The organism is Nocardioides alcanivorans (assembly GCF_021555175.1).
GTDB classification, from domain to species: Bacteria; Actinomycetota; Actinomycetes; order Propionibacteriales; family Nocardioidaceae; genus Nocardioides; species Nocardioides alcanivorans.
Genome location: NZ_JAKGRW010000004.1, coordinates 171,891 through 217,626, shown reverse-complemented (window position 1 = coordinate 217,626; position 45,736 = coordinate 171,891). Strand labels below are relative to the sequence as shown.

General features: G+C 68.0%; 41 protein-coding genes, 1 tRNA gene and 3 pseudogenes. 21 read left to right on the top strand and 24 right to left on the bottom strand.

The window, feature by feature from the left end; all coding sequences use genetic code 11:
- Positions 1–2,688 precede the first annotated feature (2,688 nt).
- Positions 2,689–4,248 (top strand): S9 family peptidase, encoded by a 1,560-nt coding sequence (locus tag L1066_RS02795; RefSeq protein WP_235734875.1) that lies wholly within the window; start codon positions 2,689–2,691, stop codon positions 4,246–4,248.
- Positions 4,249–4,585: 337 nt separating this feature from the next.
- Positions 4,586–5,536, top strand: coding sequence for a sigma-70 family RNA polymerase sigma factor (locus L1066_RS02790; protein ID WP_235734874.1), 951 nt, complete (start codon positions 4,586–4,588; stop codon positions 5,534–5,536).
- A 115-nt stretch (positions 5,537–5,651) separates the two neighbouring features.
- Here the strand turns inward: L1066_RS02790 and coaE are convergent, their stop codons facing one another.
- The 3 genes and pseudogenes from coaE to L1066_RS02780 all read right to left on the bottom strand — a co-directional run bounded on the left by coaE (position 5,652) and on the right by L1066_RS02780 (position 6,701).
- The gene (coaE, locus tag L1066_RS02785; RefSeq protein ID WP_312006839.1) at positions 5,652–6,044 is read right to left on the bottom strand and encodes a dephospho-CoA kinase; all 393 of its coding nucleotides are present in this window, start codon (positions 6,042–6,044) and stop codon (positions 5,652–5,654) included.
- 77 nt (positions 6,045–6,121) lie between these two features.
- Positions 6,122–6,244 (bottom strand): annotated as a pseudogene (locus L1066_RS27390) (dephospho-CoA kinase); the annotation flags it as partial.
- Between the two features lie 43 nt (positions 6,245–6,287).
- Positions 6,288–6,701 (bottom strand): MarR family winged helix-turn-helix transcriptional regulator, encoded by a 414-nt coding sequence (locus L1066_RS02780; RefSeq protein WP_235734873.1) that lies wholly within the window; start codon positions 6,699–6,701, stop codon positions 6,288–6,290.
- A 242-nt stretch (positions 6,702–6,943) separates the two neighbouring features.
- Between L1066_RS02780 and L1066_RS02775 the strand changes: the two genes are divergently transcribed.
- The 4 genes from L1066_RS02775 to L1066_RS02760 all read left to right on the top strand — a co-directional run bounded on the left by L1066_RS02775 (position 6,944) and on the right by L1066_RS02760 (position 11,293).
- On the top strand, positions 6,944–7,525 hold the full coding sequence (locus L1066_RS02775) for an ABC transporter transmembrane domain-containing protein (RefSeq protein WP_235734872.1): 582 nt from the start codon (positions 6,944–6,946) through the stop codon (positions 7,523–7,525).
- Between the two features lie 83 nt (positions 7,526–7,608).
- Positions 7,609–8,616 carry an ABC transporter ATP-binding protein gene (locus tag L1066_RS02770; protein ID WP_235734871.1) on the top strand — a complete coding sequence of 336 codons (1,008 nt, stop codon included), beginning with the start codon at positions 7,609–7,611 and terminating at the stop codon, positions 8,614–8,616.
- 87 nt (positions 8,617–8,703) lie between these two features.
- Positions 8,704–10,134 carry an aldehyde dehydrogenase family protein gene (locus tag L1066_RS02765; protein WP_235734870.1) on the top strand — a complete coding sequence of 477 codons (1,431 nt, stop codon included), beginning with the start codon at positions 8,704–8,706 and terminating at the stop codon, positions 10,132–10,134.
- A 43-nt stretch (positions 10,135–10,177) separates the two neighbouring features.
- Positions 10,178–11,293: an NDMA-dependent alcohol dehydrogenase gene (locus L1066_RS02760; RefSeq protein WP_235734869.1), complete on the top strand. Its 1,116-nt coding sequence runs from the start codon at positions 10,178–10,180 to the stop codon at positions 11,291–11,293.
- 52 nt (positions 11,294–11,345) lie between these two features.
- On the opposite strand, the gene L1066_RS02755 is transcribed toward L1066_RS02760, so the two are convergent.
- A complete protein-coding gene (locus L1066_RS02755) occupies positions 11,346–12,308 on the bottom strand; it encodes a GlxA family transcriptional regulator (protein WP_235734868.1) in 963 nt (320 codons plus the stop codon).
- 324 nt (positions 12,309–12,632) lie between these two features.
- Entirely contained in the window at positions 12,633–14,102 is a 1,470-nt protein-coding gene (gene rpsA / locus L1066_RS02750; protein ID WP_235734867.1) for a 30S ribosomal protein S1, read from the bottom strand.
- A 426-nt stretch (positions 14,103–14,528) separates the two neighbouring features.
- Between rpsA and L1066_RS02745 the strand changes: the two genes are divergently transcribed.
- A complete protein-coding gene (locus L1066_RS02745; protein WP_235734866.1) occupies positions 14,529–18,044 on the top strand; it encodes an Ig-like domain-containing protein in 3,516 nt (1,171 codons plus the stop codon).
- An 86-nt stretch (positions 18,045–18,130) separates the two neighbouring features.
- Positions 18,131–18,952: a class I SAM-dependent methyltransferase gene (locus tag L1066_RS02740; RefSeq protein WP_235734865.1), complete on the top strand. Its 822-nt coding sequence runs from the start codon at positions 18,131–18,133 to the stop codon at positions 18,950–18,952.
- A 24-nt stretch (positions 18,953–18,976) separates the two neighbouring features.
- Here the strand turns inward: L1066_RS02740 and pgfA are convergent, their stop codons facing one another.
- Both pgfA and L1066_RS02730 read right to left on the bottom strand, forming a co-directional pair.
- Positions 18,977–19,918: a cell envelope lipid trafficking protein PgfA gene (pgfA, locus tag L1066_RS02735; protein WP_235734864.1), complete on the bottom strand. Its 942-nt coding sequence runs from the start codon at positions 19,916–19,918 to the stop codon at positions 18,977–18,979.
- Positions 19,919–20,015: 97 nt separating this feature from the next.
- Positions 20,016–20,807 carry a class I SAM-dependent methyltransferase gene (locus L1066_RS02730; protein ID WP_235734863.1) on the bottom strand — a complete coding sequence of 264 codons (792 nt, stop codon included), beginning with the start codon at positions 20,805–20,807 and terminating at the stop codon, positions 20,016–20,018.
- Between the two features lie 66 nt (positions 20,808–20,873).
- On the opposite strand from L1066_RS02730, the gene L1066_RS02725 reads away from it, so the two are divergent.
- On the top strand, positions 20,874–21,974 hold the full coding sequence (locus L1066_RS02725) for a glycosyltransferase family 4 protein (protein WP_235734862.1): 1,101 nt from the start codon (positions 20,874–20,876) through the stop codon (positions 21,972–21,974).
- Between the two features lie 81 nt (positions 21,975–22,055).
- Here L1066_RS02725 and L1066_RS02720 read toward each other — a convergent pair whose 3' ends face one another.
- From L1066_RS02720 to L1066_RS02690, 7 genes are all read right to left on the bottom strand, one after another.
- Entirely contained in the window at positions 22,056–22,205 is a 150-nt protein-coding gene (locus L1066_RS02720) for a hypothetical protein (protein ID WP_235734861.1), read from the bottom strand.
- On the bottom strand, positions 22,202–22,459 hold the full coding sequence (locus L1066_RS02715) for a hypothetical protein (protein ID WP_235734860.1): 258 nt from the start codon (positions 22,457–22,459) through the stop codon (positions 22,202–22,204). The genes L1066_RS02720 and L1066_RS02715 overlap by 4 nt, the downstream gene beginning before the upstream one ends.
- Before the next feature lie 131 nt (positions 22,460–22,590).
- Complete coding sequence (locus L1066_RS02710; RefSeq protein ID WP_235734859.1) at positions 22,591–23,910, bottom strand: MmpA family trehalose lipid delivery protein; 1,320 nt, start codon at positions 23,908–23,910, stop codon at positions 22,591–22,593.
- Between the two features lie 11 nt (positions 23,911–23,921).
- Complete coding sequence (locus tag L1066_RS02705) at positions 23,922–24,497, bottom strand: hypothetical protein (protein WP_235734858.1); 576 nt, start codon at positions 24,495–24,497, stop codon at positions 23,922–23,924.
- Positions 24,498–24,499: 2 nt separating this feature from the next.
- On the bottom strand, positions 24,500–25,108 hold the full coding sequence (locus L1066_RS02700; protein ID WP_235734857.1) for a hypothetical protein: 609 nt from the start codon (positions 25,106–25,108) through the stop codon (positions 24,500–24,502).
- A 53-nt stretch (positions 25,109–25,161) separates the two neighbouring features.
- A complete protein-coding gene (locus L1066_RS02695; protein WP_235734856.1) occupies positions 25,162–26,127 on the bottom strand; it encodes a hypothetical protein in 966 nt (321 codons plus the stop codon).
- On the bottom strand, positions 26,124–27,086 hold the full coding sequence (locus L1066_RS02690) for a hypothetical protein (RefSeq protein WP_235734855.1): 963 nt from the start codon (positions 27,084–27,086) through the stop codon (positions 26,124–26,126). Before L1066_RS02690 ends, L1066_RS02695 begins: the two co-directional genes overlap by 4 nt.
- A gap of 219 nt (positions 27,087–27,305) precedes the next feature.
- Here L1066_RS02690 and L1066_RS02685 point away from each other — a divergent pair, with 219 nt between their 5' ends.
- Positions 27,306–27,563: a hypothetical protein gene (locus tag L1066_RS02685; protein WP_235734854.1), complete on the top strand. Its 258-nt coding sequence runs from the start codon at positions 27,306–27,308 to the stop codon at positions 27,561–27,563.
- A gap of 200 nt (positions 27,564–27,763) precedes the next feature.
- Here L1066_RS02685 and L1066_RS28345 read toward each other — a convergent pair.
- Positions 27,764–29,556: pseudogene (locus tag L1066_RS28345) on the bottom strand (alpha-(1->3)-arabinofuranosyltransferase domain-containing protein); the annotation flags it as partial.
- Positions 29,557–29,749: 193 nt separating this feature from the next.
- On the opposite strand from L1066_RS28345, the gene L1066_RS02675 reads away from it, so the two are divergent.
- Positions 29,750–30,469 carry a class I SAM-dependent methyltransferase gene (locus tag L1066_RS02675; RefSeq protein ID WP_235734852.1) on the top strand — a complete coding sequence of 240 codons (720 nt, stop codon included), beginning with the start codon at positions 29,750–29,752 and terminating at the stop codon, positions 30,467–30,469.
- A 108-nt stretch (positions 30,470–30,577) separates the two neighbouring features.
- Here L1066_RS02675 and L1066_RS02670 read toward each other — a convergent pair whose 3' ends face one another.
- Positions 30,578–31,528, bottom strand: coding sequence for a condensation domain-containing protein (locus tag L1066_RS02670; RefSeq protein WP_235734851.1), 951 nt, complete (start codon positions 31,526–31,528; stop codon positions 30,578–30,580).
- 88 nt (positions 31,529–31,616) lie between these two features.
- Between L1066_RS02670 and L1066_RS02665 the strand changes: the two genes are divergently transcribed.
- On the top strand, positions 31,617–32,006 hold the full coding sequence (locus L1066_RS02665; RefSeq protein WP_235734850.1) for a polysaccharide biosynthesis protein: 390 nt from the start codon (positions 31,617–31,619) through the stop codon (positions 32,004–32,006).
- Positions 31,946–32,848: an oligosaccharide flippase family protein gene (locus L1066_RS02660; RefSeq protein ID WP_235734849.1), complete on the top strand. Its 903-nt coding sequence runs from the start codon at positions 31,946–31,948 to the stop codon at positions 32,846–32,848. The genes L1066_RS02665 and L1066_RS02660 overlap by 61 nt, the downstream gene beginning before the upstream one ends.
- A 98-nt stretch (positions 32,849–32,946) precedes the next feature.
- On the opposite strand, the gene polA is transcribed toward L1066_RS02660, so the two are convergent.
- Positions 32,947–35,628, bottom strand: coding sequence for a DNA polymerase I (gene polA / locus L1066_RS02655; protein ID WP_235734848.1), 2,682 nt, complete (start codon positions 35,626–35,628; stop codon positions 32,947–32,949).
- Positions 35,629–35,683: 55 nt separating this feature from the next.
- Between polA and L1066_RS02650 the strand changes: the two genes are divergently transcribed.
- Positions 35,684–36,127, top strand: a complete 444-nt coding sequence (locus L1066_RS02650; protein WP_235734847.1) for a hotdog fold thioesterase — start codon at positions 35,684–35,686, stop codon at positions 36,125–36,127.
- Positions 36,128–36,146: 19 nt separating this feature from the next.
- On the opposite strand, the gene L1066_RS02645 is transcribed toward L1066_RS02650, so the two are convergent.
- Complete coding sequence (locus L1066_RS02645; RefSeq protein ID WP_235734846.1) at positions 36,147–36,473, bottom strand: GNAT family N-acetyltransferase; 327 nt, start codon at positions 36,471–36,473, stop codon at positions 36,147–36,149.
- Positions 36,467–36,712, bottom strand: a complete 246-nt coding sequence (locus tag L1066_RS02640) for a hypothetical protein (RefSeq protein ID WP_235734845.1) — start codon at positions 36,710–36,712, stop codon at positions 36,467–36,469. The genes L1066_RS02645 and L1066_RS02640 overlap by 7 nt, the downstream gene beginning before the upstream one ends.
- 252 nt (positions 36,713–36,964) lie before the next feature.
- On the opposite strand from L1066_RS02640, the gene L1066_RS02635 reads away from it, so the two are divergent.
- The 6 genes and pseudogenes from L1066_RS02635 to L1066_RS02610 all read left to right on the top strand — a co-directional run bounded on the left by L1066_RS02635 (position 36,965) and on the right by L1066_RS02610 (position 41,229).
- Positions 36,965–38,485 (top strand): branched-chain amino acid ABC transporter permease, encoded by a 1,521-nt coding sequence (locus tag L1066_RS02635; RefSeq protein ID WP_235734844.1) that lies wholly within the window; start codon positions 36,965–36,967, stop codon positions 38,483–38,485.
- Positions 38,486–38,495: 10 nt separating this feature from the next.
- A complete protein-coding gene (locus tag L1066_RS02630; RefSeq protein WP_235734843.1) occupies positions 38,496–39,494 on the top strand; it encodes a branched-chain amino acid ABC transporter permease in 999 nt (332 codons plus the stop codon).
- Positions 39,484–40,061 (top strand): annotated as a pseudogene (locus L1066_RS28340) (ABC transporter ATP-binding protein); the annotation flags it as partial. The gene L1066_RS02630 and the pseudogene L1066_RS28340, both read left to right, overlap by 11 nt.
- Positions 40,062–40,064: 3 nt before the next feature.
- A complete protein-coding gene (locus L1066_RS28335) occupies positions 40,065–40,430 on the top strand; it encodes an ABC transporter ATP-binding protein C-terminal domain-containing protein (protein ID WP_376707633.1) in 366 nt (121 codons plus the stop codon).
- Positions 40,427–41,068: an ABC transporter ATP-binding protein gene (locus L1066_RS02615; RefSeq protein WP_235734840.1), complete on the top strand. Its 642-nt coding sequence runs from the start codon at positions 40,427–40,429 to the stop codon at positions 41,066–41,068. The genes L1066_RS28335 and L1066_RS02615 overlap by 4 nt, the downstream gene beginning before the upstream one ends.
- Entirely contained in the window at positions 41,014–41,229 is a 216-nt protein-coding gene (locus L1066_RS02610) for an ATP-binding cassette domain-containing protein (RefSeq protein ID WP_235734839.1), read from the top strand. Before L1066_RS02615 ends, L1066_RS02610 begins: the two co-directional genes overlap by 55 nt.
- A gap of 133 nt (positions 41,230–41,362) precedes the next feature.
- Here L1066_RS02610 and L1066_RS02605 read toward each other — a convergent pair whose 3' ends face one another.
- Both L1066_RS02605 and L1066_RS02600 read right to left on the bottom strand, forming a co-directional pair.
- On the bottom strand, positions 41,363–42,730 hold the full coding sequence (locus L1066_RS02605) for an ABC transporter substrate-binding protein (RefSeq protein WP_235734838.1): 1,368 nt from the start codon (positions 42,728–42,730) through the stop codon (positions 41,363–41,365).
- Positions 42,731–42,868: 138 nt separating this feature from the next.
- Positions 42,869–43,495: an ANTAR domain-containing response regulator gene (locus L1066_RS02600; RefSeq protein WP_312006818.1), complete on the bottom strand. Its 627-nt coding sequence runs from the start codon at positions 43,493–43,495 to the stop codon at positions 42,869–42,871.
- Positions 43,496–43,577: 82 nt separating this feature from the next.
- On the opposite strand from L1066_RS02600, the gene L1066_RS02595 reads away from it, so the two are divergent.
- Positions 43,578–43,653, top strand: a tRNA-Leu gene (locus tag L1066_RS02595).
- Between the two features lie 91 nt (positions 43,654–43,744).
- Here the strand turns inward: L1066_RS02595 and L1066_RS02590 are convergent.
- Genes L1066_RS02590 through L1066_RS02580 form a run of 3 tightly spaced genes read right to left on the bottom strand, consistent with a single transcriptional unit; the run spans position 43,745 to position 45,724 of the window.
- Complete coding sequence (locus L1066_RS02590) at positions 43,745–44,614, bottom strand: IS3 family transposase (RefSeq protein ID WP_235734837.1); 870 nt, start codon at positions 44,612–44,614, stop codon at positions 43,745–43,747.
- Entirely contained in the window at positions 44,611–44,898 is a 288-nt protein-coding gene (locus L1066_RS02585; RefSeq protein WP_235734836.1) for a transposase, read from the bottom strand. The genes L1066_RS02590 and L1066_RS02585 overlap by 4 nt, the downstream gene beginning before the upstream one ends.
- A 58-nt stretch (positions 44,899–44,956) precedes the next feature.
- Positions 44,957–45,724, bottom strand: a complete 768-nt coding sequence (locus L1066_RS02580; RefSeq protein WP_235734835.1) for a DDE-type integrase/transposase/recombinase — start codon at positions 45,722–45,724, stop codon at positions 44,957–44,959.
- Between the last annotated feature and the right edge of the window lie 12 nt (positions 45,725–45,736).

Genomic DNA, 45,736 nt, shown 5'->3' with positions numbered 1-45,736 from the left:
AAATAGGAACAAAAGTTACGTCGTTTTTCGATGCGGACGACCTGTGCCAGACTACTGAAGCTGCCCGCGCGTGAGAGGGGGCGTGTTTTTCGAAAATTTCCGTTGTTACGAGACAGCACGGAAGAATGAATCGAAACCTGAAAAAAAAATCCAGAAGGGAGTACCGGAGGCATTGTTCGCAAAGCACAGGCTGTGTGGGAGTAGCGGCGCCGATCGATGCCGACTTCTGCGCGTGAGGCCGTACGCCGGATGCTGTGCCGTCGCCTGGGCTTGACCGCTGACGGAACAAATGCGGATGGGTCACTGTCCCGGCGAGCGCAAGATCTTCGAACGGATCATCGCGTTGAGTGCCGCGGCGGCCGGCGTGCGCGGGAGTCGTGCACGATCTTGCTGGCTGACGCGGCTGATGTGGTGATCGCAGACGCTGCCGCGTAGTAGCAGGACATCACTGCGGTGAGGAGCGGAGCAGACCTGCGAGCAGCCGGCCACGCACGTCATCGACAATAGCCGTTCTGCAGGAACTGCCGTGGATCCGCTGAAATTCGTACCGAGCGGCCCGTGAGCGGCGCGGGGGGACACAGCTTCCGCGCTCGATGGTTCGCGGACCGGCGAGGTGCGTGTCGCGAGGTGTTACCAGGCCGCAGCGCCTCGCCGAGGCTGGCGCACCCGCTCGCGGAGATGCCGCAGTTGGCGCTGTCGGCCAGCTGACGGCCGCCGAGTCGGTGCGATCGGCAGCGCGGTCGTCAGGAGACCAGCGATTGGCGGTGGTCCCGGCCGGGGCTGGGTGCCAGCCAGGTCGCCGCCGGGAGGACGGCCGGATGAGGATCCACCTTCGAGGTGGCCACGTCGCGGCCGAAGGCAGTGGCGCCGCCTGGTTGAGCCTTCAGCGGGACGGAGGTGACGCGGCCTCTTCGCTGCCATGCCTGGCGGCACTCCACCAGGCATAGGAGAATCAGTTTTGGCGGCGATCGCTGTCAGGCCGGTGTCTGGATCCAGGTCGAATACAGGGAGATGGAGACGACGGAGGCCGCCGGAAGGTGGGTGCATCGCCTGCTGGCCTCTCCGCGCCAAAGCCACCAGGCTTGCAGCGCCCTGTCGATCCGGGCTCCCGGCAGAGCTGATGGTCACCATTCGAGCCATGCCGCGCGAGGCGAATCCGGGCGACAACTACTGGCTGTGTCCTCTCGATTTCTCCCGGCTGGGCGGTGGCAAACGGGGCCAGTTTTCGTCATTCCTCCTTCGTCTGTGAGGCCAACAGCCCGGCGCGGGTTTTCGTCCGCTTCATCCATTGCAGATGAGCGGCTGTCGAGAGTGCCAGTTCGATGTACCCTGACTTCTAAGGGAATTTTCTGAGCCCCAATTTTCCGTCTCAATTTGTCACGGGAAGATTGCCCGAGCGGGGAATTGCCGCCACATACTACATGCCCGGGCGGGAATTGGCGAGGCTGGACTCGGTCAGAGTCATGAGGCCCGGTCGAGATCCAGGCAGGGAGGGGGGAGGGTCGCTCCAGGCTCGGTAGTTTATCGATTGCCAGCCATCCGTCTGAGCAGGGTCGGGCTCATCGGCGCGCACTCGGCTTAGTCCAACGTCTGAGTGTCGTTGGTGGAGCCCGGCGAGGGATCGGGAAGTCGATGTCGGCGGCGACGCGTTCCGTAGGGGGGGCGTGCCGTGATCCGCCGGTGATGGGGGCGACCGGGAATGCCCGGAGTGCCGCCCCACTCCCGCAAGCGCTCCATGACCGTCAGCGGGGAAGGGAGGAGTCACACGGGGTCAGCGGCACGGCGGCCTTATCCCGGCGGCACCGCACCGATCGGTCAGGGTTGGCCGGCGTCACCATTCGGCCGGTGCTCGTCCAGCCGCTGTCGATGATGCGTTGGTCATTGCGGCGACGAAGTCGCTGAAGGTGCCCTGTTTGTGCTCGAGCTTGCCGCCGTCGTCGGATGCGCGATGGCATAAGACAGCACGCGACAAAATCATCGGGCTGCAGATGGAGTCTTTCTACTGCAGCCGGGGGACTCGGCACCGGCGTTGCCTGACGGGTTGCCGGCCAGGGAGACGGCACCGCCGTACCGCGCCGTCTGCGGCTCTCGCGGCGGGTCGGCCGAGCATCGGTCTTCGCAGTAGGCCAGGGTGTGTCACATCAGCGCTGCTTATGAGTCAGTAGCCGAGCAAACACCACGGGCCGCGGAATTCGGGTTGTCTTCCGGAGCCGACGCAAATTCACCTGGTACTCGGGCGGGTAACCGCAGCTGGGTGTCGCCTGTTATGGACGACGAGCTGCGAGGCCAGGCGTACGCGCGGTACCAGCAGCGGCGCCAGCTTCGCCGCGGGAGACGGGGATTACGTCCACGAGACGTCATCACCACCGATGACGGCGCCTGCACTGATGCCGGTCTTCCTTCGCGGCTGGAATATCAGGATTCCGTGTGCACCGAACATGCTCATCGTCAGGATCTGGCGACATCAGCAATCGGGCGGCGACGCCTGCGGCCAGCGTTCATCATCTGTCGGTGCCAGCGTCGACGGTCAGTGCCTGCCACGCGGTCCGATCGCCCTGGCGACGAGCGGCGCGCGACGAAAACGATCGCATCCTGGTCATCCTCGGCGCTCACCATGACGATCGCAACAAGACTTCAGGGAACAAACCAGTTCGTCGTTTTTCGTGCGCCGCTTCGACGATCACCGGGGTGCTCGGCGGAGCCTCCTGGGACCCGCGTGGCGGAGCCTTCTACTACGTGACCGTCGACGACAGCTGGCGCGCCGACAAGGTGTGGAGGCACACCTTGGGCACCCCGCAGAGCGACGACGAGCTGGTCTTCCACGAGACCGACGCCCAGTTCTGGGTGGGCGTCGGCGTGGGTCGGACCAAGCGCTTCGTGATGGTGATGAGCGCCGCGAAGACCACCTCCGAATTCCTGGTGCTCGACACGCAGCGGCCCGAGTCCGACTTCGTGGTCTTCCAGCCGCGGGAGACCGGCATCGAGTACGGGCTCGAGCACGCCGTCATCGGTGGTGATGACGTCTTCCTCGTCATGCACAACGGCAACGGACCCAACTTCGAGCTGGCCACCTCCCCCGTCTCCCCCACGCCCCGCGAGAGCTGGACGCCGCTGCTGGCCCACCGCGACGACGTACGCCTGGAGGACGTCGACGCCTTCGCGGGGCACCTCGTCGTCCACCAACGCAAGGACGGGCTCACCCAGCTGCGGATCCTCACCCTGGACGCGGAGGGCATCGCCGACGACCACCAGGTGGAGTTCGCCGACGAGGTCTACACGATCGGCTCCGGAGGCAACCCGGAGTTCGAGCAGCCCGTGGTGCGGCTCGGCTACACGACGCTCGCCAAGCCCGGCGCGGTGCACAACTACGACGTGCGCACCCGCGAGCTGACCCTGCTGCGCGAGACTCCGGTGCTCGGCGGCTACGACCCCACCCACTACGAGGAGCACCGCGAGTGGGCAACCGCCCCGGACGGCACCCGGGTGCCGATCTCCCTGGTGGTGCCGGCCGGTAGCCCTCGGGACGGCTCGGTGCCGATCCTGCTCTACGGCTACGGGGCCTACGAGGCCTCCATCGACCCCTACTTCTCGATCGCGCGCCTGTCCTTGCTCGACCGTGGGGCAGGTTTCGCCATCGCGCACATCCGAGGTGGCGGCGAGATGGGTCGACACTGGTACGACGGCGGCAAGCTCGAGCACAAGCAGAACACCTTCAGCGACTTCATCGCCTGTGGCCAGCACCTCATCGACAGCGGCTGGACGAGTGCCGACCGGATGGTCGCCGAGGGCGGCAGCGCCGGTGGCCTGTTGATCGGTGCGGTTGCCAACCAGGCGCCGGACCTGTTCGCCGGATTCGTCGCAGCCGTGCCGTTCGTCGACGTACTGACCACGATGCTCGACTCCTCCCTCCCGCTGACGGTCATGGAGTACGAGGAGTGGGGCAATCCCGAGGGCGACCCGGTCGCCTACGAACGGATCCGCGGCTACGCCCCCTACGAGAACGTCGCCGCCGTCGACTACCCGCCGATCCTCGCCGAGACCTCCCTCAACGACACTCGGGTGTTCTACGTGGAAGCAGCCAAGTGGATCGCCAAGTTGCGCGCCGCCGCGGTCGTCCGCCGTGACTTCCTGCTCAAGACCGAGATGGCTGCCGGGCACGGCGGTGTCTCCGGTCGCTACCAGGCCTGGAGCGACCGCGCCTTCTCCCTCGCCTGGATCCTCGACCGGATGGGCCTCGCCGACTCCTGACCGAGTCCAGCCTCGCCAATTCCCCGCCCGGGCGGGGAATTGCCCTCTTGGTGTATGTGGCTACGGCCTACAAGTACCAAGTTCCCCGCTCGGGCGGGGAATCTTGAACGCTCCCGTGACAGGTGGGACGGAGGAGCGCACGAAGGGTGGTTTCGGAAGGGTTCCCTTAGAAGTCCCTGAGAAGTCCGCATCGAGGCAACTTCTCGACAGCACCGCTCGTCTGAATGGATGAAGGCGTTCGACGCCGGGGCGGGAACACACAGGCTCCGGATGACGTTGAACCGAGCGTGTGGGCCCATCACCAGTGGGTACCCACCAGACGAAGGAGGGTGACGAGATGGCCACGAAGACCACCACCAACCGGGAGATCGAGGGACGCGACAGCGTCGGCCTCTACCTGGACGAGATCGCCCGGACGCCGCTGCTCGACGCAGCAACCGAGGTGGAGCTCTCCAAGACCATCGAAGCCGGGATGCTGGCCGAGCACCTCCTCGCCGAGGGCCGGATCGGTCGCCGCAAGGGCGGTGCCCCGAAGTCCGCCAACCAAGAGGAGCTCGAGTGGCTGGCCGCGGAGGGCCAGCGGGCGATGCGCACCTTCATCAACGCCAACCTCCGACTCGTCGTCTCCATCGCCCGCAAGTACGGCCGCTCCCAGATGCCGATGCTCGACCTGATCCAGGAGGGCAACACCGGCCTGATCCGTGCCGTCGAGAAGTTCGACTACGCCAAGGGCTACAAGTTCTCCACCTATGCCACCTGGTGGGTGCGCCAGGCGATCACTCGTGGCATCGCCCAGCAGGGCCGCGTGGTGCGCCTCCCCGTCCATGTCGTCGAGGAGCTCAACCAGGTCGGCAGCGCCCGCCGCACGCTCGAACGTCAGCTCGGCCGCGACCCGGAGCCGCAGGAGATCGCGCAGGAACTCGGCATGGAGGTGGATCGCGTCCTCGACCTCATCCGATGGGGCCGGGACCACGTCAGCCTCGACACTCCCATCGACGAGGACGGCGACACCAGCCTCGGCGACCTGATGGCGCAGGAGACCACCCCCAGCCCCGATCTGGAGGTGCTCGACACCGAGAGCCGGGACCGCCTCAATGCGCTGGTCTCCCAGCTCGACGACCGCGCCGCCGACATCATCCGTTCACGCTACGGCCTCGGCGACGGCCGTCAGCACAAGCTGGCCGACATCGGCGCCAAGCACGGCATCTCCGCCGAGCGGGTGCGCCAGCTCGAGCGGGAGGCGCTGCAGAAGCTGCGCACCTTCGCCGACCCCGACCTGGCTGCCTGAACAACCTCGCGACGCACGCTCCGCTCCGGTCCACGGACCATCGAGCGGAGCGTGTGTCTTGCGCACCTGGGCCGCGCACCGCCGTCCCCGGAGGCCCGCTCGACACGAGTCCCCCTCAGCTCGAGCGTTCGGCGAGTTCCTCCACGACGGCAGTCACCTTGGCCCTGAGTTCCTGCAAGGACCCGGTGTTGTCGATGACGTGCGTGGCGATCGCCCGGCGCTGCTCACGGGTCGCCTGCGCGGCCATCCGCGCCTCCGCGTCCTCACGAGTCCATCCCCGGTCACGGACCATCCGCTCTCGCTGCACCTCGGCCGGCGCGTCGACCACGATCACCGCATCGAAGGTGTCGGCCCGTCCCGACTCAGCCAGCAAGGGGATGTCGTGCACGACGAGCGCACCGTCCGCCGCCGCGGCCTCCAACGCGTTGATCCGTTCGAAGACGAGCGGGTGCACGATCGCCTCCAGCCGGCGCCGCGCGCCCTCGTCACCGAAGACGAGTTGACCCATCCGCGGACGGTCCAGCCCCCGTCGGCGGTGAGCAGCTCGGGACCGAACTCCGCAACGACGGCGGCAAGTCCCGGCGTACCCTTCGCGACGACCTCACGCGCCAGGGCATCGGCGTCGATCAGCACGGCGCCCGCCTCCACGAGGAGCGCAGCCACCGTGCTCTTGCCCGAGGCAATGCCTCCAGTCAGTCCGACACGCATCTGGCTGCTCCTTCTGGGATTCTCGACGCCACGCAGGTTCGATTCATTCTTCCGTGCTGAGCAATCGCTCGAGGAGCGACCCCAGGCTCGCTCGCTCTGCTGGGGAGAGCACCGAGAGGTACGCCGCCCCCTCCGCCTCACGGGCAGCTTCGATGAGGTCGCACAACTCCCTCCCACGGGTCGTCGGCTCCACGCACGTGGCACGCCTGTCACCCGGATCCGCGAGCCGGCGCACCAGCCCACGGTCCTCCAGGGCGTCGACGACCTCGGTCGCCGAGCGCGGCGCGATCCGCAGCCTTTCGGCGATCACGGACAGCCTGGGGCCGCCCGAGGTGCAGACCACCCGCAGTGCACGGGCCTGTGCCGGGGCGATCTCCCAGCGCGCCAGTGCTGCCGCGTGCCGCCGACGCAACTGGCGGGCGGCGGCCTGGAGAAGGTCGGCCGGGTGTTCGGTCATGACTCGATCCTACTGGATTTGATCAGTCACCTCATATTGAGGTAACCTCAGCATATGATGAACCGATGACCCGAAAGGGGTGATCGCATGGAGAACCCCATGGACACCCGCAGGGGATCACGAGGATCCCGCCCCGACCCCGCCGACCAGCGGCAGCTCGAGGACTCCCCGTCCCGCTGGCCCGCATCGCCCGACTCTTCGCTCCGCACCGGAAGCGGATCGCGGTGATCGTGGCCCTGATCATGACCAGTTCCCTGACCGGACTGGCTCAACCCTTCCTGGTCCGCCACGCCATCGACCATGCGCTCCCGCACCAGGACGTCACCCTGCTGGCCTGGCTGGTCGCCGGCATGGTCGCGGTGGCCGTGGTCGGCGCCGCCATCGGCGTGACCCAGACCTGGCTCTCGACCAGCGTTGGCCAACAGGTGATGCACCGCCTGCGCACCGACCTCTTCGCCCACCTCCAACGCCAGTCGATCGACTTCTTCACCCGGACCCGCGGCGGCGAGGTCCAGTCCAGGCTCACCCACGACATCAGTGGCATGCAATCGGTGGTCACCTCGACGGCCACCTCGATCGCGGCCAACGTCACGGTGGTCCTGGGCACGGCAGCGGCCATGGTCACCTTGAGCTGGCGCCTCGCCCTGCTCTCATTGGTCGTCCTCCCTCCCGCCATCTGGCTGACCCGACAAGTGGCCACCCTGCGCCACAGGATCACTGCCGAGCGCCAACGGCGACTGGCCGATCTCCACGTCCAGGTCGAGGAGGGTCTCTCCGTCAGCGGCGTGCTCCTCAGCAAGACCCTGGGAGCCTCCCCGCCCTGACCAGCCGGTTCGAGGAGACCTCGGACGACCTGGTCGGCCTGGAGATCCGATCGCGCCTGGCCGGCCGTTGGCGGATGGCCACCATGGACATCGTCTTCGCCACCATCCCTGCGGTGATCTATCTCGCTGCAGGACTTCCGGCCACCTCCGGCGGGATGACGATCGGCACCCTCGTCGCCTTCACCGCGCTCCAGGGGACCCTGTTCCGCCCCTTGATGGCGCTGCTCAATGTCGGTGTCGACATCACCGCCTCGCTGGCACTCTTCAGCCGGATCTTCGAATACCAGGACCTGCCGGTCGAGATCGACGACCCACGCGCCCCGGTCAGGGTGGACCGAACCCGCGCGGTGGGTGCCGTCCGCTTCGAGGGGGTCTCGTTCACCTACGGTGCGGATGCCCCGGCACTGACCGACATCGATCTGCACGTCCCGCCGGGCACCACCCTTGCCCTGGTCGGCGAGACCGGGAGCGGCAAGAGCACCCTCGCCTCACTGGTGGCGCGACTGCACGACCCGACCACGGGCCAGGTGAGCATCGACGGGAACGATCTGCGCGATCTGCTCCTGACGGACGTCGCCGACCTGGTCGGCGTGGTGACGCAGGAGACCTATCTGCTCCACGCATCGGTCCGCGACAACCTGCTGCATGCGCGCCCCGCCGCCACCGACGCGGAGCTCGAGCAAGCCTGCCGAACTGCGCGCATCCACGACGTGATCACTGCACTGCCCGATGGCTACGACACGGTGGTCGGAGCCAGGGGCCACCGCTTCTCCGGGGGCGAGAAGCAACGCCTCGCGATCGCCCGAACCCTGCTCCGCGACCCGCTGGTGCTCGTGCTGGACGAGGCCACCAGCGCACTCGACAACGAGACGGAGAGACTGATCCAGGAAGCGTTGGACGGAGCCAGCGAGGGCCGGACCACCATCACGATCGCCCACCGCCTCTCCACCGTCCGCAACGCCGACCAGATCGCCGTCCTGCACGACGGAGCCGTGGTCGAGCTCGGCACCCACGAAGAACTCCTGCTGGCAGGCGGCCGCTACGCCGAGCTCGTCCGTGGCGGCAGGGAGATCGCGCCGAGCGCCGCATGAGCTGGGCGAGCCACGCTGCGCCGGGAGACTTCTCGCTCACCGGGAGCACCAGCGCTGCGATGTGACCGGGCTCATAGCGTCCGCGTGGTGACTACACATTCCCTCGTGGATGCCCAGCCGAGCGCACTGCTCGAGGCCCAGCAGCAGCGGTTCCGCCTCCAGCGCAGCAGTTCTGCCGACGAGCGCCGCTCCCGGATCCAACGAGTGATCGACATGCTCGTTGCCCACCACGGCGCCATCGCCGAGGCAGCTGATCTCGACTTCGGCGGCCGCCACCCCGGCTACTCGACCGCCAACGACGTGCTCGGGTCCCTCGCGGCCCTGAAGGACGCGCGCGACCACCTCGAGGGGTGGATGCAGTCGGAGCCGCGCTCGGCGTTCGCCCCCTACGACCAGTTGGGTGCCACCGCGTCGGTGCACTACCAACCCAAGGGATCCGTGCTGATCCTCGGCGCCTGGAACGCGCCGGTCTTCACGTTGCTGGCTCCGCTCGCAGGCGTGCTCGCAGCAGGGAACCGGGCCGTGCTGAAGCCCTCGGAGATCGCCCCAAACACGGCACAGGCAGTTGCCGACGCCATCACCGAGTTCCTCGACCCCACCGACGTGGCGCTCATCTGCGGTGGCCCGGAAGTCGCAGCGAGCCTCACGTCGCTGCCGTTCGATCACATCGTCTACACGGGTGGTCAGGCCGCTGGTCGTGCGGTGATGGCCAACGCTGCCCGCAATCTCGTACCCGTCACCCTGGAGCTCGGCGGCAAGTCGCCCGTGGTCATCGGCCGTTCGGCAGACATCGCCACCGCCGCCTTCCGGATCGCCGTCGCCAAGGGCACCAACGGCGGGCAGATCTGCGTCAACGCCGACACCACCTACGTCCCGACCGAGTCCCTGGACGCGTTCGTCGAGGCACTCCGCACGGCCTACACCGAGTTGTATCCGACGGTCGAGGGCAACCCCGACGTCACCGCGATCGTCACCGATCGTCACGCGGCACGGATCGACGGATACCTCGACGAGGCCGCAGGGCTGGGGGTACGCGTGGAGACGATCCCGGCAGAGCCGATCAGCTCTGCCGAACGCCGACGACCGCTGCGCGTGGCGGTGGACCCGCCGACCACCGCGGCGATCTCGCAGGAGGAGATCTTCGGTCCCGCCATGGTGCTGCGCACGTACGACGACCTCCGCCAGGTGATCGACGAGATCAACTCCGGCCCGAAGCCGTTGGCGCTCTACTACTTCGGTCAGGACGCGGAGGAACAGGGCACGGTCGTCGACTCCACCACCTCGGGTGGTGTCACCGTCAACGACGTGATGATGCACCCGGGGATGCTCGATGCTCCGTTCGGTGGCGTCGGCGCCTCCGGCATGGGGCACTACAACGGTCGCGAGGGCTTCTTGGAGTTCAGCCACGCGCGGACCGTGTTCGTCGCCCCCGACGTGGACCCTCGCCGCGAGTGGGGCATGCTCCCGCCGCACGCCGACGGTTACCGCGAGGGCATGGCCGCCCAGGTCACTCCGTGACCACCACCCGCATCACCACCCCACGAGACACAGGAGCAACCCGATGAAGACCCGTGGCGCGATCCTCCGCGCAGTCCCTGGCGAGTACGAGATCGCCGAGCTCGACCTCGACGAGCCTCGGCACGGCGAACTCATGATCAAGATGGTCGCAGCCGGCATGTGCCACTCCGACGACCACATCGCCTCAGGTGACACCCAGGTCGGGCACCTGCCGATGTGTGGCGGTCACGAGGGCGCCGGCGTGGTGGTCCAGGTCGGACCGGAGACCTACGGCTGGAGCGAGGGAGACCACGTCATCTTCTCCTTCCTCGCTGCCTGCGGACGCTGCCGTTGGTGTGCGAAGGGCATGCAGAACCTCTGCGACCGCGGCGCCCTGATCCTGGCTGGCACCCGGCCCGACGACCCGGAGAGCTACCGGATGAGCCTCGACGGCACGCCAGTCGCCCAGACGTGTGGGCTTTCGACGTTCAGCGAATACACGACCATCAGCGTCGAGTCGGCGGTCAAGGTCGACAAGGATCTCCCGCTGGAGACCGTGTGCCTCCTCGGCTGCGGCGTCGGCACCGGCTGGGGCGCAGCGGTCAACTCCGCCGAGGTCTATCCCGGCCAGACCGTGATCGTGATGGGCGTCGGCGGCATCGGGATCAACGCGGTCCAGGGCGCAGCCCACGCGGGTGCGGCCAACATCATCGCGGTGGACCCGGTCGCCTTCAAACGCGAGAGTGCCTTGAAGCTCGGCGCCACCCACGCGGTTGCCGACATGGAGGAGGCGACCGCGATCGCCCAGTCGTTCACCAACGGGCAGGGAGCGGACTCGGCCATCGTCACCGTGGGTGTCACGACCGGAGAGCACATCGGTGCGGCCTTCTCCTCGATCCGCAAGGCAGGCATCTGCGTGGTCACCGGACTCGGCAAGCAGACAGACTTCGGCATCCCGATCAGCGCGATGGAGCTGACCCTCTACCAGAAGCGACTGCAGGGGTCGCTCTTCGGAGCCTCCGCGCCCACCGCCGACATCCCGTGGATGATCGATCTCTACAGGTCGGGCAAGCTCAAGCTCGACGAGCTGATCACCAACACCTACAAGCTCGACGACGTCGCCCAGGGGTTCAAGGACATGCGCGAGGGTCGCAACCTACGAGGCGTCATCCTCTTCTGAGCCACCCACACGTGGGCCCGCATCCCGCCGCGGGGTGTGGGCCCCACGTGCGTCAGGCCGAGGCCTCCTCCGGCCCCCTGAAGGTACGTCGGTACTGCTGCGGGCTGACCCCTCGGCTACGCGTGAAGTGGTGGCGCAAGGTGGCGGCATTGCCCAGGCCGACGCGCGCAGCGATCCACTCCACGGGCTCGTCCGTCGACTCCAGCAACTCCTCGGCGGCAGCCACTCGCTGCGCGACGACCCAGGCGTGCGGCGTGGTGCCGCTCTCCTCCCGGAAGCGTCTCGCGAACGTCCGCGTCGACAGGTTGCTGCGTCGGGCGAGCACCGGGACCGACAGGTCTTCGGCCAGGTTCTCCCGCATCCACAGCAGCAGCGGGCCCAGCGTCTCGGCCGTGCAGTCCGGCACCGCGCGAGCAATGAACTGGGCCTGGCCGCCGTCCCTGTGGGGCGGCACCACCATCCTCCGGGCGGCGGTCGCGGCGACCGTCGCACCGAACTCCTGGCGCATCAGGTGCAGCGCTGCGTCGATCCCGGCCGCGGAGCCGGCGCCCGTGACGATCCGGTCGTCCTCGACATAGAGCACCTCCGGCTCCAGGATCCCCAACGGGAAGGCCTCGGCCATGGCAGCCGCGTGCCGCCAGTGGGTCGTGTAGCGCCGGCCGTCGAGCAGGCCCGCGTGACCGAGGATCCAGGCCGCCGTGCAGTGGGCAAACACCCAGGCACCACGTCGTGCGGCTGCGCGGGCGACCTCGATCACCTCTGGTTCTGGCACCGGGGAGTCGCGCACCGGCGCGAAGCACACCAGGTCGGCATCAGCCGCGAGCTCCAACCCCTCGTCGACGAAGAGGTCGAAGCCGCTGGACCCGCGCACCCGTCCCGGCCGTGGCGTGACCACATGGAAGTCGAAGACCGGATTGTCGTCCTCGACATGGTGCGGCTCGGCCCAGACCTCGCACATCGCGCCGAGACCGAACGCCTCGACTCCGTCCTGGACGACCACCACGACCTTCTTCATGCCAGTCATCCTGCTCCGCGATTGGCAGGAAATCAATGAGGGAATGCACATCTGCCACTGGTGGCAGGAAACAGTCAGGAGAAGAATTCCTGCCATGACCCTCGTGATCCTCTTCCTCGTCCCCCTCGCCCTTTCCCTGGTCCTGGCGCCCGTCGTCCTGCATGACCGCGCCGGGATGACCCACCCCAAGAACGACCGCGCAGCCATCCCCGCGACACGTTCTTCCCGACCAACTAGGCCGACAACACACGAGGGCCCGGATCCTTGCGGATCCGGGCCCTTGTTGGTGCTTCAGCGACGCATCGCGTCACTCACGCGTGGCGCTCAGGCGCCACCGGTGAGCTTCTCGCGAAGCGCCTGCAGCGCCTCGTCAGAAGCCAGCGAGCCGCCAGTGGCGGTCGTGTCGGCCTCCGGCTGGCTCGAGTAGGAGGTGGCCTCGCCAGCCTCCGCCTCGGCAACCTTGGCCTCGGCCTGCTGCTTGACGTGTGCCTCCCAGCGGGCGTGCGCCTTGGCGTACTGCTCTTCCCAGGCGATGCGCTGCTCGTCGTAGCCCTCGAGCCATTCGCCGGTCTCGGGGTCGAAGCCCTCGGGGTAGATGTAGTTGCCCTGCTCGTCGTACGACGCCGTCATGCCGTAGAGCGTCGGGTCGAACTCCTCCGCGTCGGCAGCCGTGGCGGTCTCGTTGGCCTGCTTGAGCGACAGCGAGATCCGGCGACGCTCGAGGTCGATGTCGATGATCTTGACCATGACGTCGTCGTTGACCTGGACGACCTGCTCGGGGATCTCCACGTGGCGCTCGGCCAGCTCGGAGATGTGCACGAGGCCCTCGATGCCCTCCTCGACACGGACGAACGAGCCGAAGGGCACCAACTTGGTGACCTTGCCGGGCACGATCTGACCGATCTGGTGGGTGCGGGCGAAGTGCTGCCACGGGTCTTCCTGGGTGGCCTTGAGCGACAGGGAGACGCGCTCGCGGTCCATGTCGACGTCGAGCACCTCGACGGTGACCTCGTCGCCCACGGTGACGACCTCGGACGGGTGGTCGATGTGCTTCCAGGACAGCTCGGAGACGTGCACCAGGCCGTCGACGCCACCGAGGTCGACGAACGCACCGAAGTTGACGATCGAGGAGACGACACCCTTGCGGATCTGACCCTTCTGGAGCTGGGTCAAGAAGCCCTGGCGAACCTCGGACTGGGTCTGCTCGAGCCAGGCACGGCGCGACAGGACCACGTTGTTGCGGTTCTTGTCGAGCTCGATGATCTTGGCCTCGAGGGTCTGACCGACGTAGGGCTGCAGGTCGCGGACGCGACGCATCTCCACCAGCGACGCCGGGAGGAAGCCACGGAGGCCGATGTCGAGGATGAGGCCGCCCTTGACGACCTCGATGACGGTGCCCTCGACGACGCCGTCCTCTTCCTTGACCTGCTCGATGGTGCCCCAGGCGCGCTCGTACTGTGCGCGCTTCTTGGACAGGATCAGGCGGCCTTCCTTGTCCTCCTTCTGGAGGACGAGCGCCTCGACGGAGTCGCCGACGGAGACGACCTCGGAGGGGTCCACGTCGTGCTTGATGGACAGCTCGCGCGAGGGGATGACGCCCTCGGTCTTGTAGCCGATGTCCAGCAGGACCTCGTCGCGGTCCACCTTGACGATGGTGCCGTCGACGATGTCGCCGTCGTTGAAGTACTTGATCGTCTGGTCGATGGCGGCCAGGAAGTCCTCTTCCGACCCGATGTCATTGATCGCGACCTGCGGGGCGTCGTAGTCAGGAAGAGAGGAGATGGTGCTCGTCATAGGGGAAAGGATTCCTCGGTGGATGGAGTCGTGCGGACACGCCACCAGCCCGGTTTCACCGCCTCATCGGGGCGGTGAGCGAGCATCCTCTCTGTCCGGGACGCAAGCAGACTTCTGGCGCAACAATAAAGACTACGCGGGTGGGGTCACACCCGTCCAACCGGGGCCTCCCACAGACCGCGTGCACCCCCGGCGCCGGCCCGTGGCCCGGCTGTGCGCGGGAAACGTTCGCGGACTTCGTCACCAACGCGCCGCCCTGTCGTTGCTCGTGAACAAAGCACGATCACGACTGATGCACATCCCCAATCTGGGGGAGTTTTGTCAAAGCGAGGACAGGTCCGGTCTGGACCAGTAACGCTGTCCTCGGCATCACGCACCGCAATTGTTCTTAACCCCCTGATGGGGGCAGAGGGAGGATCCCGGGAAATGAGAATCCGCAGAGCGATAGCGGGGGCAGCCAGCCTGTCCCTCGCCGCCACACTCACGATGGTCACGCTGGGCAGCACGCCAGCCAGCGCTGCACCACTACCGGCGGCGTACGGAGCAAGCGCTCAGGCCGACGTGGCGACACTATCGGCCAGCCTCCTCGGCGGGAGTCTCGCTGGGCTCGTGCTCGGACACGCCGAGGCTGCTGTCGACAGCACCGCACCCAGCGCCAACGCGTCGGCGCTCTCCAGGAACGCGCAGTTGTCGGTCGTCGGCCTTCCGATCACTGTCGACGAGCAGAGCAGCAGCGCTCCGCCGAGCCAGAACCCCGCCGCGAGCACCCTGCTGCCACTCAACCTCTCCCCCGTGGCGGACCTCGGTGTGATCTCAGGCGACACCGAGGCTTCCTACACCGACGCAAACACCTGCATCCCGGCCACCAATGGTCAGCGGGTCCTCTCCGACGCCAAGACCTCCTTGGCCGGCCTGACCGTGCTGGAAGTGCTCGGACTCGGCAATCTGGTGGAGGTCGGAGCCTCCGACGTGCAAACCACCACGTTGCTCGACGACTCCGACGGCGACGATGCCTCCGACGTAGTCTCCACCGCGAAGGCCACCGTGGGCGACATCGGGCTCCTCGGCGGCACGGTGCGCGTCGAGGTGACCTCGCCGGTCACCCTTCGGGCCACCTCCAACGGCACCACCGGGACCGCTGGATTCGTCGATCCGCCCATCGTGGTGGCGCACCTGGGGTCCACGGAGATTCCGATTCCCCTCAACGGCACTCCTGTGGACGTCGCCGTACCCAACCCGCTGGTCGACCTGAAGATCACAGCCTTCTCCCCGACCGACCAGTCGAACGGCGCCACGGGTGAGGCCGATCTGCAGTCGCTGCTGCGGATCCAGCTCAAGGTGCTCGCCGTTCTTCCGGGGGTGCCCGCAGTTGCCGATGTCGACCTCAGCCTGGTCCCCCTGCACGTCAAGGCGACCGCCCCCACCGGCGGCGTCGAGTGCCCAGTGGCACCGATCGACTCCGACGGCGACGGGCTCTCCGACGAGGAGGAGGACGAGCTCGGTACCGATCCGAACAACCCCGACACCGACGGCGACGGACTCTCCGACTACGAGGAGGTCCACGGCACGGAGAACCCGTTCGGCAACGAACCGACCGACCCGCTGGAGGCCGACTCCGACGGAGACGGCCTCACCGACGGCGAGGAGGTCACCGGCTCCGAGAACAATCTCTACGACAACGAGCCGACCAACCCGAACGAAGCCGACACCGACGGAGACGGCCTCACCGACAGCCAGGAGATCGACCTCACCGGCACCGACCCCAACAATCCCGACACCGACGGTGACGGCACCAACGACTTCGACTCCGACAACGACGGAGACGGCCTCACCAACGGCGAGGAGGTCACCGGCTCCGAGAATGACGACTTCGACAACGAGCCGACCAACCCCAACGAGGCCGACACCGACGGCGACGGCATCAACGACGGCGACGAGATCGACAACCAGACGAACCCCAACGACGCCAACTCGCCGGCTGCCACCACGATCGTGACCCCGGCCGCCGGTAGCACGACCAGCGACACCACGCCGACGGTGACCGGCACGACCGAGCCCAACCGCGACGTCGTCGTGACCATCAGCGACGGCACCACCGACGTCGCCACGGGCACCGTCACGGCCGGTCCTGACGGCAACTGGACCTTCACTCCCGACACCGATCTGCCCGACGGGGACTACACCGTGACCGTCGACGGTGACGCCAACGGCGTCGGTGTGGACGACACCCGGGACTTCACGATCGACTCCGCGGCCCCGTCGGACACCGTGATCATCAGCCCAGCCGAAGGTGACGTGATCAACGACGCCACTCCGGAAATCACCGGCACCGGCGAACCCGACACCCAGATCACCGTCACCATCGACGACGGCGACCCGGTCACCGTCGATGTGGACGCAGACGGCAACTGGGCCCACACCCCCGACGCCGACCTCAGCGACGGCGAGCACACCGTCACCGTCGAGGGCAACGGCACCACGGACGACGTCACCTTCACCGTCGACACCGAGGCCCCCGAGGCACCGGCCATCACCGCACCTGCCGACGGCTCCACGACGGCCAACCCGACTCCGACCGTCACCGGCACCGGCGAACCCGGCGCCACGGTCGCGGTCGAGGTCGACGGCAACCTCGTCGGCTCCCCGATCGTCGACAGCAGCGGCAACTGGGAGCTCACTCTCACCACGCCACTGGCCCCGGGACCCCACACGATCACGGTGACCCAGACGGACGAGGCGGGCAACACGTCCGACGCCGACAGCGTTGACTTCACCGTGGGCGCCGCAACCGTGGCCGACACCGTGATCACCAGCCCCGCCGACGGCGACCAGATCGCGGACGCCACCCCGGAGATCACCGGCACCGGCGAGCCGGGCACCGACGTGACCGTCACCATCGACGACGGCGACCCGGTCACCGTCCCCGTCGACCAGGACGGCAACTGGTCGCACACTCCCGGCGCCGACCTCACCGAGGGCGAGCACACCGTCACCGTCGAGGGCAACGGCACCACGGACGACGTCACCTTCACCGTCGACACCGAAGCGCCGGCCCAGCCGGTGATCACCAGCCCGAGTGAGGGCGACACGGTCACCGACACGACTCCGACCGTCACCGGCACCGGCGAACCCGGCGCCACGATCGCGGTCACCGTTGACGGCTCCCCTGCCGGCACCAGCACCGTCGGGCCGGATGGCAACTGGTCGTTCGACATCTCCACGCCGCTCGCCAACGGCCCGCACACCGTGGAGGTCACCCAGAGTGACGAGGCCGGCAACGAGTCCGACCCCGCCGAGGTCGGGTTCACCGTCGACGGACTCCCCGTCGACACCGACGGCGACGGCCTCACCGACGACGAGGAGGCCGAGCTGGGCACGGACCCGCGGAAGAAGGACACCGACGGTGACGGCCTGACCGACTTCCAGGAGGTCAAGGGCTCCGCCAACACGAAGTACGGCAAGTTGCCGACCAACCCCTTGAACAAGGACACCGACGGTGACGGCATCAACGACGGCGTCGAGGTCAAGGGCTTCAAGATCAAGCAGAAGGTCGCCAAGAAGGGCAAGAAGGCCAAGAACATCGGCAAGGTCTTCACCAACCCGAACAACAAGGACACCGACGGCGACGGCATCAACGACGGCAAGGAGCGCAAGGGCTTCAAGGTCAAGCAGAAGGTGCTGACGAAGAAGAAGTCCTACCGGATCGGGAAGGTGATGACCGACCCGACGAAGAAGGACACCGACGGCGATGGCCTGACCGACAAGCAGGAACGGACCGGTTCGAAGAACAAGCGCTACAAGAAGCGGAAGACCGACCCGACGCACTGGGACACCGACCGTGGTGGCAAGAGCGACGGACGTGAGGTGAAGAAGGGCTCCGACCCGACTCGCTACACCTCCGGTCCCCTCAACCCGCGCGTGATCATGCCCAGGTTGTTCTGAGCGACTGCACAGCCCAGGACGGGGCGCCGGCGCTGCCGGCGCCCCGTCCGCCATTTCCGCAGGTGGCGCGCCGTACTCTTGTCCGCGTGGAAGCACCAGCTCACCCGCCCGTGACGGCGGAGCGTCGGCCAGCCGACGAGGACGAGTCCCGCCGAGCCAATCGCCGCGACTGGGACCGCTACGCAGACGAGTACCAGGCCACGCACGGGGCCTTTCTCGGAGACATCGGATTCGTCTGGGGCCCAGAGGGAACCTCCGAGAAGGAAGTCGGAGCCCTCGGCGACGTGCACAGCCTGGACGTGCTCGAGCTCGGTTCCGGCGCCGGACAGTGTTCGCGCTGGGTCTGCTCGAACGGCGGCCGGGCTGTCGGCCTGGATCTCTCCCACCGGCAGTTGCAGCATTCGCTGCGCATCGATGACGCCACGGGCGTGAAGGTGCCCTCCGTGCAGGCGACCGCGACCGCGCTCCCCTTCGCGGCCGAGAGTTTCGACATCGTCTTCTCGTCGTTCGGCGCGCTGCAGTTCGTCGCCGATGGCGAGCGGCTGCTCGAGGAGATCTCACGGGTGCTCCGGGCCGAAGGGCGGTTCGCCTTCTCGGTGACCCATCCGACGCGGTGGATGTTTCCCGACGACCCCGGCCCCGAGGGGCTGGTTGCGTCACAGTCCTACTGGGACCGCACGCCGTACGTCGAGGTGGACGACGTCACCGGCGATGTCGCCTACGTCGAGCACCACCGCACCATCGGTGACTGGATCGACCTGCTCACCGGGGCCGGCCTGGCGCTGACCCGTTTCATCGAACCCCAGTGGCCCGAGGACCATGAGCGGGTCTGGGGCGGCTGGTCGCGTACCCGGGGCCTGTTGACCCCGGGTACGGCGATCTTCGTAGCCGACCGACTCCGTCATTGACGCAGCCGGCCGGCCCCGACGGGCTCAGGCCTCGGCGTGCTCGCCGCCGCTGCGGCGCATCCGCACGACCGCCCAGGCGAGGAGCGCCACGCCCAGGATCAGGAAGATCAGCGGGAGCAGCGTGCGCAGCAGGAAGAGCATGGTGCTCAACGAGCCGTAGGTGTCGACGTTCTCCTTGATCGTCTTCGCATCGAACTGGGTGTCGACGTCGGTGGTGACCACGCGGTCCTCACCGTCGTAGCGGATGGTGTTGTATTGCTGCTCCAACCGCTTGATCACCACTCCGGTGCGCGGCTCCACCCACAACGTGCGGATGTTGGAGTAGGTCATCTCGGCATCGACGTTGCCTTCGGCGTCTTCACCGATGACGCTGGCCGGCACCTCCTGGGTGGCGGTGACCGTGGGCTCGATCGTCTGGGTGAACTTGTAGGTGCCCAGTCCCTCGACGTCCTCCTCCTTGACGTATCGGATCGGCACCGCCTCACCGAGGTCGGCATCCCACCACTCGTAGGTCTTCTTCTCGGTGTTGAAGGGGAACTTCACGAGCAGTCCGTCCCGCTTGACCTCCTCGTTGGCCCCTTCCACGTCACCTTGGAACTCGCCGCAGCAGTTCACCGCCTCGCCGGTGTGGGCGTCGAACGCGATCCGCTCGATGCTGCGCGACCGGACGACACCGTCGGTGCTCCTCGTCGACGTGCTGGTCTCCCACACCACCACACCGTCGGGCGCGTTCTCGGTCTCCTTGATCAGGCCGACCGTCTTCGCCGTCGTCGTCAGGTCGGTCGTGATGTTGCTGAGCGACCCCGTGTCGAAGAGATTGGCATCGGGGCCCACCAGGACGTTCACCGAGTTCTGGTCGATCGGCGCCACCGCCAACTTGTCGTAGGCGTAGAAGCGCAGGAGCGCCGCCACCACCACCAAGAAAATCCCGACACCAATCAGGATCTGGCTTGTCTTACCGCGCATGATGCCCCTCCCTACGGACGTGGTGGGTACCGCCGACCCGGCGATGCCCATCGCGCCGCGCTGCCACGCGGCGCCGTGATGTTAGCAACATCACAGGTCAATTGCCCCACTTCGGCTCGGCCGTGTCCCGATCGTTGCCAACCCGGCGCAGGACGAGCCACAGGTTCCAGGTGAGGAATTCACGCACCACCGGGACCCGCAACAGGAAACGTGACCAGGGAGGGAGATAGCGGGGACGCGCCTCCAAGAGCTCCAGGGTCGTCGACTGCCTCGCCCAACGCAGCCCTTCTGCCACGGACGCGGCATACATCGACTCGCCGAAGACGTTCTTCGGCGCCTTGCCGTGCTTGCGTGCATAACGGCGCGCGGCTCGGTGACCACCGAAGTAGTGCCACGGCGACGTCTCGTGCCCACCCCACGGACCGAGCCACGCCGTGTAGCTCAGCACGACCAGCCCTCCCGGGCGTACGGCGCTCGCCATCCGGTCCGCGACCGCCGGCAGGTCGGGCACGTGCTCGAGCAGATTGCTGGAGAAGACGATGTCGACGCTTCCCTCACCGAACGGAGCAGCCTCGGCCAGCGCCTGCACCGAGAGCGGATGGCGACGGTGCGAGGTGATCTCTGCGTGGTCGGCGTCCACCACCACCGACCGGGCACCGTGTCGCGCGAAGGCCTCGGAGTAGAACCCGGGACCGCCGCCGAAGTCGATGACACTCTTGCCGGCCAGCGTCGTGTGCCGCGACATCAACGTGACTGCGTCCTCCGCGATCAGGCTGTAGAAGCCGACCGGGTCGGTCTGCTCGGTCAGGAAGGAGCGGAAGAGGCGGACGCTGCGGCGCAGATCGTCACCCGATCCAGCACGACGCGTTGCGAGGGGTCCCTTGGTCACGTGAGGAATGTTACTGTCTGGTACTGCTTCGCTTGGGGAGGGAGACTCATGCGGACGTCCAAAGGCATGGACAGATCTTCGGATCATGTGGCGTTCCTCAGCTGGCGCGACCCGTGGCACCCCGAGGCCGGGGGCTCGGAACGCTGGCTGCAACAGGTCGCCGAACGCATGGCCGCGGGCGGGGACCGCGTCACCGTGGTGACCGCCCGCTATGGCGCAAGCGTGCCGCGCGAGGTGCGCAACGGCGTACGTTACGTCCGCCGCGGAGGCCGGTTGTCGGTCTACCTGTGGGCCGCGTGGTTGCTGTTGACCAAGCAGCTCGGGCGGGTGACGTCCGTGGTCGAGGTGCAGAACGGAATGCCGTTCCTCGCCAGGCTCTTCACCGAGGCACGGGTCGTCGTACTCGTGCATCACGTGCACCGGGAGCAGTGGCCGGTGGTCGGGCCGGTGCTGGCCAAGGTGGGCTGGCTCATGGAGTCGCGAGTCGCCGTACGCGTCAACAGGGGGCTGCGCTACCTCGCGGTCAGCGACGTGACCCGTGCCGAGTTGGTCCAACTGGGCGTCGATCCGCAGGCGATCAGCCTGGCGTGGAACGGCACCGACCCGGTCCCCGAGCTGCCCGGCCTGGAACAGACACGACAGCCGAGCCTCGTGGTGTTGGGCCGGCTCGTGCCGCACAAGCGGGTCGAGCACGCCGTGGCCGCGACAGCCGCACTGCGCGACGACTTCCCCGGCCTCACCCTGCGAGTGGTCGGCTCCGGCTGGTGGGAGCAGGAGCTGCGTCAGGAGACCAAGCGCCGGGGCGTCGACGATGTTGTCACCCTCGTCGGCCACGTCAGCGAGACGGAGAAGTACCGCGAGCTCGGCCGGGCGTGGATCCACCTGCTCCCGTCGTTGAAGGAGGGCTGGGGCCTGAGCATCATCGAGGCCGCCCAAGTGGGCGTGCCCTCCGTCGCCTACGCCGACGCCGGCGGGGTGCGCGACTCGATCCTCGACGGAACCACCGGGCTGCTGGCACACGACGAGGCCGACTTCATCGACGCCGTACGTCGTCTGCTCGCCGACGACGAGCTGCGCAGGGACCTCGGCCACAAGGCGCAGTTGCGCACGGCCGAGTTCACGTGGGAGGCCACCACCGCCGCGGTGCGCAGGGCACTGAGCAACTGACGCAGCTCAGCCGGACGACGACGTGGCCCCCGGGAACCTTCCCGGGGGCCACGTCGGTGTCTGTGGGTGAAGAGGGTCGAATCAGTCGTCGGCGTAGGTGACGTTGGCGCCGTTGACGATGGTCGGGACGGAGCCCTTGTCGATGGTCGCCGCCTGGTAGGCCTGCACACCGCCCACAACCGTGACCGAGGCAAGCCCGGCCCCGACGAGGCCGAAGATGATCGAGTTCATGTAGTCCCTCCGCGGACGTGTTGGTCGCTCTCCCGCCGGTGACTATACCCGCGGAACCGCCCCAACGGGAGAATCAGCGTGGCCAAGATCACCAGGACGCCGAGGTCGACGACCAGGAGCCACTCCCGTTGGTCGTCACCGGTCGGGTCCACCGCTCCGGTCAGCTGCACCACGACGAGGCGGTCACCCCGGTGCACCACCTCTCCTGCGGGCAGCACGGCATCGACCTTGCCGTCGTGGGCGTGAGCGATCACCCACGAGACCCCCGAGTCGCGGAGCAACCGTGGTCAACGCGTCGCGGTCGTCGAGCACCCGTCGGATGTCCGCGGCCAGCGCGTCCTCCCCACCACCGTGCCACCGGCGACCTCGAGGGAGTCGTCGGTGATCACGTCGCCGGGAAAGAACCGCGGCGCAGGATCCAGCACGGCATGCCCACCGTTCCAGTCGAAGCGACGGTAGAGCCCGAACGGCAGCACCACCGTGCGACCGTCGGCCGCACCGGCCCGCTCCAGCTGACTGCGGACGTCGTGCCACTCCTGCGGGTAGGCGTGGGGAGCCAGGGTGCCGGCGAGACCCCAGCCCGTGGTGGGGAGCACCAGCACCGGAAGCGCCGCCCAGGCCACCAGCAACGGCCCCGGCCGGGCGCCACGACCCCGGGTCCACGCGGCCCACGGCGTCGGCCGCCTCCGCCGCTCCCCAGCAGAGCCCCGGCAACGCCAGTTGCCATCCACTTCTGTGAGTCCCGCAGCAGGCCACCCCCGGGGATGGTGGTGACCAACCACTCCGCGACCCGCTCTCCCGCTCCGACCGTCGGGAGGAGAGTGAGGACGAGGCCGACTCCGACCAAGCTCAGGAGAGGCACGGCCACGGCTGGATCTCGTCGTCGCGCTAGCACCAGGCCCGCGAATGCCGCCAGTGACAAGCCGACCCCCACGCCGGAGAGCAGCCAGGAGTCACGCGCAGCCACGGCCACCGACTCCTTCCAGATGCCGCCCAGACTGAGCACCGACCCCAGCACGCCCCAGGGTGAGTCGGCCCGGGCCGCGAAGGCCTGGACGCCGAAGGGGTCGGCCGGGGTGGCAGCGGTGTTGACGATCCCCGGCAGCAGCCACGGAAGATTCACCACGAGGGCCAGGCCCAGCGCCGGACCCAGGAGCCTCGGCCGGGGTACGACCATGGCCAGCAGGACGAACGCTGCCAGCACTCCACCCGTCGGACTGGTCAAGCCGGCCAGGGCGAGCGGCCAGCACACGGCTCGCCAGCCGCCCGCTTCACGGGCCCGCAGGCGTTGGGCACCGACGACCACCCACGGCAACATGGCGTAGCCGACGAGCAGCGCCCAGTGGCCGATGGCCAGCCGTTCGTGCACGAACGGGTTCCACACCGCCAGCACGGTCGCGACGGCCCTGGCGCCGGTGGAACGGTGCGCGGTCAGGGCCGCCGCGCCGGCACCGGCGAGCGTCAACGTGAGGACGAGCAACAACTTCTGTACGACGTCACCCGGCAACACGGTCCCCAGTGCCCAGGTGACGGCGTCGGTCGGCACCGCCCGCGGCACCGACCCGTCAGCGCCGATCCAGCGTGGCTTCCAGGGCTGGTCCGGAACGAAGACCATGTCGCCGACCAGGGCGTAGCCCCGACCGAGCAGCAGCGGGCCGAGCAACGTCACCGCCAACAACAGTGGCAGCCCCCACCCGAGGACCAACCCTCGGACCCTCAACCCAGCCACGGCACACCCGCCCGGACGTCACTCACGCACTGGCCATCACCCGATGCGGTCGATCCGGGCAACGGCGTCACCCAGGCACTCAGATCACCGGGCCCTGCCGGGAGCCGGAACCAGACGGTGCGCAGCCCCGGCTCGACGGCCACTCCCTGCTCGACCGTGCCGATCCTCAGGTGCAGCACCACCGGCTCGTCGAGCAGCAGTCCCACCTGGACCAGGCGATCACGTTCCGAGTCGCCGATGTCGGTCAGCGCGGTGGGTCGGTCCCGGACCCGCCAGCCGCAGTCGGCGCCCGGACCCCGCGCCTGCACCTCCTCCAGGAGCTGTGGCGGCGCCAATGCGCCAGTCGGGCCCGGCACGAGCGCCGAGCTCCCGGGCTGGTCGAAGACGACGTCGCGTTGGACGGCTGCCAGCGCCTCCGGTGTGGTGGTGCTGATCGACACCGGAGCCGGCGACATCGTCGCGAAGACGAGGGCGTCGCCAGCCACCTCCGAATCTGCCATCAGCCTGTCGACGTAGTCGAGACCCTGGTCACGCTGCACCACCGGGAGCAACTGCACACTCATCGTCAGCGTCGCGAGGAACACCCCGGCCGTCGCAGCTGCGGGCCGCCGCAGGCCACCGCGACGGGCCGCACGGCCGCGAGGCGTGGCACCGCGAAGGCAGCGCACGCACCGATCACCATCACGGGCAACCAGTCGGTGACGTAACGCGGGTCCCGGGCGACCAGGCCGAGGAAGTCCGGTCGTCCCGTGGCCAGTACTGCGAAATCGACAGCGAGCACCCCCGCGACGAGGAGCCAGCCCTCGAAGGCTCGCCACCCGTTGCGGATTGCGCTCGCAGTGACCAGGGCCAGCACGACGACCACGGCGAGAGCCACCATCAGGGCGCCGGTCTCCGGGTAGAGCGAGTTGGACGCCCCGTCGACGTGCCACGGGATGCCGAACACGCCGGGCAGTGCCATCTGCAGAACCGTGGCGTGGAATGCCTCCACCAGGGTCTGGTCACGCTGCGAGGAGAAGGTCTCGGTCGTGGTCAGGTTGAGGTAGAGGCCCAGATAGCCCACCCACAGCACCAGGTGTGCCGCCCACCAGCGCCAGCTGCGTAGGAGTTGTCTCGGCCGACTGAGCAGCGGCCGATCAGCGAACACCACCAACAGGTGCACGGCCACTGTCACGGGCAGGATCAGCAGCGCCTTCTCCCAGAAGAGCAGGCCGGCTGCATGGGCGATCAGCGGAGCGTGCCCCAGGCGACCTGGTGCCGGGAGTCGCGTTGCATCCGCACCAGGCCGAGCAACGTGGCGAGGAGGAAGACCTGCAGTGGCAGAGCCTGCAGTCCAGCCGCGAACCAGGCGCCGGTGATCAACCCCAGCGGGGTGAAGAGGTAGGCAGTGAATGGCACCAGCAACCAGGCGGACCGAGGGAAGAGGGTCCGCAGCAGCGTCCACAGAAGGATCGAGGCCAACGCCTGGGTCATCACCAGCACCGCTGCGGCGACGCCGAAGCTCTCGCTGGTTCCCGAGATCAACCAGTAGACGACGTACTGACCGATCTCGAGGTGGCCGGAGTAGTCACGCACCAGGAACTCCCGCGTGAAGCCGAGCTCGTGGGCCAGGAAGAGGTGCCTGAAGTCGTCCTGCCAGAACCACGATCCCGCAGCGAGCACCCCACGAAGCAGCGCCTGCCCGGCCACGAGGAGCAGCGCCACCGCGGTGAGCCGGTCGACCGGGGGCAGCGGTGGCCGCCGCAGCCGAACGAGGCGAGGTCGAACCGCAGCGCCGACCAGGAGTCCGACGCCCAACGCCGCAGCGCCGTTGGCGAGTTGATCGGGTTGGCTGCCGAGCGCCCACGCCGCGGCCACACCCGCCACGGCGAGCGCACCAGCTGCGACGGCAAGGAGCCCTCCGGTGGGCAGCACGACTGCAGCCGCCACGCCCAGTCCGCTCCACGGTCCGCCGACCACGAGAAGTACGAACCCGACCGCGGCCCAGCCCACCCACCGTCGGCGCGCTGACCGAGGGTTCGCGCCCGCGGCCTCGTCAGGCGTGACCTCCTCGGCTGCCTCCTCCGCCGCCGACGTGTTGCGGCGCCACGTCTCCCTCCCCGCGGCGAGTGCTGCCATGACAAGGAGGAGCAGGGCCAACAGGCCCCCGAAGCCGAGCGCCACCCGGTAGGGCTGGTCCGGGGTGAAGGTCACGGTGACCTTCCCCCGTCGCCGGCTGGGACGACGTACCCCTGTTGCCAGCCGTCGAGCGTGACCTGTCGCAGTTCCTTGCCATCGATCTCGGCGCGCCAACCGGGATTGGTGTTCTCGGCGATCCTGAGCACCGCCGCCTCTCCCGGTCCGACCCGCACGGTTCGCTCGCTGTCGTCCCAGCTGAGCACGTCGAAGTCACGGCCCGTCCCACGAACGGAGTCGGCGCGGCCGTCGAAGGCCAAGGTGTCGGGAGCGAACTGGAGGGTGGGCGCCACCTGGACGCGGTGGCTTCCCTCGGCCAACCCGACCGGCCCACCACACACCTCCCACCGCAACGTCGACCCACGGAGCAGGTCGGCCAACTGCCCCGTGACGCTGGTACGACGGACGCGCCCGTCGATGACGACCTCTGGACCCAGACCACATGCAGCACCGACCCGCGCATCGCGATCAGGTGCGTGCCGTAGGTCCTCGGCACCGTCCAGCACGACCTCGGCGATGCCCAGCGGGAGGTCGCGGAACTCGCCAGCGCCCTCGGGAGCCTCGAAGTCGATCCGGATCCGGCCATCGACGCGGAGTGGTTCGAAGGTGCCCAGCCCGTCGAGCCGGACCCGGCGCTGCTCGCCGCCCGAGCGGATGACCGCGGTTGCGGGTCGGACCGAGGGCTGGTCGGCGGCCACGATGCGAATCCGATCGATCGTGCGTGCCCTGCCCTGCCAACGCCAGACGAGGGTGGCCTCGCGCCGGCCCCGCTCGCCCAGCCAGGCCGTGTCGTCGCGGCCGTCGAAGGCGAAGAGGCCCGCCACGGCCGGATCGCCGGAGCGGACCCGATCGGCGGTGACCCACGCCTGACCTCCCAACGGTGCGAGCAGGTCGGCCACTGCCGCACCGGCGACAGGCACCACGGTGCCCGAGAGCCTCCAGCGTCCCGCCTCCGCAACCCGGAAGCTGCGGTCCAACCCGACCTCCTCCCTGCCACGACCGTGTCGGCGTCGCATCGCGCGCCGGCACCGAGGTCGAGACAGGCGCGGCGCGGCGGGTCAGCGCCCAGCAGCAGGTCGGTGCCCGCGACGAGCTCGCCGGGGACGTCGAGGGTGCGGTCCGCGGCCATGCCGGGCAGCTGGACCTCCGCGATCCCGACGGTGCCGAACAGTTGGCTGTCACGAACCTCGCGCACCGTGACGCGGACCCGACGGTCCCCCGACGTCGGCACCGGTGCCACCACCACTCCCGACTCGGGAACGGCGAGGAGTGTCGACGTCGAGCCGATCTTCACCTCGACCCGCGTCGGTGTGACCAGACCGGCGTCGCGGGCGAAGCGCACCACCACGACTCCCGCGGCCATCCCCTCACGTGGGGTCCGCAACTCCAACCACTGCCCGATCGGGTCGGTGAACGATCCCGAGTGCCACGCCGTAGCGGGATCTGCGTCATAGGCAGCACCCGGGGCGTGGCCGGGACGGATTGCCCCCAGCGAGTCTGGCAGGCCGGACGACGTGGAGGCGCTCACCTCGACGCCGGAGGTGCGACGCAGCACCGTCTGCGGGACGCCGGGCACGTTCGCGAAGTCATGGGAGCGACGGTCGGAACGGAACGCCTCCGTCGCGGTCAGCGTCGGACCCAACGAGTCGTGGACCCTTCCGAACTGACGCTCCCGACGGCGGTTGCCGTCACCGACCATGTCACCCCGGCCGATGTCCGTGCCGATCACGACCAGCTCGTCGGAACGCAGAAGCCGTGCCTCCCCTGCCCGGAGCAGGTCCACAGGCGCTCCGTTGAGCTGGCGCACCTCCGAAGCCGGGGTCAACGAGACCCGGGGCGCCGAGGCAGTGACCTCGAGGATCTCCACCAACGGTCGCCCGAATCCGTCGCTCCCGAACCCGGCCACCTGTCGCATTCCCGGCGATGCCTGCAGCGCCGCCTCGACACGGGTCAGGTCCGCGCTGTCCGTGTACTGCCCCGCGATGTCGCGTCGGACCACCACATGGGTGACACCCGCACGGGCCAGGAAGGCAACCAGCGCTCGGCTCCCTCGGCCCGTCGCCAGCCGCTCCTCGACGGCATCCAACCACTTGGCGGTCGGCCCCGGGACCAGCGGCACTTGACTGCGCGTCACCCACGGCGACTGCGCGACTCCTTGGAGCGGCTCGTCGATGGTCCACCCCCAGGTCTGCACCCCGAAGCCGGCACCGGGCACCACGAGCGCCCGACTGCCATCGGCGCGGGACAGCCAGGTGGCTGCCTCCTGCCACGCATCGGGGACCTGCTGCCACCCGGGAGTGCGCAGGCCCCCGGTCCACAGGGGCGCGGCCCCCACCAGGAGGACGGCGACGAGCCCCGCAGCGACGCCGCGCCGTACCCCGGTGGCGGCACCGGGACGCCGCTCGGCGACGGCAGCGGAGATCCGGACCACCGCGTGCCCGAGTCCGAGCGCGAGTGGGAGACGCACCAGGGGATCGACCTTGTGCACGTTGCGCAAGGGCGCCAGGACACCGTCGAGCAGGTCACGTACGGCGCCATCGACGAGCGAACCACCCGCCGCCGCTGCCCCGCCGACCAAGCACAACAGGCCGATCACGGCGGTGATGAGGAACGGACCACGCCAGGGCATCCGGGGATGGGCGAGGAAGACCAGGCCGAGCGCGGAGACAAGTCCCCCAGCACGACCAACGCGGGGGTGGTGGCGATCTCGTGGGGGCCGGGCCACCACGCCCGATCACCTGCGGTCGACCAGGCGACCCAGTGGTCCGTGCCGCGCACGGCGTTGGACCAGCCGGTGGTCGCCGTCGTTGCCGATGCGGTCTCGATGTAGTCCAGGAACGGCGGGCTGTAACGGCCGAGCAGGAGGAGCGGAAGCATCCACCAGGTGCAGGCCAAGAGCATCGCAACCAGCCACCAGCCGAGCAACCGCCGACCGTGGGGACGATGCCACTGGGCGAGCACGACGACCAGTCCGGCCGGCAGCACTGCCAACGTGCCGACTGCGTTGATTCCCCCCATGCACAGCACGGCCACCCCGGAGAGGAGGGCGCCAGTCCTGGGTGACCAACGGCCACTGTTCACCAGCACCAACGGCAGCACGGCCCACGGCAACATCGCCACCGGACCGACCTCGCCGGTCAGCACGCCAGCCGATCCGACCATCCGTGGGGAGAGCGAGTAGGCAAGACCAGCGACGATCGCCGCACTGCCCGTCAGGCCCATCGCCTTGGCCAGTTGGCGACATCCTTCGTAGGCCAGCACCAGGAGCAGGCCGGACCACAGGCGCTGCGCGATCCAGTCAGGTGCACCCAGCGCATCCATGGCCAGGAACCACGGTCCCTGCGGGAAGAGATAGCCGTAGGCCTGGTTCTGCAGTTCGCCGAAGGACGCCTGGGGGTTCCACAGGTGCAGGCTCCGGGACAGGAACGCCCCTGGATCGGCACTCAGGTCGAACTTCGTGTCGAAGGTGGTCCGTCCCGGCTGCTGCGCCAGGGATCCGAGCAGGAGCAGGGGCCAGATCAGTCGGCCGAAGACCTCCGTCTTGCTCGCGCTGATGAGATCCCTCCCTGGAGCTCGATCCCACTACTGTGGAGTAGGGTGCCGCGGAAGTCTAACCACATGCACCCGTCGAGAGGGCCACGTGAACGCCGTACCTGACGCCCCCCGTTTCGAGGAGATCTGGCCACGAGCCAGCGGAGTCCCCGGGTGGTTGAAGCACGGTCAGGCAAGTCTGCTGTGGGACGAGGCCGTGCGTCTGCCGGCGGCCGCCACGGTCGTGGAGATCGGAAGCCACCAGGGCCGTTCGACCGTCGTCCTCGGCAATGCCCTGAAGCCCACCGGCGGCACCCTCGTCGCCATCGACCCCTTCGTGGAGGGACGACTCTTCGGCGGCACTCCCACCCGGAGCAAGTTCGAGAAGAATGTCTCCGAGGCCGGCCTCGACGAGGTCGTCGAACTCGTCGCCGACTACAGCACTGCCTTGCGACCGGGTTGGACGCGGGAGTTCGACATGCTCTACATCGACGGGAAGCACGACTACTGGACGGTGCGCGACGACCTGTTGTGGCGCACGCACCTCACGGCGGGCGGCGCCGTGGTCATCCATGACTGCTTCTCCTCGATCGGCGTGACGCTGGCGATCCTGCGTCACGTGCTCTTCGCGGACGATCTCGCCTACGAACGCCGCAGTGACTCGCAGGCGCTGTTCCGCAAGCGCCGTCCCACGGCGCGTGACCGCTGGCGCATCGTCGCGGAGCTGCCCTGGTGGATCCGCAACGTCGGGCTCAAGGTGCTGCTGCGCCTGCGTCTGCGTCCGGTGGCCCGGATGCTGGGGCACGACTCTCCCTACGACCCCTACTGAGTCGGGGTCGTCGGCTCGACCAGCTCGCTGCCCAGCGCGCCCGCGAAGGCGGTCGCCTGGCCCGCGTCGAACCAACCTCGCCGCATCCGCACCGTCACGGTGCTCCGCTCACCCACGGTGACGGCCCCGATCGCCACTCCGGCGGGCCCTGACGGCGCCGGCCACAGTTGCGCACCGACGAGTCCGTCGCCGGAGAGCCGGCCGATGTTGGAGACCAGGGCCGTGGCACCCAGGCGGGAGCTCAGCAGCTTCGTCACCAGTGGGCCGACTCCCCGGCCGTCGTCTGGGGAAGGCCGGCTCCGGCACCAACGCCCGCAACCGCGCCGCCACCTCATCGTCACGTCCGTCGGGAACGACGATCCGCCCGTAGGCGGTCGCCCGGTCGGGCGAGGGCCGCGGGGCACCAGGGCGCGTGGAGAGCGCGAGGCTGATGACGGTACGTCGACGCGTCCGTCCGCGCCATGCCGTGCCGGCCCGCGTCACCGCAGCAACCAATCTGGTCGTGCCCCCGGACAGCTGAGGCAGCACCAGGACCTCCACCCAGTCGCCGTGGTGTTGCGACACCCGCCTCGTCGGGCCGAGCCGGGCCGGCGGCCGGAAGACCGCCTCCGCGACACGCTCCAACGAGCGTCGCCAGAAGCCCCGGGGTTCCGAGGCAGCGGCAATGCCGCGGGCAGACGACGTGAGCTCGACCCCCGTGAGCGCGCCGACCAGGCCCACCATGCCCAGGCCGTCGACGGCTCCGTGGTGGACCGCCACGAGCAGCTGGTGGCCGTCGCTCGACAGCGCGATCCGCACCAACGGGTCACAGTCCCCGTAGGGCGTGTCCAGGAGCCTCGCGCGACAGGCCGTCCAGTCATCGGGCCGGGCCCGCTCCACTTGCGGCAGCGGGCCCAGGTGCGACCACAGTGGCCACAGGTGCGCAGCCCGTTCCGCAACCGCTGCGCAGGTGAGCGGCTCCTGGAGTTCCACCCCGAGCGCGATGCTCCACGTGACTGTCGGGTCGCCGTACAGGCCGACCACGTTGCGTGCCTGACGCACCGCAGGATGCACCGACATCGAACCTCCCTCGCTCGTTACCTGAGGGTAATCGGCGCCCGGCCTCGGCTACCGCGGGACACGTGGGCATGTGCAAGACTCCACCATCGTGCCGCCCGCCATCCGCCTGCCCCGTGTCCTCTCCGGTGCCGGTGGCATCGCGGTCGCAGTGCTGGTGATGAACGTCGGCACCTATGCCTTCACGATGCTGGCGGCCCGCCTGCTCGGCCCCGGGGAGTACGGCGCCTTCGCGGCGCTGATGGCGCTCATCTTGGTGATCGGCGTGCTCCAGCTCGGCGTGCAGACGGCCGCCGCCCGCCGCATTGCCGCGGAGCCCGACCAAGTCGACGCGGTGGCCGGCGCCGTGCTGCGGGTGAGCTGGCGCGTCGGCCTCGTCGTTGCAGCCTCGATGCTGCTGCTCTCCCCGTCGTCGACGCGGTGCTCAAGCTCGACAGCATCCTGTCCGCCGCGCTCGTCGCGGCAGTCGTGCTGCCGATGACCGTGATGGGAGCGCAGGCAGGGATCCTCCAGGGCGAACGACGGTGGGCGCCCCTGGCCCTGCTGTTCCTCGCCAACGGCATCCCACGACTCCTCCTGGGCACGGCACTGCTCCTCTGGCAGCCCGACACGGTGACGGCGATGGTGAGCGTGGCGATCGGGCAGTGGGCTCCGGTCATCGTCGGCACGATCGCCTTGCGCACGGTGCGGCACGTGGCACCCGAGCGCCGCGCAGCGAGGGAGGTGCTCCGCGAAGCACTCGCCAACTCCCAGGCGCTGCTGGCCTTCTTCGCACTCACCAATGTCGACGTCGTGGTGGCCCGCAACCTGTTGGCGGAGCACGACGCCGGTCTCTACGCCGGTGGCCTGATCCTCACCAAGGCCGTGCTGTTCCTGCCCCAGTTCATCGTGGTGCTGGCCTTCCCGGCCATGAGCACCCCGCGGGAACGTCGGGCCGCGCTGCTGCGCTCCATGAGCGCTGCTGCCGCACTCGGGGCACTCGCCACGGTCGGCGCGTGGCTCCTCTCCGGACTCGCCCTGGTCTTCGTGGGCGGCCAGGAGTACGCGGAGATCGAGGGCCGCCTGTGGCTCTTCGGCCTGCTCGGCACCGCACTGGCCCTCCTGCAGGTGCTCATCTACTCCGTCGTGGCCCGGCAAGGGCGGCGATCGATCCTCGTGGTCTGGGCAGCGCTGGTCGCCCTCATCGCCGGCGGCACCACCGCCGGCTCCGTCAGCGGCCTGCTCGCCGTCGTGATCACCGTCGACGTGCTGCTCGTCGCCGTCCTCCTCACCATCAGCCTCCTCCGCCTCCGCGTCCCCGCTCCCGAGCCGGATCGTCCCTAACAGATTTGTAGTTTCCTGCTCGGGAACTACAAATCTGTTAGGGACGATCCCCTCTCAAAGCGGACAAACCTGGAGGGGTGGGGCAGACGGGCGGAGGGTCAGTGGGCGGCCTCGTGCCAGCTGCGTCCGGTGCCGACCGAGACGTCGAGGGGGACGGTGAGGGCGGCGGCGTTGCCCATCTCGCGTCGCGCCAGGGTCTCGAGGGCATCTGCCTCACCGGGCGCCACCTCGAACACGAGCTCGTCGTGCACCTGGAGCAACAAGCGCGAAGCGAGGCCCTCATCTGCGATGGCGCGCTCGACGTTGAGCATCGCCACCTTGATCAGGTCGGCGGCGGACCCCTGGATCGGGGCGTTGAGGGCCATCCGCTCGGCCATCTCACGCCGCTGACGGTTGTCGCTGGTGAGATCGGGCAGATAGCGACGTCGGCCGAGGATGGTCTCGGTGAAGCCGGTGCGCCGGGCCTCGTCGACGACACCGTCGAGGTAGTCGCGGATGCCGCCGAAGGTCTCGAAGTACTCGTCCATCAGCACCCGGGCCTCGGCCGGCTCGATCTTGAGCTGCTGGGAGAGCCCGAAGGCAGACAACCCGTAGGCGAGGCCGTAGTTCATCGCCTTGATCCGGGCCCGCATCTCGGTGTCGACCTCGCTCGCCTCGACCCCGAAGACCTTGGCAGCGGTGATGGAGTGGAAGTCCTTGCCCGAACGGAACGCCTCGATCAGGCCCTCGTCCTCGGAGAGGTGCGCCATGATGCGCATCTCGATCTGGCTGTAGTCGGCCGTCATCAACGACTCATAACCGGGCCCGACCACGAAACCCTCCCGGATACGGCGACCCTCCTCGGTGCGCACGGGGATGTTCTGCAGGTTGGGCTCGGTGCTGGAGAGCCGTCCCGTGGCAGCGATCGTCTGGTTGAACGTCGTGTGGATGCGACCGTCGTCAGCGACCGTCTTGAGCAGGCCCTCGACGGTCTGGCGAAGCCGAGAGACGTCACGGTGGCGCAACAGGTGGAGCAGGAACGGATGCTCCGTCTTGACGAAGAGGGACTGCAACGCGTCGGCATCGGTGGTCCAGCCGGTCTTGGTCTTCTTGGTCTTCGGCATCCCCAGCTCGTCGAAGAGGACCACCTGCAGTTGCTTCGGCGAGCCGAGGTTGATCTCCTTGCCGATGACTGCGAACGCCTGCTCCGCGGCCTCGCGCACCTCGGCGGCGAAGTGGGCCTCGAGCGCCCGGAACTGCTCGAGGTCGACCCCGATGCCGGTCTGCTCCATACGTGCCAGCACGCCGACGAGCGGCAGCTCGACCGACGCCAGGAGGCCGGTACTGCCGTGCTCCTCGATCGCCTCCGCGAGCGCGTCGGCCAGGTCGACCGTGGCGCGGGCCCGCAGCATGGCCGTCTCGGCGACACTGTCCTCCTCGTCGAAGAGCAAGCCCTGGTCGCCGGTGTCGTCGCCCTTCAACTCCCTGCGCAGGTAGCGCACCGTGAGATCGGCGAGGTCATAGCTGCGCTGGTCAGGTCGCACGAGGTAGGCCCCGAGCGCGGTGTCGCTACGCAGACCGCGCAGCGTCCAACCCTGCGCTGCCAGCGCCAGGATCGGGCCTTTGGCATCGTGGAGCACCTTCGGCCTGGACTCGTCGGCGAGCCAGTCGGCCAGCGCCTTGTCGTCGGCCGGGTCGAGGTCGGTCGTGTCGACGTACGCCGCCCGGTCGGAGGCGGTCGCCAGCGCCAGCCCGTCGACGCGACCTGAGCCGCTGCCCCAGCTGCCGCGCACGTGCAGACCAACGGGTTCTGCGGGGAGTTCGGCCAGCCAACCAGCGACTTCCCCGGTGGCCAGCCGGGTGCCCGCGAGCTCGAACCCGTCTGCGTCGACGTCCTCCTCCGACTCCAGGGTCTCGAAGAGGCGGTCGCGCAGGACCCGGAACTCCAAGCCGTCGAAGAGCGTGTGCACCTGCTGACGGTCCCACGGCTGCAGCGCCATCTCCGTGGGCTGCATGGGCAGGTCGAGGTCGCGCACCAACGCATTGAGTTGGCGGTTGCGGATCACGTCGGAGAGGTGAGCACGAAGGCTCTCGCCGGCTTTGCCCTTGATCTCGTCGGCGCGGTTGATCACGTTTTCGAGGCCGTCGTAGGTGTTGATCCACTTGGCGGCAGTCTTCGGGCCGACGCCGGGAATGCCGGGAAGGTTGTCGGAGTCCTCGCCCACGAGCGCCGCGATCTCCGGATAGCGGTGGGGAGGGACGCCGTACTTCTCCACGACCGCCGCAGGAGTCATCCGGGCCAGGTCGGAGACACCGCGCATCGGATAGAGCACGGTGGAGGTGTCGGAGACCAGCTGCAACGAATCGCGGTCCCCGGTGAGGATGAGCACCTCGAAGTCGTCGGCGAGGGCCTGCGTGGTGAGGGTGGCGATGATGTCGTCGGCCTCGAAACCCTCGCGGGTCATCCACGGGATGCGCAGGGCGTCGAGCACTTCCTGGATGAGCGGCAGCTGACTGCGGAACTCATCAGGGGTCTTGTTGCGTTTGGCCTTGTATTCCGCGTAGGCCTCCAGGCGAAAGGTCTGCCGGGAGAGGTCGAAGGCGACCGCGACGTGGGTCGGCTGCTCGTCACGCAGCACGTTGATCAGCATCGAGGTGAAGCCGTAGACCGCGTTGGTGGTCTGGCCGGTGGTGGTGGAGAAGTTCTCCACCGGCAGCGCGAAGAAGGCTCGATAGGCCAACGAGTGGCCGTCGAGGAGAAGAAGGCGCGGGCGGGTTGCGGGCTCGGCACTCGAAGTCACAGCCACGACTCTATCCAGTGCCGGCGACGCGACCGGGGTGGGCCAGAATGGCTCCATGAGCGACACCACAGCCAGCGACGCGATCGAGATCGAAGCTCTCCTCGCACAGATGCCTGAGGGCATGGGACGACTGAACGAGAAGATGGGCGTCGAACTCGTCGAGGTGACCCGGGAACGGATCGTCGCCACCATGCCGGTGGAGGGAAACACCCAGCCCTATGGCCTGCTCCATGGCGGCGCCTCGGTCGTGCTTGCGGAGACTCTCGGCTCCATCGGGTCGGCGATCCACGCCCACCCCGATCGGATCGCCCTCGGGGTCGACATCAATGCCACCCACCACCGGGCAGCATCGTCCGGCACCGTGACCGGAGTGGCCACTCCCCTGCACCTGGGCCGCTCGATGGCGTCCTTCGACGTCGTGATCAGCGACGAACGCGGTCGTCGCGTGTGTACGTCGCGCATCACCTGCACGCTCGTGCCCGCGGAACGGCTCGGCTGACGGGCGGACCGCGCAGGGATCAACCAGCGTCGGTCCGACGCCGTTGGCTGCGCCGCTGCGCCAGCAACGACGACAGTGAACTCTTCGCGGCCGCCGTGGACCGAGGTCGTTGCGCGGCCAGCTTGGCGCGCACGACCTGGGTGGGCGCCGTACGCAGGACGGCGGACGGAGAGAGGGCCAGCCGTGCCATGAATCGGTGCGCCGGGCGACTGTTGTTGGCCGTGGCGGTGCGGAGGTGGGTGATCCCGAGCGCCTCTGCCTGGGTCACACCTGCCTCCATCAGCGCATGTCCGATGCCGTGACGCTGGAAGTCGCTCACGACCGCCGGCAACAGCACGCTCAGCATCTGTTCCGGATCGAGCGGGGAGAGCGCCGCGACCTCGAGATAGACCGCCCCGGCGAAGAGCCCCCGTAGGTGGCCACGACGATCCGGTCGCTCGTCCCCTCGTCGTTCCGCTTGATGATCAGGCGCATGTCATCGACCGGTGACATCGAGCGCGGCAGGTAGTCCGCCCAGAGAGTCGCGAGGTCGGCGGCGTCGTCGACGACAGCATCACGCAATTCGATGACGCCAGTGCGCTTCATCGCACCCATACGGACTCCCCTGCAGTTCCCCCAGCGGCCAACGACCAGAGCGTACGCCCCGGTCGGCCCAGGGCTCAACTGACACAGATTGGCTACAAGAAGGTGACGACTGACCGTTTCGACTAGTGACTTGCGTCACTGTGTGGTTGTATCCCGACACCGTCCGGGGCCGGCAGCGGTCGTGGTCGGCCCACGGAAGCCAATCCGACAGGAGCCAATGTGCATCGGCGAGTAGCACGAACTCTGAGCCTGTTGTTGAGCCTGATCGCCCTCCTGTCCATGGTCGGAGGAGGAACGTCCGCGCATGCCGCAGAGGAGGCACTGACGGGCTCCGTGACCGACACCAACGGCGCCGCGGTGGCAGAGGTCCCGGTCGTCGTGACCTCTGTGGACGGCGAGTTCACCGCAGAAGCGGTGACCGACACGCAAGGCATCTTCACGGTGCAGACCCCCGGGCCCGGCGACTATGTCGCCACCGTCGACCCCGACAACGTCCCTCCGGGGGTCAAGGTGCCTGACGCTGCCGCCGAGGGCGTCCGCATCACCCTCCCCAGCGACGACATCATGGCGATCCGGCTCAGGCTGGTGGAGTCGGTGCGCGGCACCCTCCTCGACCAGGAAGGTGATGACAAGGCACCCGTCGAGGGCGTCTCCATCGTGGTCGAGGCCACCGACGGCTCCTTCACCGAGACCGCAGTCTCCGACGCAGAGGGCAAGTGGGCGGTCTTCCTTCCCGGCCGGGGCGAATACCGGGTGTACGTCGACGAGGAGTCACTGCCCGACGGCGTCTTCGTCCGGAGCGGCTACAAGTCGGACTTCACCGTCACGATCGACAACGGCAACCAACGCACTTTGCTCTTCCCGATGGGTGAGGACAACCGACAGGTGCTGTCCACCGCCGACAAGGCGATGCAGCTCACGGTGGAAGGCATCCGGTTCGGCCTCCTGCTGGCCCTGGCCTCGCTCGGCCTCAGTCTCATCTTCGGCACGACCGGCCTCGTCAACTTCGCCCATGGCGAGATGATCGCTCTCGGCGCCATCGTCGCCTGGGCCCTCAACACCAACGGCGTCCCCTTCATCGCAGCCGCGCTCATCGCCGTGCTGGTGAGCGCCCTGGCAGGCGGTGCTCAGGAGATCGGACTTTGGAGACCGTTGCGCAGACGCAAGACCGGTCTCATCGCGATGATGATCATCACGATCGGCATGTCGATCTTCGCCCGCTTCACCTTCCAGTTCCTGATCGGTGGCGACAACAAGACCTACTCCGACTACGTCGTCCAGGACGGCTTCAGCATCGGGCCGATCTCCCTCGCTCCGCGCGACGTGTGGAGCATGGCGATCGCCCTCATCATCCTCGTGGGGGCGGGCCTGTTCGTCCTCCACAGCCGCACCGGAAAGGCCATGCGTGCGGTCTCCGACAACCCGTCCTTGGCCGCGGCGTCGGGCATCGACGTCAACAGGGTGATCCTCTTCGTCTGGGTCCTGGGAGGTGCTCTCGCAGGTCTCGCCGGCGTACTCCTGGGCCTCTCCCAGCAGGTCAAGTTCGAGATGGGCTTCGACCTCCTGCTGCTGATCTTCGCCGGGGTGATCCTGGGTGGCCTGGGCACCGCGTTCGGCGCGCTTGCCGGCAGCCTGGTGGTCGGACTCTTCGTGACCGTCTCGACGCTGTGGATCCCACCCGAGTTGAAGAACGTGGCGGCATTGGCCGTGCTGATCCTGATCCTGTTGTTCCGGCCCCAGGGCATCTTGGGCCGCGCCGAGCGAGTGGGCTGAGGAGGTAGTCATGGACTGGGGATCAATCGGATCGCAGACCGTCTCGGCCCTGATCGGCTGGGAAGTCGTCGCCTACTGCTTGGCAGCCATGGGCCTCAACATCCACTTCGGCTACACGGGCCTCCTCAACTTCGGGCAGGCCGGCTTCATGGCCGTGGGTGCCTATGGCGTTGCCATGGGCATCTCCACCTTCGACATGAACCTGTGGATGGCGCTGCTCTTCGCAATCGCGTGGACCGTCGTGCTCGCCCTGCTGCTCGGCATCCCGACGTTGCGACTACGGGCCGACTACTTGGCCATCGTGACGATCGCCGCAGGCGAGATCCTGCGCCTGTTCTTCAGATCGGCGTCGCTGAGCGAGTGGACCGGTGGGTCAGACGGCTTGCAGGGGTCTCCTGTCTTCTCCACACAGTTCAAGAACCTCAACCCCTACACGGGCGGCCTGAACTTCGGGCCACTGCACCTGGGAGCGCACACCCTGTGGGTGGTCACGGTGGGTTGGACATTGGTCTTCCTCGGCATCCTCCTCACGTGGGCGCTCATGCGCAGCCCGTGGGGCCGGGTGATCAAGGGGATCCGTGAGGACGAGGACGCCGTCCGCAGCCTGGGCAAGGACGTCTTCTCCTACAAGATGCAGAGCCTCATCCTCGGCGGCCTCTTCGGCGCCGCGGCCGGCATGGTGATCGCACTGGCCAACTCGTCGGCCAACCCCGACAACTTCGCCCCGCAGTACACCTTCTTCGCCTACACGGTGCTCTTGCTCGGTGGCGCGGCCCGGGTCTTCGGTCCGCTCGTGGGCGCGATCATCTTCTGGGGATCGCTCGTCTTCCTCGACGGTGTCCTCAAGGGCGCCGTCGTGGCCGGACACATCCCGGATTCGGTGATGAGCAGCAACCAGGTCGGCCAGGTCCGCTTCATGCTCGTCGGCCTCGTCCTGATGTTGCTCATGATCTATCGACCGCAAGGAATCTTCGGCGACAAGAAGGAGCTGCAGCTCGATGCCCGCTGAGCAGGAGACCATGTCCACCACGAGCCCGTCGGAGACCAGCGGCGCCGCGTCCCTCAGCACGGCCCCGCAGACCGCGGGCGGTGCCAAACCCGACCCGATCCTCGTCGCCGACGACGTCGTACGCACGTTCGGCGGTCTCACCGCCGTCGATGTCCAGCACGTCGAGATCCAGCGCAACACGATCACCGCGCTGATCGGCCCCAACGGCGCCGGCAAGACCACCTTCTTCAACCTGCTCACCGGTTTCGACAAGGCCGACAGCGGGTCCTGGCAGTTCGACGGCCAGGACATCTCCAGGTTGGCCCCCACAAGGTGGCACGCAAGGGGATGGTCCGCACCTTCCAGCTGACCAAGTCACTGTCACGACTCACCGTGCTCGAGAACCTTCGCTTGGGCGCCAGCGACCAGAGGGGCGAACATCTCTGGGCCTCGATCTTCCCCTTCCTGTGGGAGAAGCAGGAGGAGGAGAACACTGCCCGTGCCGACGAGCTCCTCGAACACTTCAACCTGGTCAGGGTCCGCGACGACTTCGCGGGGAGCCTGTCGGGCGGTCAACGCAAGCTGTTGGAGATGGCCCGGGCCCTCATGGTCGGCCCGAAGATGGTGATGCTCGACGAGCCGATGGCCGGGGTGAACCCAAGGCTGCGCCAGAGCCTCAACGAGCACATCCGTGGTCTGCGAGATGCCGGGATGACGGTGCTCTTCGTGGAACACGACATGGACGTCGTCCGCGACGTGTCCGACTGGGTGATCGTGATGGCCCAGGGCCAGGTGGTGGCCGAGGGCCCACCCGAGGACGTGATGGCCCAGCAGGAGGTCATCGACGCCTATCTCGGGGCACACCACGACGCGCCACTCGACCTGGACGAGGAAGAGGCCCGCGCCGAGGCCGCAGCCGCGGAGTTGGCCGCCGAGGCAGAGCAGGAGAAGTCATGAGCAAGAAGAAGGGCACCAACGCCTACGGTTCCGGCGACTCGACGTCCATCAGCCGTGACGAGCACCTGGCCGCGTCTGCAGATGCCCTTCTGAGGGTCGACGACCTGACGGCCGGTTACATCCCCGAGGTCGACATCCTCAACCATTGCGACTTCCACGTGAACGAGGGCGAGCTCGTCGGCATCATCGGTCCCAACGGCGCCGGAAAGTCGACGCTGCTCAAGGCGATGTTCGGCTTGGTCCAGGTCCGCGAGGGCGACATCGTCCTGCGTGGCGAGTCACTGCGCGGCAAGAAGGCCAACCAGCTCGTCGACATGGGCGTCGGCTTCGTCCCGCAGACGGAGAACGTCTTCCCCACGCTCACGGTGGAGGAGAACCTCCAGATGGGTCTCTTCCTGCGTCCCCGGAAGTGGGCGGAGAGGTGGGACTACGTCACCGGACTCTTTCCCCGGCTCGCCGACCGCCGCAAGCAGCGCGCCGGCTCACTCTCAGGCGGGGAGCGGCAGATGGTCGCCATGGCGAGAGCCCTGATGATGGAACCGTCCGTCCTGCTGCTCGACGAGCCCTCGGCGGGCCTCTCCCCGTGCTGCAGGACGAGGTGTTCATCCTCACCAAGCGGATCAACCGCACCGGTGTGAGCGTGGTGATGGTCGAGCAGAACGCGCGGCGCTGCCTGCAGATCTGCGACCGCGGTTACGTGCTTGACCAGGGCCGTAACGCCCACACCGGCCCCGGCCGGGAGCTCATGAACGATCCGCACGTGATCGCGCTCTACCTGGGCACCTTGGCACGCGCCTGACGAGACGCCCAACAGCCCGCCGCACACACATCGTGCGGCGGGCTGTTGCATGCCGCGGATCGAGCGCACGGCAGACGGGGTCGGCACGCCTGCTGCGTGCCGACCCCGTCGTGGTGTCGTGATCCAGGGGCGCTCAGCCGACGTCTTCGGCCGAGATCTCGCCCTGGCTCGCCTTCAGGAACTCGTAGGTGCCGTCCGGCTTGAACTGGTAGATGCCGATGAACGCGGAGCCCGGGTCACCGTTGTCGAGGAAGTCGATCGGACCGCTGTAGCCGTCGTAGTCGATGTCCTCGCCGCCCTCGAGCAGCTCCTTGCACTCCGCGAACGTGGTGCACTTGGTGCCGTCACGGGAGACGCCGACCAGCTCCTTGGCGATGTCGGGGCCCGCGTCGGAGTCAGCCGCGATGGCAGCCAGCGCCATCAGGACGACGCCGTCGTAGGACTCGGCAGCGTAGCTCCAGTCGATCAACTTGTTGTCGACCGTGGCCAGCTTCTTCTTGAGCTCATCGGTGGCTGCGACACCCGGCAGGGAGCCCTTGACGTTGGGACCCATCGTGCCCGCGTCGAAGTCCTCGGAGAAGTCCGTCAGGTTGCCGTCGACCAAGTAGATCTTCTTCTCGGAGGGGCCGACTCCCTGCTTGACCAACTCCGGGATGATCTTCTTCGTCTCGTCGAAACCGATCAACACGATCGCCTCGGGATCGGCTGCGCGGATCTCGGAGACCTCGGTCGCGTAGTTGGCGGCCTTGGGGTCGTAGATGATCTTCTCGACGATCTCGGCGTTGGCCGCCAGCACGTTCTTCTCGACCTGGTCAGCGAGACCGGTGCCGTAGGCGTCCTGAAGAGCCAGGATGCCAACGGTCGCGTTGCCGTCTTCGACCACCGTGTCAGCGAGCACTCGACCCTGGAGCACGTCCGGCGGTGCAGTGCGGAAGTAGAGGCCGCCATCGCAGTAGGTGCTGAACTGGTCGGAGGTGTTGGCCGGGGACATCTGGACCATGCCCGCGTCGGTGATCTTGTCGATCACCAGCAGCGACACACTGGACGACGCCGCACCGAGGACGACGTCGGCGTCCTTGGCGATCAAGCTGTCGACCGACTGGGCCGCGATCGGGTTCTGGGCGTCGCCGGAGTCCGAGTGCACCACCTTCGCGTCCTTGCCGAGTACGCCGCCCGCCTCGTTGATCTCCTTGATCGCCAGGTTGACGGCTGCGAACTCGGGCGGGCCGAGGTAGGCCAGGGACCCGGTCTGAGGTAGCAGGGTACCGACGGTGAACACCCCGTCGCCCTTCACGTCAGCGACGTTCTTGCCCGAGCAGTCATCGGCCGCCGCAGACCCTTCGTCGGTCCCTTCGGAGGTGTCCTCCGTGGTCTGAGACTGGTCGTCAGACGACGTGTTGTCGTCGTCACCATCATCCGAGTCTGAGCCACAGGCGGCCAGGGCGAGGGAACTCGCCAGGGCCAGCGTGGCGACTCGAGCAAGCATGCTGCTGCGCTTCATGAAGCCTCCGTTGATCAGCGAAGTCTCCGACGTGGAGCCGTCGAATTGACCTGAAACTACTGCCAATCAGCGCCAATGACGTGACCCAGGTCACCTCGTTGTCAACTTGTGACCTCGAGCACATGCGCTCGAAATATTTCAGTCGCCGCTGGACTCCACGACGGCCGGGCCGTGCTCCACCACGCCTTCCGCGACCTGTCGCATGGAGTAGCGCAGGTCCATGGCGGTCTTCTGGATCCAACGGAACGATTCGGGTTCACTGAGCCCCAGTTGGGACTGCAACACGCCCTTCGCGCGGTCGACGAGCTTGCGGGTCTCGAGTCGCTCGCTGAGGTCGGCGACCTCACCCTCGAGCTGGGTGAGCTCCGCGAAGCGGCTCACGGCCATCTCGATGGCGGGCACCAGGTCGCTCCGGGTGAAGGGCTTGACCAGGTAGGCCATCGCCCCGGCTTCGCGCGCCCGCTCGACCAGCTCACGCTGGGAGAAGGCGGTCAGGATCACGACCGGAGCGATGCGCTGCGCAGCGATGCGAGCCGCAGCAGCGATGCCGTCCAGCTTGGGCATCTTCACATCACAGATGACCAGGTCGGGGAGCAGTTCCTCGGCCAGAGCGATGGCCCGCTCACCGTCTGCCGCCTGGCCGACGACGTCGTAGCCCTCCTCGACCAGCATCTCCGCGAGGTCCATGCGGATGAGGGCCTCGTCCTCGGCGATCACGACGCGGTGTGTGGTCGGTGCGGACTGGGGGGATTCGTTCACGTGCACAGGTTATTCGATGACCGTGTCACGCGTCCCGGTCGGACCTCGACGCGCCTGCCGATCCCCTGTCCGGTAGCGTTCCTCCCGCGCCCCGGTAGCCCAACGGCAGAGGCAGTGGTCTCAAACACCATCCAGTGTGGGTTCGAATCCCACCCGGGGCACCACTGTGATGTCTCAGGACATCGCGGACACCCGAACCCACGGATATGTGGGTTGGAGCCTGACCCGGTTCTCCGGACACGGTTGGTGTGTTGATCATGCCGCCGGTGTGGCGGCGGTGTGAAGGGCTTCGAACTCGGCCGGGGCGTGCATGCCCAGGGAGGTGTGCCGGCGGCGCGGGTTGTACCAGGCCCCGATCCACTCGAAGATCGCTCTGCCGAGCTCGTCGATGGTCTCCCACGGCTGCTGGTCGAGCAGCTCGCGTTGCATGGTCGACCAGAACGACTCGATCATCGAGTTGTCCACCGACGAGGCGACCCGGCCCATGGATCCGAGCAGTCCGGCATCACGCAGCCGGTGCCCGAACACCCACGACGTGTACTGACTGCCCCTGTCGGAGTGCACGATGGTGCCCTCGGGACGTCGTCGCCAGGTCGCCATCTGCAACGCGTCGACGACGAGGTCTGATCGCATGTGGTCCGCGATCGACCAGCCCACGACGAGTCGGCTGAACACGTCCAGGACCGCGCAACAGTAGACCTTCCCGCCCCGGGTCGGATGCTCGGTGATGTCGGTGCACCACAGACGATCCGGCCCATCGGCGACGAACTTTCGTTGCACGAGGTCCTCATGGACCGCCGCAGCTGGCTTGTGCCGCTTCTTCGGCCGATGGCTGATACCGGCCACCCGGAGCATCCGCATCAGCCTCGCGACCCGCTTGCGGCCGACCTTGATGCCCATCCCGAGCCGGAGCTCTGCGTGGACCCGTGGGGAGCCATAGGACAGACGTGAAGCGTCGTGGATCGCGACGATCGTGTTCGCCAGATAGGCATCGGCGACATCGCGGTCCGAGGGCGGTCGCTTGGCCCACTCGTAGTAGCCCGACCTCGAGACCTTCAGCACCCGGCAGGACACCGCGACGTCGAACCCGTCCGCGGCCAGGTCCCTGACCAGCCGGTACCTCATTTTGGGAGCACGTTCTCCTTCGCGAACAGCGCTGCTGCCCGCTTGGTGATCTCCAGCTCCATCTCCAGACGACGGTTCTCCCGACGCAACCTGACGAGCTCTTCGCGCTCGTTCGTCGACAGGCCTTCCCTCCGGCCGGTGTTGACATCGTCCTGGTCCATCCAGCGGCGCAGGCCGGACTCGCTAATCCCAAGCTCCTTGGCAACCTTCGCGACCGACGCGCCCGGCTGGCGGGCCAGGTCGATCGCCCTGCGGCGGAACTCCGGTGGGTGTGGTGCAGGCATCTACAGACTCCTCCCCTGCAACGATCATCGCTACAGATCAGGTGTCCGGGCTACCGGGTCAGGCTCCCCTCTCCACCTTGCCTTGGGTGGTGGGGTGGTTCGGCTTGCCGTTCTTCTGGATTACGTGCCAGGTGTGGAGTTGTTGTTCGAAGCCGTTGCGTCCTCCGCGGTGGCCGGTGCTGGCCAGGCGGACGGTGTAGACCATGCCGTTGTCGGTGAGGGTGGATGCGGGGATGCCGTGCTGGGCTGCGGTTTGTCTGAAGGTCGTGAGCACGATGGGGGTGGTGATGGCCCGGTGTGCGCTGAGGTGAAGCGCGTAGCGGGTGCAGTCGTCGAGCCAGGTGATGATCTCGATGCCCTTGGGGAAGGTGGCGGTGTCGGTGAGCCGGTAGTGGGTGAAGTCGGACTGCCAGGTTTCGTTGGGCATCGCTGCTTCGAAGCGGATGTAGGAGGACTTCGGTCGTTTCTTCGGCTCGGGGGTGACGGCGCCGTGGCGGGTCAGGATCCGGTGGATGGTGGCGCGCGAGAGGACTGTGTCGTGATGCTGGGTGAGGTGCCAGGCCAGGGTGTCGGCTCCGGCGTCGTGGCCGCCCTCGAGGAGTTGCTTGCGTAGCCGCAGGACCAGTTCGACGGTCGCGGGTGGAGTCGCGCCCGGTGAGGTCTTCGGGGCCCGGGATCGGGGCTCGAAGGCGGCCTCGCCCTCGTCGCGGTGGCGGGCGAGGAGTTCGTAGATCCAGGAGCGGGACACGCCGTAGGCCGCAGCGACCTCGGCGACGGGCCGCTTCTCTACGGTCACGGCGGTGATGACCAGGCGGGCCTTCGACATGCCCGCGAGGAT

What these genes read in the sequence shown, in the direction of transcription:
- L1066_RS02790 (WP_235734874.1), top strand. Translation starts at nt 4,586, where the DNA reads ATGGCCACGAAGACCACCACCAACCGGGAGATCGAGGGACGCGACAGC.
- L1066_RS02580 (WP_235734835.1), bottom strand. Translation starts at nt 45,724, where the DNA reads ATGTCGAAGGCCCGCCTGGTCATCACCGCCGTGACCGTAGAGAAGCGG.
- L1066_RS02720 (WP_235734861.1), bottom strand. Translation starts at nt 22,205, where the DNA reads ATGAACTCGATCATCTTCGGCCTCGTCGGGGCCGGGCTTGCCTCGGTC.
- L1066_RS02775 (WP_235734872.1), top strand. Translation starts at nt 6,944, where the DNA reads ATGACCAGTTCCCTGACCGGACTGGCTCAACCCTTCCTGGTCCGCCAC.
- L1066_RS02650 (WP_235734847.1), top strand. Translation starts at nt 35,684, where the DNA reads ATGAGCGACACCACAGCCAGCGACGCGATCGAGATCGAAGCTCTCCTC.
- pgfA (WP_235734864.1), bottom strand. Translation starts at nt 19,918, where the DNA reads ATGCGCGGTAAGACAAGCCAGATCCTGATTGGTGTCGGGATTTTCTTG.
- L1066_RS02725 (WP_235734862.1), top strand. Translation starts at nt 20,874, where the DNA reads ATGGACAGATCTTCGGATCATGTGGCGTTCCTCAGCTGGCGCGACCCG.
- L1066_RS02585 (WP_235734836.1), bottom strand. Translation starts at nt 44,898, where the DNA reads ATGCCTGCACCACACCCACCGGAGTTCCGCCGCAGGGCGATCGACCTG.
- coaE (WP_312006839.1), bottom strand. Translation starts at nt 6,044, where the DNA reads ATGGGTCAACTCGTCTTCGGTGACGAGGGCGCGCGGCGCCGGCTGGAG.
- L1066_RS02640 (WP_235734845.1), bottom strand. Translation starts at nt 36,712, where the DNA reads ATGAAGCGCACTGGCGTCATCGAATTGCGTGATGCTGTCGTCGACGAC.
- L1066_RS02630 (WP_235734843.1), top strand. Translation starts at nt 38,496, where the DNA reads ATGGACTGGGGATCAATCGGATCGCAGACCGTCTCGGCCCTGATCGGC.
- L1066_RS28335 (WP_376707633.1), top strand. Translation starts at nt 40,065, where the DNA reads ATGGCCCGGGCCCTCATGGTCGGCCCGAAGATGGTGATGCTCGACGAG.
- L1066_RS02705 (WP_235734858.1), bottom strand. Translation starts at nt 24,497, where the DNA reads ATGAGTGTGCAGTTGCTCCCGGTGGTGCAGCGTGACCAGGGTCTCGAC.
- L1066_RS02605 (WP_235734838.1), bottom strand. Translation starts at nt 42,730, where the DNA reads ATGAAGCGCAGCAGCATGCTTGCTCGAGTCGCCACGCTGGCCCTGGCG.
- L1066_RS02745 (WP_235734866.1), top strand. Translation starts at nt 14,529, where the DNA reads ATGAGAATCCGCAGAGCGATAGCGGGGGCAGCCAGCCTGTCCCTCGCC.
- L1066_RS02645 (WP_235734846.1), bottom strand. Translation starts at nt 36,473, where the DNA reads ATGCTGAGCGTGCTGTTGCCGGCGGTCGTGAGCGACTTCCAGCGTCAC.
- rpsA (WP_235734867.1), bottom strand. Translation starts at nt 14,102, where the DNA reads ATGACGAGCACCATCTCCTCTCTTCCTGACTACGACGCCCCGCAGGTC.
- L1066_RS02780 (WP_235734873.1), bottom strand. Translation starts at nt 6,701, where the DNA reads ATGACCGAACACCCGGCCGACCTTCTCCAGGCCGCCGCCCGCCAGTTG.
- L1066_RS02615 (WP_235734840.1), top strand. Translation starts at nt 40,427, where the DNA reads ATGAGCAAGAAGAAGGGCACCAACGCCTACGGTTCCGGCGACTCGACG.
- L1066_RS02770 (WP_235734871.1), top strand. Translation starts at nt 7,609, where the DNA reads ATGGACATCGTCTTCGCCACCATCCCTGCGGTGATCTATCTCGCTGCA.
- L1066_RS02590 (WP_235734837.1), bottom strand. Translation starts at nt 44,614, where the DNA reads ATGAGGTACCGGCTGGTCAGGGACCTGGCCGCGGACGGGTTCGACGTC.
- L1066_RS02670 (WP_235734851.1), bottom strand. Translation starts at nt 31,528, where the DNA reads ATGTCGGTGCATCCTGCGGTGCGTCAGGCACGCAACGTGGTCGGCCTG.
- L1066_RS02760 (WP_235734869.1), top strand. Translation starts at nt 10,178, where the DNA reads ATGAAGACCCGTGGCGCGATCCTCCGCGCAGTCCCTGGCGAGTACGAG.
- L1066_RS02755 (WP_235734868.1), bottom strand. Translation starts at nt 12,308, where the DNA reads ATGAAGAAGGTCGTGGTGGTCGTCCAGGACGGAGTCGAGGCGTTCGGT.